At 69.7% G+C, this 57,671-nt stretch carries 48 protein-coding genes and 7 pseudogenes (1 of these 55 running past the window's edge); 31 read left to right on the forward strand and 24 right to left on the reverse strand.

What is annotated here, in order from left to right; genetic code table 11:
• On the reverse strand, nt 1-4,788 hold a 4,788-nt coding region (locus BG482_RS02015; RefSeq protein WP_141746527.1), incomplete at its 3' end, for a type I polyketide synthase.
• Nucleotides 4,789-5,150: 362 nt separating this feature from the next.
• Here BG482_RS02015 and BG482_RS02020 point away from each other — a divergent pair.
• The 5 genes and pseudogenes from BG482_RS02020 to BG482_RS44830 form a co-directional block, all read left to right on the forward strand.
• A complete protein-coding gene (locus BG482_RS02020; protein WP_069767071.1) occupies nt 5,151-6,530 on the forward strand; it encodes an NDP-hexose 2,3-dehydratase family protein in 1,380 nt (459 codons plus the stop codon).
• Nucleotides 6,527-7,522: a Gfo/Idh/MocA family protein gene (locus BG482_RS02025; RefSeq protein ID WP_256096184.1), complete on the forward strand. Its 996-nt coding sequence runs from the start codon at nt 6,527-6,529 to the stop codon at nt 7,520-7,522. The genes BG482_RS02020 and BG482_RS02025 overlap by 4 nt, the downstream gene beginning before the upstream one ends.
• A gap of 135 nt (nt 7,523-7,657) precedes the next feature.
• A complete protein-coding gene (locus BG482_RS02030; RefSeq protein WP_069767072.1) occupies nt 7,658-8,278 on the forward strand; it encodes a TetR/AcrR family transcriptional regulator in 621 nt (206 codons plus the stop codon).
• Nucleotides 8,279-8,432: 154 nt separating this feature from the next.
• Entirely contained in the window at nt 8,433-9,080 is a 648-nt protein-coding gene (locus tag BG482_RS02035; protein WP_176741292.1) for a VC0807 family protein, read from the forward strand.
• Nucleotides 9,081-9,147: 67 nt separating this feature from the next.
• A pseudogene (locus BG482_RS44830) lies at nt 9,148-9,399 on the forward strand (hypothetical protein); the annotation flags it as partial.
• A gap of 104 nt (nt 9,400-9,503) precedes the next feature.
• Here BG482_RS44830 and BG482_RS02040 read toward each other — a convergent pair.
• Nucleotides 9,504-10,142 carry a dihydrofolate reductase family protein gene (locus BG482_RS02040; protein WP_069767344.1) on the reverse strand — a complete coding sequence of 213 codons (639 nt, stop codon included), beginning with the start codon at nt 10,140-10,142 and terminating at the stop codon, nt 9,504-9,506.
• 1,107 nt (nt 10,143-11,249) lie between these two features.
• Nucleotides 11,250-11,822, reverse strand: coding sequence for a TetR/AcrR family transcriptional regulator (locus tag BG482_RS02045; RefSeq protein ID WP_069767074.1), 573 nt, complete (start codon nt 11,820-11,822; stop codon nt 11,250-11,252).
• Nucleotides 11,823-11,921: 99 nt separating this feature from the next.
• Between BG482_RS02045 and BG482_RS02050 the strand changes: the two genes are divergently transcribed.
• Nucleotides 11,922-12,230: a hypothetical protein gene (locus BG482_RS02050; protein WP_069767075.1), complete on the forward strand. Its 309-nt coding sequence runs from the start codon at nt 11,922-11,924 to the stop codon at nt 12,228-12,230.
• A gap of 85 nt (nt 12,231-12,315) precedes the next feature.
• The gene (locus tag BG482_RS02055) at nt 12,316-13,038 is read left to right on the forward strand and encodes a VOC family protein (protein WP_218108757.1); all 723 of its coding nucleotides are present in this window, start codon (nt 12,316-12,318) and stop codon (nt 13,036-13,038) included.
• Between the two features lie 350 nt (nt 13,039-13,388).
• Here the strand turns inward: BG482_RS02055 and BG482_RS44835 are convergent.
• Nucleotides 13,389-13,772 (reverse strand): annotated as a pseudogene (locus BG482_RS44835) (aldo/keto reductase); the annotation flags it as partial.
• A gap of 169 nt (nt 13,773-13,941) precedes the next feature.
• Between BG482_RS44835 and BG482_RS02065 the strand changes: the two are divergent.
• A complete protein-coding gene (locus tag BG482_RS02065) occupies nt 13,942-14,904 on the forward strand; it encodes a nuclear transport factor 2 family protein (RefSeq protein ID WP_069767077.1) in 963 nt (320 codons plus the stop codon).
• A gap of 838 nt (nt 14,905-15,742) precedes the next feature.
• On the opposite strand, the gene BG482_RS02070 is transcribed toward BG482_RS02065, so the two are convergent.
• Entirely contained in the window at nt 15,743-16,180 is a 438-nt protein-coding gene (locus BG482_RS02070; protein WP_069767078.1) for a MarR family winged helix-turn-helix transcriptional regulator, read from the reverse strand.
• 608 nt (nt 16,181-16,788) lie between these two features.
• Here BG482_RS02070 and BG482_RS02080 point away from each other — a divergent pair.
• From BG482_RS02080 to BG482_RS02100, 5 genes are all read left to right on the forward strand, one after another.
• The gene (locus BG482_RS02080) at nt 16,789-17,595 is read left to right on the forward strand and encodes an MBL fold metallo-hydrolase (protein ID WP_069767080.1); all 807 of its coding nucleotides are present in this window, start codon (nt 16,789-16,791) and stop codon (nt 17,593-17,595) included.
• Between the two features lie 2 nt (nt 17,596-17,597).
• A complete protein-coding gene (locus BG482_RS02085; protein WP_107450317.1) occupies nt 17,598-18,014 on the forward strand; it encodes a nuclear transport factor 2 family protein in 417 nt (138 codons plus the stop codon).
• A 37-nt stretch (nt 18,015-18,051) separates the two neighbouring features.
• Complete coding sequence (locus BG482_RS02090; protein ID WP_069767082.1) at nt 18,052-18,432, forward strand: nuclear transport factor 2 family protein; 381 nt, start codon at nt 18,052-18,054, stop codon at nt 18,430-18,432.
• 134 nt (nt 18,433-18,566) lie between these two features.
• Nucleotides 18,567-19,718, forward strand: coding sequence for an ABC transporter substrate-binding protein (locus BG482_RS02095; RefSeq protein ID WP_069767083.1), 1,152 nt, complete (start codon nt 18,567-18,569; stop codon nt 19,716-19,718).
• A gap of 890 nt (nt 19,719-20,608) precedes the next feature.
• Nucleotides 20,609-21,160 carry a hypothetical protein gene (locus BG482_RS02100; RefSeq protein ID WP_069767084.1) on the forward strand — a complete coding sequence of 184 codons (552 nt, stop codon included), beginning with the start codon at nt 20,609-20,611 and terminating at the stop codon, nt 21,158-21,160.
• A 160-nt stretch (nt 21,161-21,320) separates the two neighbouring features.
• On the opposite strand, the gene BG482_RS02105 is transcribed toward BG482_RS02100, so the two are convergent.
• The gene (locus BG482_RS02105) at nt 21,321-21,773 is read right to left on the reverse strand and encodes a hypothetical protein (RefSeq protein WP_069767085.1); all 453 of its coding nucleotides are present in this window, start codon (nt 21,771-21,773) and stop codon (nt 21,321-21,323) included.
• Between the two features lie 304 nt (nt 21,774-22,077).
• On the opposite strand from BG482_RS02105, the pseudogene BG482_RS44840 reads away from it, so the two are divergent.
• Nucleotides 22,078-22,572, forward strand: a pseudogene (locus BG482_RS44840) (NAD(P)H-dependent oxidoreductase).
• 117 nt (nt 22,573-22,689) lie between these two features.
• Nucleotides 22,690-22,947, forward strand: a complete 258-nt coding sequence (locus BG482_RS02115) for a DUF4190 domain-containing protein (protein ID WP_141746528.1) — start codon at nt 22,690-22,692, stop codon at nt 22,945-22,947.
• 147 nt (nt 22,948-23,094) lie between these two features.
• Here BG482_RS02115 and BG482_RS02120 read toward each other — a convergent pair whose 3' ends face one another.
• The 3 genes and pseudogenes from BG482_RS02120 to BG482_RS44845 all read right to left on the reverse strand — a co-directional run.
• On the reverse strand, nt 23,095-23,460 hold the full coding sequence (locus BG482_RS02120; protein ID WP_079141523.1) for a hypothetical protein: 366 nt from the start codon (nt 23,458-23,460) through the stop codon (nt 23,095-23,097).
• Nucleotides 23,461-23,754: 294 nt separating this feature from the next.
• Nucleotides 23,755-24,037: pseudogene (locus BG482_RS40365) on the reverse strand (transposase); the annotation flags it as partial.
• Nucleotides 24,038-24,039: 2 nt separating this feature from the next.
• A pseudogene (locus BG482_RS44845) lies at nt 24,040-24,358 on the reverse strand (transcriptional regulator); the annotation flags it as partial.
• A gap of 175 nt (nt 24,359-24,533) precedes the next feature.
• On the opposite strand from BG482_RS44845, the gene BG482_RS02130 reads away from it, so the two are divergent.
• The 5 genes from BG482_RS02130 to BG482_RS02150 all read left to right on the forward strand — a co-directional run bounded on the left by BG482_RS02130 (nt 24,534) and on the right by BG482_RS02150 (nt 33,745).
• Nucleotides 24,534-25,751: a sensor histidine kinase gene (locus tag BG482_RS02130; RefSeq protein ID WP_079141524.1), complete on the forward strand. Its 1,218-nt coding sequence runs from the start codon at nt 24,534-24,536 to the stop codon at nt 25,749-25,751.
• A 52-nt stretch (nt 25,752-25,803) separates the two neighbouring features.
• On the forward strand, nt 25,804-26,475 hold the full coding sequence (locus BG482_RS02135) for a response regulator transcription factor (protein WP_069767090.1): 672 nt from the start codon (nt 25,804-25,806) through the stop codon (nt 26,473-26,475).
• Nucleotides 26,476-26,773: 298 nt separating this feature from the next.
• Nucleotides 26,774-27,139 (forward strand): hypothetical protein, encoded by a 366-nt coding sequence (locus tag BG482_RS02140; protein ID WP_069767091.1) that lies wholly within the window; start codon nt 26,774-26,776, stop codon nt 27,137-27,139.
• Between the two features lie 1,509 nt (nt 27,140-28,648).
• The gene (locus BG482_RS02145; RefSeq protein ID WP_218108758.1) at nt 28,649-32,263 is read left to right on the forward strand and encodes a glycoside hydrolase family 3 C-terminal domain-containing protein; all 3,615 of its coding nucleotides are present in this window, start codon (nt 28,649-28,651) and stop codon (nt 32,261-32,263) included.
• Nucleotides 32,264-32,395: 132 nt separating this feature from the next.
• Nucleotides 32,396-33,745 (forward strand): PHB depolymerase family esterase, encoded by a 1,350-nt coding sequence (locus tag BG482_RS02150; RefSeq protein ID WP_069767093.1) that lies wholly within the window; start codon nt 32,396-32,398, stop codon nt 33,743-33,745.
• 642 nt (nt 33,746-34,387) lie between these two features.
• Here the strand turns inward: BG482_RS02150 and BG482_RS02155 are convergent.
• The 6 genes from BG482_RS02155 to BG482_RS43695 all read right to left on the reverse strand — a co-directional run bounded on the left by BG482_RS02155 (nt 34,388) and on the right by BG482_RS43695 (nt 39,436).
• Nucleotides 34,388-34,759, reverse strand: a complete 372-nt coding sequence (locus BG482_RS02155) for a MerR family transcriptional regulator (RefSeq protein ID WP_218108759.1) — start codon at nt 34,757-34,759, stop codon at nt 34,388-34,390.
• Nucleotides 34,760-34,785: 26 nt separating this feature from the next.
• The gene (locus tag BG482_RS02160) at nt 34,786-35,553 is read right to left on the reverse strand and encodes an SDR family NAD(P)-dependent oxidoreductase (protein WP_069767095.1); all 768 of its coding nucleotides are present in this window, start codon (nt 35,551-35,553) and stop codon (nt 34,786-34,788) included.
• Nucleotides 35,554-35,605: 52 nt separating this feature from the next.
• Entirely contained in the window at nt 35,606-36,046 is a 441-nt protein-coding gene (locus tag BG482_RS02165; RefSeq protein WP_107450319.1) for a hypothetical protein, read from the reverse strand.
• Nucleotides 36,047-36,636: 590 nt separating this feature from the next.
• Nucleotides 36,637-37,674, reverse strand: a complete 1,038-nt coding sequence (locus tag BG482_RS02175; RefSeq protein ID WP_079141525.1) for a hypothetical protein — start codon at nt 37,672-37,674, stop codon at nt 36,637-36,639.
• Nucleotides 37,675-37,973: 299 nt separating this feature from the next.
• Nucleotides 37,974-38,792, reverse strand: coding sequence for an SDR family oxidoreductase (locus BG482_RS02180; RefSeq protein ID WP_069767097.1), 819 nt, complete (start codon nt 38,790-38,792; stop codon nt 37,974-37,976).
• A 110-nt stretch (nt 38,793-38,902) separates the two neighbouring features.
• Nucleotides 38,903-39,436: a hypothetical protein gene (locus BG482_RS43695; protein WP_069767098.1), complete on the reverse strand. Its 534-nt coding sequence runs from the start codon at nt 39,434-39,436 to the stop codon at nt 38,903-38,905.
• Nucleotides 39,437-39,529: 93 nt separating this feature from the next.
• Here BG482_RS43695 and BG482_RS02190 point away from each other — a divergent pair, with 93 nt between their 5' ends.
• Together BG482_RS02190 and BG482_RS02200 are read left to right on the forward strand one after the other, a co-directional pair.
• The gene (locus BG482_RS02190; RefSeq protein WP_069767099.1) at nt 39,530-40,150 is read left to right on the forward strand and encodes a TetR/AcrR family transcriptional regulator; all 621 of its coding nucleotides are present in this window, start codon (nt 39,530-39,532) and stop codon (nt 40,148-40,150) included.
• A gap of 832 nt (nt 40,151-40,982) precedes the next feature.
• Complete coding sequence (locus BG482_RS02200) at nt 40,983-41,318, forward strand: hypothetical protein (RefSeq protein WP_069767101.1); 336 nt, start codon at nt 40,983-40,985, stop codon at nt 41,316-41,318.
• A 540-nt stretch (nt 41,319-41,858) separates the two neighbouring features.
• On the opposite strand, the gene BG482_RS02205 is transcribed toward BG482_RS02200, so the two are convergent.
• Nucleotides 41,859-42,326 (reverse strand): MarR family winged helix-turn-helix transcriptional regulator, encoded by a 468-nt coding sequence (locus tag BG482_RS02205; protein WP_069767102.1) that lies wholly within the window; start codon nt 42,324-42,326, stop codon nt 41,859-41,861.
• A gap of 137 nt (nt 42,327-42,463) precedes the next feature.
• On the opposite strand from BG482_RS02205, the gene BG482_RS02210 reads away from it, so the two are divergent.
• The gene (locus tag BG482_RS02210) at nt 42,464-43,906 is read left to right on the forward strand and encodes an MFS transporter (protein ID WP_069767103.1); all 1,443 of its coding nucleotides are present in this window, start codon (nt 42,464-42,466) and stop codon (nt 43,904-43,906) included.
• Nucleotides 43,907-44,200: 294 nt separating this feature from the next.
• Nucleotides 44,201-44,599 carry a DUF4440 domain-containing protein gene (locus BG482_RS02215; RefSeq protein WP_069767104.1) on the forward strand — a complete coding sequence of 133 codons (399 nt, stop codon included), beginning with the start codon at nt 44,201-44,203 and terminating at the stop codon, nt 44,597-44,599.
• A 160-nt stretch (nt 44,600-44,759) separates the two neighbouring features.
• Here the strand turns inward: BG482_RS02215 and BG482_RS43350 are convergent, their stop codons facing one another.
• Nucleotides 44,760-45,035: a hypothetical protein gene (locus tag BG482_RS43350; RefSeq protein ID WP_141746530.1), complete on the reverse strand. Its 276-nt coding sequence runs from the start codon at nt 45,033-45,035 to the stop codon at nt 44,760-44,762.
• Between the two features lie 329 nt (nt 45,036-45,364).
• Here BG482_RS43350 and BG482_RS02220 point away from each other — a divergent pair, with 329 nt between their 5' ends.
• Both BG482_RS02220 and BG482_RS02225 read left to right on the forward strand, forming a co-directional pair.
• A complete protein-coding gene (locus tag BG482_RS02220) occupies nt 45,365-45,793 on the forward strand; it encodes an RICIN domain-containing protein (protein ID WP_069767105.1) in 429 nt (142 codons plus the stop codon).
• Between the two features lie 41 nt (nt 45,794-45,834).
• Nucleotides 45,835-46,041 carry a hypothetical protein gene (locus tag BG482_RS02225; protein WP_069767106.1) on the forward strand — a complete coding sequence of 69 codons (207 nt, stop codon included), beginning with the start codon at nt 45,835-45,837 and terminating at the stop codon, nt 46,039-46,041.
• 212 nt (nt 46,042-46,253) lie between these two features.
• Here the strand turns inward: BG482_RS02225 and BG482_RS02230 are convergent, their stop codons facing one another.
• The 3 genes and pseudogenes from BG482_RS02230 to BG482_RS40380 form a co-directional block, all read right to left on the reverse strand.
• Nucleotides 46,254-46,529, reverse strand: coding sequence for a hypothetical protein (locus BG482_RS02230; protein WP_256096191.1), 276 nt, complete (start codon nt 46,527-46,529; stop codon nt 46,254-46,256).
• A 354-nt stretch (nt 46,530-46,883) separates the two neighbouring features.
• Entirely contained in the window at nt 46,884-47,609 is a 726-nt protein-coding gene (locus BG482_RS02235) for a peptidylprolyl isomerase (RefSeq protein ID WP_069767107.1), read from the reverse strand.
• Between the two features lie 149 nt (nt 47,610-47,758).
• Nucleotides 47,759-48,162: pseudogene (locus BG482_RS40380) on the reverse strand (peptidase); the annotation flags it as partial.
• A gap of 306 nt (nt 48,163-48,468) precedes the next feature.
• On the opposite strand from BG482_RS40380, the gene BG482_RS02240 reads away from it, so the two are divergent.
• A complete protein-coding gene (locus BG482_RS02240) occupies nt 48,469-50,040 on the forward strand; it encodes a cellulose binding domain-containing protein (protein ID WP_256096195.1) in 1,572 nt (523 codons plus the stop codon).
• Between the two features lie 49 nt (nt 50,041-50,089).
• Here the strand turns inward: BG482_RS02240 and BG482_RS44850 are convergent.
• Nucleotides 50,090-50,347, reverse strand: a pseudogene (locus BG482_RS44850) (deaminase); the annotation flags it as partial.
• Between the two features lie 116 nt (nt 50,348-50,463).
• Complete coding sequence (locus tag BG482_RS02245; protein WP_069767108.1) at nt 50,464-51,102, reverse strand: TetR/AcrR family transcriptional regulator; 639 nt, start codon at nt 51,100-51,102, stop codon at nt 50,464-50,466.
• A gap of 41 nt (nt 51,103-51,143) precedes the next feature.
• Between BG482_RS02245 and BG482_RS02250 the strand changes: the two genes are divergently transcribed.
• Complete coding sequence (locus tag BG482_RS02250) at nt 51,144-53,573, forward strand: MMPL family transporter (RefSeq protein WP_256096196.1); 2,430 nt, start codon at nt 51,144-51,146, stop codon at nt 53,571-53,573.
• Nucleotides 53,570-54,256 carry a DUF2993 domain-containing protein gene (locus tag BG482_RS02255; RefSeq protein ID WP_256096197.1) on the forward strand — a complete coding sequence of 229 codons (687 nt, stop codon included), beginning with the start codon at nt 53,570-53,572 and terminating at the stop codon, nt 54,254-54,256. Before BG482_RS02250 ends, BG482_RS02255 begins: the two co-directional genes overlap by 4 nt.
• Before the next feature lie 280 nt (nt 54,257-54,536).
• On the opposite strand, the gene BG482_RS02260 is transcribed toward BG482_RS02255, so the two are convergent.
• Together BG482_RS02260 and BG482_RS43700 are read right to left on the reverse strand one after the other, a co-directional pair.
• On the reverse strand, nt 54,537-55,178 hold the full coding sequence (locus BG482_RS02260; RefSeq protein WP_069767109.1) for an NADPH-dependent F420 reductase: 642 nt from the start codon (nt 55,176-55,178) through the stop codon (nt 54,537-54,539).
• A gap of 244 nt (nt 55,179-55,422) precedes the next feature.
• Complete coding sequence (locus BG482_RS43700; RefSeq protein ID WP_176741294.1) at nt 55,423-55,578, reverse strand: hypothetical protein; 156 nt, start codon at nt 55,576-55,578, stop codon at nt 55,423-55,425.
• A 259-nt stretch (nt 55,579-55,837) separates the two neighbouring features.
• Between BG482_RS43700 and BG482_RS02265 the strand changes: the two genes are divergently transcribed.
• A complete protein-coding gene (locus BG482_RS02265) occupies nt 55,838-56,104 on the forward strand; it encodes a hypothetical protein (RefSeq protein WP_069767110.1) in 267 nt (88 codons plus the stop codon).
• A 1,137-nt stretch (nt 56,105-57,241) separates the two neighbouring features.
• On the forward strand, nt 57,242-57,671 hold the 5' end (the start) of the coding sequence (locus tag BG482_RS02270) for a cellulase family glycosylhydrolase (RefSeq protein ID WP_370745739.1). The gene runs 797 nt beyond the window's last position; only the first 430 of its 1,227 coding nucleotides appear in the window; it begins with the start codon at nt 57,242-57,244; the stop codon falls past the right edge of the window.

Here is a 57,671-nt window from a genome sequence, read left to right on the forward strand (position 1 = left end):
CGACCAACCCACCAACCCCTCCAACGCCACACCACACTCAACAAACCGCGCAGCAAACACCTCCGACACATCCAACAACTCCACCGCCATACCCACCCACTGCGCACCCTGACCCGGAAACACGAACACCGGCGACGCAGCACCACCCACCACACAACCCGACGCCACCCACTCACCCGCGACACCCACCGACCGGCACTCGAACACCGACCGCGACCGCCACAACGACCACGCCACATCCACCGGGTCAAGGGAGCCGGACTCGGCGGCGAACTTCGCGAGCCGGGACTCCTGCTCCGCGAGCGCGGACGGAGTGCGGGCGGAGACGAGCCAGGGCGGTGCGACCTCACGGGCAGACGCACCCGCGACCGGGTGAGCGAACTCGGTCACGACCGGTTCCGTCACGACCGGTGCGGTCACCGCCGGCTCGGACACGACCGGTGCGGTCACGCCTTCGAGGACGACGTGGGCGTTGGTGCCGCTGATGCCGAACGACGACACCGCCGCCCGCCGCGGCCGGCCGTCGGTCGCCTCCCACGCACGGGTCTGCGCCAGCAACTCCACCGCACCCGCGGACCAGTCGACCAGCGGCGAGGGGGTCTCGGCGTGCAGGGACTTCGGCAGCACCGCTGCCCTCATTGCCTGCACCATCTTGATCACGCCGCCGACGCCGGCCGCCGCCTGTGCGTGACCGATGTTCGACTTGAGGGACCCGAGCCACAACGGACGGTCGCCGTCGCGCTCCTGACCGTAGGTCGCCAGCAGCGCCTGCGCCTCGATCGGGTCACCCAGCTTCGTCCCCGTGCCGTGCGCCTCCACCACGTCCACATCCGCAGCCGACAGACCCGCATCCGCCAACGCCGCACGGATCACCCGCTGCTGCGCAAGACCGTTCGGCGCCGTCAACCCGTTCGACGCACCGTCCTGATTGATCGCCGAACCCCGCACCACCGCCAGCACCTGATGCCCCAGCGCCCGCGCGTCCGACAACCGCTCCAGCAGCAGCACACCCACACCCTCGGCCCAGTTGGTGCCGTCGGCGCCGGCCGCGAAGGGCTTGCAGCGGCCGTCGGCGGCCAGGCCGCGCTGACGGCTGAACTCGACGAACATGCCGGGGCCGGACATCACGGTGGCTCCGGCGGCCAGGGCCAGTGAGCACTCTCCGGAGCGCAGCGCGCGCACCGCCAGGTGCAGGGCGACCAGGGAGGAGGAGCAGGCCGTGTCGACGGTGACCGCCGGGCCCTCCAACCCCAGGGCGTAGGCGATGCGCCCGGACGCCACACTGGCCGTCGTGCCCGTGAGGAGGTGCCCTTCGGCGGCCTCGCCCGCTTCGTGGAGGCGGGGGCCGTACTCGGGCGCGGTGACTCCGACGAAGACTCCGGTGGCAGTGGCGTGCAGAGCGCGGGGGTCGAGTCCTGCCCGTTCGATGGTCTCCCAGGAGGTTTCCAGGAGCAGCCGCTGCTGCGGGTCCATCGCCGTCGCCTCACGCGGCGAGATCCCGAAGAAGGCGGCGTCGAACTCGGCCGCGCCCGCCAGGAACCCGCCCTCGCGCACATAGGTGGTGCCGGTGCGGTCGGGGTCGGGGTCGTAGAGGGCCTCGACGTCCCAGCCACGATCGGTGGGGAACGCGGTGACGGCGTCGGTCTCGTCGCGGACCAGGCGCCACAGGTCCTCGGGCGCGCGGACGCCGCCGGGGAAGCGGCACCCCATCGACACGATCGCGATCGGTTCGTCGGCGACCGCGTGGCGACCACGTGAGGCGACTTCGGCGAAGGCGGGGGCGGCGGCGCTCAGGCTCCCGGCGAGCCGGGCGGGCGTGGGGTACTCGTAGACGGCGGTCGTCGCGAGGGTGAGGCCGCCGACGGAGTTGATCCGGTCGCGCAGCTCGACGGCGGTGACGGAGTCGATGCCGAGATCCTTGAAGGTCCGCTGGGGGTCGACCAGAGCCTGGTCCGGGTAGCCGAGGACGACCGCGGTGCACTCACGGACGAGGCGGAGCGCGTCACCGCTGCCGAGTACGGAGCCCGCCTCGTCGTCGGAGGCGGTCGCCGTGGGGTCCGCGGGGGCGTCGACGCAGGGTGCCGTCGCGGTGGCCGTCGGCGCGTTCGCGACGTCGTCCGAGGCTCCGGTGACCCAGTGGCGTCGGCGCTGGAAGGCGTAGGTGGGCAGCTCGCGACGCCGGGGCTCCAGACCGGCGAAGACCGGGGTCCAGTCGACGTCGGCGCCGTGGCTCCACAGGGCGCCGAGGGAGGCCTGGAACCGGGTGGCTCCGCCCTGGCCCCTGCGCAGGGTTCCGGTGACGACCGCCTGCCGGGGGCCGGTCGCGTCCTCGACGGTCTCCTTGACCGGAGCGATGAGCACGGGATGCGGGCTGACCTCGACGAACGCGCCGTGACCCGCGAGCGCCAGAGCACGCACGGCCGGTTCCAGGAGGACGGGGTTGCGCAGGTTGTCGTACCAGTACCGGGCGTCGGTGACCGGACCTTCGAGCCAGTCTCCGGTGACGGTGGACAGGAAGGGCACGTCCGGCCGGCGCGGGGTGATCCCCGCGAGGAGGTCGAGCATCTGCTCGCGCACCGGGTTCACATGCGGAGAATGGGAGGCGTAGTCGATTCCGACGCGGCCGGCACGGATGTTCTCGCGCTCCGCGGTGGCGAGGATGTCGTCGAGGGTCTCGATGTCGGCGGAGACGACCGTGGAGGCAGGGCCGTTGAGGGCGGCGACGGTGACGCGATCGTCCCATTTCCGGGTGAATCGGCGGGCGGCGTCCTCGGAAAGGGCGAGCACGACCATTCCGCTGCGGCCCTCGAGCGGTACGAGGATCTTGCTGCGCAGAGCGACGACCAGGGCGGCGTCCTCCAGGCTGAGGGCTCCGGCCACGCAGGCGGCGGCGATCTCGCCCTGCGAGTGGCCGACGACGGCGGCGGGCCGGACGCCGTACGACTGCCACAGGGCGGCCAGGGACACCATGACGGCCCAGAGCACGGGCTGCACGACGTCGGACCGGTCCAGGGGCGGAGCGTCGGCGTCGCCGCGCAGCACTGCTGCGAGATCCCATGCGACGTGCGGCGCCAGCGCCTGGCCGCACTCGGTGAGGCGTGCCGCGAAGACGGGTGAGGACGCGAGGAGTTCGGCGGCCATGCCGGCCCACTGGCTGCCCTGGCCGGGGAAGACGAACACGGGCCGGTTCACGTCGCCGTCGAGGGGGTGGGACGGGACCGCTGCCGTGATGCCGCTGAGCAGAGCGGCGGTGTCCGAGCCCACGGCGAGGGCCCGGTGCGCGAGCGGGGTGCGGGTGGTCAGCAGGGACCACCCGATGTCGACGGGGTCGGCGTCGGTGTCGCGGACATGTGCGGTGAGGCGGTCCGTCTGGAGGCGGAGCGCGCCAGGGGTGGCGGCGGACAGCAGCCAGGGCACGGTCGCGGGGGTGGAGCGCGGCTGCCGCGGGTCGTCCTCGGCCGCGGGAGCTTCTTCGAGGACGAGGTGGACGTTGGTGCCGCCCATGCCGAAGGAGGAGACCCCGGCGCGCAGCGGGTCGCCGGGGACGGCCGGGGCCCAGGCGGTGGTGTCGCGCTGGACGCGCAGGCCGAGGCCGTCGAGGTCGATGGCGGGGTTCGGCTCGTCGTGGTGCAGGCTCGGCACGAGCCGACGGTGGGACAGGCAGAGCACCGCCTTGAGCAGTCCTGCGATGCCGGCGGCGCCCTCCAGGTGGCCGATGTTGGTCTTCACCGAGCCGACGGCCAGCGGGGCGCGTCGTCCGTCGGCGGTGCCGAGCACCGCACCGAGGGCTGCGGCCTCGACGGGGTCGCCGACGCGGGTTCCGGTCCCGTGGAGTTCGACGTAGCCGATGCCGGCGGGGTCGACCCCGGCGCGCCGGCACGCGGTGCGCAGGACCGCCGCCTGGGCGTCGGCGTCCGGAGTGGTGATGCTGGATCCGGCGCCGTCGTTGTTGAGGGCGCCGCCGCGGATGACGGCGTGGATGTGGTCACCGTCGGCGACGGCGCGTGAGAGCAGCTTCAACACGACGATGCCGCCGCCTTCGCCGCGTACGTAGCCGTTGGCGCGGGCGTCGAAGGTGTGGCAGGCGCCGTCCGGGGAGAGCGCCCCGAACTGGGCCGCCGCCAGGGAGCTTCGCGGATCGAGGTTGAGGTGCACTCCGCCGGCGAGGGCGAGGTCGCAGTCACCGAGCCGGAGGCTGTCGCAGGCGAGCTGGACGGCGACCAGGGAGGACGACTGAGCGCTGTCGACGGTCACGCTGGGGCCGCTGACGCCGAGCGCGTAGGACAGCCGGTTGGCGATGAGGGAGCGGTGGAGGCCGGTGAGCGTGTGGTGTCCGGTTCCCTGTCCTGCGTCGCGGACGACGTCGGCGTAGTCGCACCCGTCGACGCCCAGGTAGACCGCCACGGCGCGCAGGGCGGCGGTGACCGGGACACCGGCGTGCTCCAGGGCCTCCCAGCCCAGTTCGAGAGCGAGGCGGGCCTGCGGGTCCATGGCGTCGGCCTCGCGGGGCGAGATGCCGAAGAACGCGGCGTCGAAGTCGGCGGGTGCGCTGACGTAGCCGCCGCGCAGGGGTGCGGTGCCACCGTGCGGGGTGGGCCAGCCCTGCGCGGGTGCGCCCGCGCGCCGGTCCTGCGGGGTGTCGGTGACGGCGCTGCGGCCCGCGGCCAGCAGCTCCCAGTAGGCGGCCGGATCGTCGGCGCCCGGGAGCCGGCACGCGAGGCCGACCACGGCCACGGGCTCGTGACCCGGAGCGGTGTTTCGGACGGCGGTGGGCACCGGCTGGTTCATCGATGGCACTCCAAAACCGGGGGCGGGAGGCTGGGGGTGGCTCACACATTCGCACGCGGACAGGGGCCGTCCGGCGATCCGGGGAGACGCTCTAGGGGAATCTCTAGGCACGTCGTGGGCCTCGCCCCGGTCGGTCGCCCCCGGCCGGCCGCGGCCCCTGCCGCCGGACGCGGTGGCGGGCCATAGCCAGGGGCGGGGCCCGCCGCAAGGGGAGGCGGTCTAGGCGAATGCTCGAATACGAACGGGCACTCTGTGGGGGCGGATTCGGTTACGCGTCCTTCGGCGCGGGTGCACGCGCCGGCGCCCGGCCCTGGTTGATCACGCGAACGGTCGCACTCCCCGGTCGAAAGAAGGGCTGATGGATGACTCCGACAATCGCGCCTGCGGCGTCGCACGGCGAGGAGGCCCGCACACTGGCGGCTCTGGCGGTCTCCGCGGCGACCGTCGACGGCGGTGTGCTCAGCGACGTGGAACTCGCGGCGTGGCTGGAGGACAGGCGTCGCGCCCACCCTCAGCAGGTGGAACGGGTGCCGTTCGAGGGGCTGGCCGGCTGGCGGTTCGAGGAGGGGACCGGCGATCTGCGGCACGCGAGCGGTGGCTTCTTCTCGGTGCACGGGCTGCGGGTCCACTCGGACTTCGGTCCGGTTTCCGAGTGGGAGCAACCGATCGTCGATCAGCCCGAGATCGGGATCCTGGGGATCGCCATGCGGGAGTTCGGGGGAATACCTCACCTGCTGCTGCAGGCGAAGTCGGAGCCGGGCAACGTGAACGGGATGCAGTTGTCACCGACCGTCCAGGCGACGAAGAGCAACTACATGCGGGTGCACGGAGGTTCGGCCGTCCGGTACCTGGAGTGCTTCCGCAGTCCGGAGCCTGGTGCGGTGGTGGCCGACGTCCTCCAGTCGGAGCAGGGTTCGTGGTTCCTGCGCAAGAGGAACCGCAACATGATCGTGCGGGTCGGTCCTGAGGTGGAGGCCGGCGAGGACTTCGCCTGGCTGACTCTGCGTCAGGTGAACATGCTCCTCAAGCAGGACAACGTCGTGAACATGGACGCCCGGACTGTCCTGTCGTGCCTGCCCGACTGGCGGGCGGACGCCTCCGCCCTGGCCGGATCGCTGCACTCGGACGCCGAGATACGCAGTTGGATCACTCGGCGACGGGCGGAGCACGAGGTCAGCGTGGCGCCGATCGGGCTCGCGGACACACAGGGCTGGCGGCACGATCCCCACACGGTGTCCCACGTGCGCGGACACCACTTCAGCGTGGTGGCCGTGGACGTCGTCTCGGGCCGCCGTGAAGTGGCGGCGTGGTCGCAGCCGCTCATCGAGCCGCACGGGACGGGCATCGCCGCCCTGTTCGTACGCCGGGTCGACGGCGTACGCCACGTGCTGCTGCGGGCGCGCGCCGAGGCCGGCTTCCTGACGGTGGTCGAGCTGGGGCCGACGGTGCAGTGCACGGTCCAGAACTACTCGCACCTGCCGCGCGCATCGTGGCCGCCCTACCTGGACGAGGTGCAGAACCGGCGCGGCAGCGCGGTGTACGACGTGCTGCTGTCGGAGGAGGGCGGGCGATTCCTCAACGCCCAGAGCCACTACGTGATCATCGAGATCGAGGACGAGACGCCTCTGGAATCGGAGGAGTTCCGCTGGGTGTCGCTACGGCAGGTCGATGAACTGCTGCGCTACAGCCACAACTTGAGCGTGCAGGCACGTACGCTGGTCACCGCGCTGAGGTCGCTGTGACGGCCCCGGCGGCGCGGCCGCTGCGCCTCGGGGTCATCGGTACCTCGTCGATGGCCGAGCGGCGGGTCCTGCCGACGGTGACCCGCATGCCGGAGTGGGAGCTGGTGGCCGTCGCCGGACGTGCGGCGAAGAAGGCGGCCAGCTTCGCGGAACGGTTCGGCTGCGCGGCCGAGGAGGACGCCGAGGCACTGCTGGAGCGAACGGACGTGGACGCGGTGTACGTGTCGACCCCGACGGCCCTGCACCGCCCCTGGGCCGAGCGGGCACTGCACGCGGGCAAGCACGTGCTGGTGGAGAAGCCGATCGGGGTCGACGCCGCCGAAGCGCGTTCCCAGTGCGCGCTGGCGGCGGAACGCGGACTGGCGCTGCGGGAGAACTTCATGTTCCTGCACCATCCGCAACACGCCAGGGTGCGGGAACTGGTGGCCGAGGGCCGGGTGGGCCGGCCGGCCTCCTTCCGTGCCGCGTTCTGCATTCCGCCGCTGCCGCAGGACGACATCCGCTACGACGCCCGGCTGGGCGGCGGCGCGCTGCTCGACGTCGGCGTCTACCCGCTGCGGGCCGCCGTGCACCTGCTCGGGCCGGGACTGGAGGTGGCCGGCGCGACGTTGCGCACCCGCGCCTCGGACGGCCTCGATCTGTCGGGTCAGGTACTGCTCACCTCGCCGTCGGGGGTCCTGGCCGAGTTGGCGTTCGGCTTCGAGCACGCCTACGCGTCGACCTACACGGTGTGGGGCGATCGGGCCCGGCTGACGGTGACCCGGGCGTTCACTCCGCCGGCCACCCACCAGCCGCTGCTCGTCATCGAGGAACAGGACCGCGAGGAGCGGCTGTCTCTGCCCGCCGCCGACCAGCTGGCGCTCCTGCTGGCGGAGTTCGCGCGCGCGGGCCGCTCGGGCGGCGGCGACAGCCGGCAGCTCATGGACTCGATCGCCACGATGGACCTGGTCGACGCCGTCCGCAGGACGGCTCGACGGACCCCGGTGTGCTGACGGCCGACCGCCCGAGGCTGCCGGACGGCGGCGCCGGAGACGGGGCCTCGGAGGGCGGGGCAGAGATATCTCGACGAGGCAACGAACCTCCGAACTCTAGGAAAATCACGATCACGACCCGGTTAATCTGAAGTCATGACGGCCAGAACACCCAAGGCGCAGACCAGGACTTTCACGCAGAATGCGCGGCGGGCGCAGATAGTACAGGCGGCTATCGAAACGCTCGCCGACTCCGGCTACCCGAAGGCGTCGTTCAGCAGAATCTCGCAACAGGCCGAACTCTGCAGTACAGGAATGATCTCGTACCACTTCTCCGGCAAGCCCGAGCTTTTCGCGGAAGCCGCCCGCGTCATCCTCGAAATGGCCGAAAAGGTGGCCTGCGTACGCATGGGCGACGAGCGGACGTACCGCGGCAAACTGAGCGCGTACATCACGTCGAACTTCGACTTCATCACGCGCTATCCGATGCACACCCAGGCGCTCACCGAGATCGTCAAAATGATCCGGGACCGGCAGATCAACGGCCTGGAGGACGTCGAGCGCAGCATCATGTCCGTGGACCGGCTCGCCGACCTGCTCGAACAGGGCTGTGACGCAGGGGAGTTCGGCGACTTCGACTGCGTCACCATGGCCTTGGCCATCCGTGGCGCGATCGATGCCGTCCTGCGCCGCCATCTGTCCCAGGCGGCGATGGACCTGGACCGGTGCGCGCGCGAACTGACGGTCGCGTTCGACCGCTGCACGACGCCCGTGTGAGACCAAGTTCGGCCGGCATGCCCAAGGCCACGACTCCGGAGCACATCTTATGACCTCCCCCACACCCCGCCCTGAGTCCACGACGCCCGCGTCCGCGCATTCCGCGACGGCATCCACCACCACATCCGAGAGCCCCTCGTCACCCTGGGCCTTCGTGGTCACCGTCGTCTGCGACATCGTGCTTCCCGTGGGGCTCTATTACCTGTTACGCGCGTGCGGAGCGGGTGAGATCATCGCCCTGCTGCTCAGCGGTTCAGCGCCCGCTCTGCACACGCTCCATTCCGCGATACGCCATCGAAGACTGGACGCGATCGGGGTTTTCACCCTCGCGCTACTCGTGGCGAGCGCGGTTGCTTCGCTGCTGACCTCGGACCCGCGCATCGCTCTCGCCCGCAACGGCCTGTTCACCGCGCTGGCCGGAATCTGGCTGCTGGTCACCCTGTTCACCGGGCGCCCGTTCACCTACCAGGCGCTGCGCACCCTCCTGCCCGGGAAGACCACGACGCTGGAGCGGTTGTGGACGTCCGACGCGTCGTTCCGGCGTGTGTGGCGCGGCTTGACCGTGCTGTGGGGCGTCGGTCTGCTGTGCGACGCCCTGCTTCGGCTTGTCATGGCCTACACCTTGCCCGTCGACAGCGTCCCCGCGCTGGACGGCGTCCTGTACGGGATCTCGTGGATCTTCCTCCAGGTGATCACTCAGGTCGTGCTGGTCCGCACCCGCACGCTCGGCAAGATTTTCGGCAGCCTCGGACCCCGCCGCGCCTTCGCGGCCACGACCCAGCAGGACGAGGCGAGCGACTGAGCGGACACGGAACCCGATCACGCGAGAGACGGCACTACCTACGCAGGCCCCCTGGGGCCACCCCGGCGAAAGTGTGCTGCGGCTCGCGCCGCGCCGGAGTGAGCACATGGTTCGTGCCCGCGGTGACCCCGTTCTGGGCGCCGGGGAGATGAGCTTCCGTGCGGAGTCCGGGCATGGCGCGGTCGATGAGGTGAGTAACCAGTCGACCGGATACTGCCCGGACATCTGCTCGTGGTCGGCCGTCGCCAAGGCTCCGGACGCAGCCGGGATCGATCACCCTTCCGGCTTCACCCATGCAGGGATGTTCCGGCGGTGCCCCTCACGACTGCCCGCCGTGGAGAGCCGAGGGCCGGCACCACGACGACGAACCACGGCGGCGGGTTTCGGCAGCACACGCACCCCGGCGAACCCTGACCCCGCGCGTCAGCGGCGGACCAGCACCGCGTGCGTGACGGTCGGCGAACCGACCAGCTCGGACACCCGGTAGCCGTCGATCCCGTCACCCAGACTGTCCAGCAGCCGTTCCCCGCGCCCGATCAGCAGTGGCGCGATCGCCAGATGCAGCTCGTCGATCAGCCCGGCGCGCAGATACTGCTGGATGACCGCAGCACCGCCGCCGATCCGGACGTCCTTGCCGCCCGCTGCGTCGAAGGCGCGCTGGAGCACCGTCTCCAGCGGCTCGTCGGTGAAGTGGAAGCTCGTTCCGCCGGTCATCTCCAGCGTCGGGCGCACATGGTGGGTGTGCACGAAAACGTCGTGGTGGTAGGGCGGGTTGTCGCCCCACCAGCCCTTCCAGGACTCGTCCTGCCACGGCCCGCGCTGCGGGCCGAACATGTTCCGCCCCATGATCGTGGCACCGATGTTCTGCTCGCCGCGGGCGAAGTAGTCGACATCGATTCCGGTCTTCCCCGCGGCCAGATCCTCCGCCGCGGAGACGAACCAGCTGTGCAGGTCGTCACCCCAGCCGACACCGTCGCCGAACGGGGCGTCCAGTCGCTGGTTCGCGCCGGCCGCGAAGCCGTCGAGGGAGATCGTCACGTTGTGGACGCGGACCTTGGGCATGGCCTTCACCTCTCGTGCTGATGTCGTTCTCTCACACCTGCGTCGTACGGAGCCTGCCTGGATCGACATCCCCGCGCACATTCTTTCGGTCGACTTCTTTCCACGCCGTGATCCGTTCGATTCGGTTCGGGAGAACCGGAAGCGGGTCGTGCGGACCGTCCCTCACGCACCCGGCCGTCCAGTCCGTCAGCGGGCGGCACCCACAGCCGGCCGGCGAGGGCGATGAACAGACGCAACGCGGTCAGCTGCGACGGGATCCGCTCGACCTGGCGCAGTCCGTTCGCAAGAACATCCGGCGCGGGCTCGATGTCAGGACGACGGCGTCTGCTCCGGTGGCCGGGCCACAGCGCCATTGGAAGGGCATGTCGGCCGGGTATTCGCAGTCGTCGGCGGAGCCGATGAGGTAGTCGTTTTCGCCGAGGTCGACGGTCGGGGAGTTGGGGCGGCCGGCGGACCGCAGAGCCGCCGTCCCGCCTCGCGCCAGGCCCGGCGCCAGCGTTCCACCGACCGCATACTCGCCCGCAGGTCCTTCGCCATCACCGCGGTCTTCACATCCGCCGCGGACCGTCCGCCGGCCCGGAGCCGGATCCTCTCCCGAATCGCCCGACGTTCAGCGGTCAGGTTCCCACCCTCCGGATAAGGCATACCGCAGGGATCATGAACCCTCAGCACCCCGACGACAACCCGAAAGCCTCAGTGACTGGCGGCAGTTGAAATACACGAGCCCACCCGTATCACCCCCCAGGAGCTCTGTAAGTTCAGGGGAACCGGAGGTTTCTCGGCGGGAAACGGAGTGTCGGGGGTCCTGATTCGTGGGTGCTTTGCGACGACCGGTTGGGCTCGAGGTGAACCCGCGCGTGTGACCTCACTGATGTGGGGTGGGGACGTCCGGACTCGGTTCACGCTTCGTCGCGGTGTGTGAGGGTCCGTCAGCGAGCAGCCGGTGATGCCGAACGCCTCGGTGAGGTGACGCGGATCGGGCCCGTGGGTGAGGCCACCTTCGAGCTGCCGGCCGCTTCAGCGGCGCTTCCTGTCCGCGCACGCTCGCCGCCCGCACGATAACCGCGTGACAGCGCCGAACCCTTGGCACCGGCCCGCGAGCCGCGTTCAATCCGGGCTCGGGAGACCGGAAAGCAGGGCCGCGGCAGCTCTGTCGAAAGGGGCGATGCTGCCCGCAGCGCGACACAAGATGTGGGCACCTTCGAGTGTGACGATCATGAGCGTGGCCAGATCAGCAGACTGGGACGGGCTCATTCCGGCGCGGGTGAGTTTTCCGGCGAGTTCGCCGCCCCATGCGGTGAATGCCTGGGCCGCGACGGTGCGCAGGCTGTTCTGGTCGGCGATGGCCGCACCGCCGTCGACGGTGACCGCCGCGATTGCGCAGCCGCCGCCTGCGGCGGACGCCTCGACCACGGGGCGGACGCTGCCGACGAACGCCTCCACGACTTCGCGTGGCGTGCGGGCCGGCAATTCGTGCAGGTGACTGCGGACGCCTTCTGCGTTACGGCGGGCGGCTTCGAGCGCGAGTTGCTGTTTGCCGCCCGGGAAGTGGTGATAGATCGCTCCGCGTGCGGCACCGCTCTCGGCCAGCACGTCGGTGAAGGACATGGCTGCCAGGCCGTGGCGCTGCAGCAGTCCGATTGCTGCGCTGATCATGCGGGACTTCGTGTCCGCGGCCATCACGACCCCCTTGACTAGTACGGACATCCTAGTCCATGCTCCCACTAGGACGCACGTACTAGTCGCGGGCTGAACAGCCCCGAAAACCGGAGGTTCGTGATGGGCAAGACATTCCTCTACACCGAGATCCAGGCAGCAGTTCCGTTCGATCAGTTCGACTGGCAGCAGATCAACGCGGCACTGAAGACCGCGCCGGGCCTGATCCGCAAGACATGGCTGTCCGGCATCGGGACGCACACCGTCGGGGGCTTCTACGAGTTCGACAGCGCTCAGAACGCCCTGGCCTTCGCTCAGGGCCCCTTCGCCGAAGAAGCCCGCCGGGCCGGAGCCCCGGCCACCACACGACTGTTCGACGGCGACATCGTCAAAGACGCCAGTATCGACCTGAACTCGCCCTACTACACCTGACACCGCAGGATGCCGCCGCGTCGATTCTGAACACCGCCCCGCCCCAACGCCAGGGCGGCCCGGCCTCAAAGGGAAAGTCATCTCGATGAACATCACGCGGCACCCCGAGAACACCGTCAGCTGGATCGATCTCGGCACCCCCGACATGGCAACGACGACGGCGTTCTACTCCGAGCTGTTCGGCTGGACTGTTGCCCAACCGGACTCCAACGGGTACCGGCTCTGCACACTGCGCGGACATCTCGTCGCCGCCTTGGGGCCGGCTGAGGACGCCGGCGCACCCTACTGGACGACCAACGTCACCGTGCCGGACATCCGGGCCACCACAACCCGCTTCACGAACCTGGGAGCCCAGATCATCGTGGCACCAACCCCGGTCGGGACGCTCGGCTACGCCTCCGTCACGATCGACCCCATCGGCGCACCACTGTCACTCTGGCAGCCCGGCACCCATGACGGCATGCAGCTGATGCACGAACCTGGGTCCTTCGCCCGCATCAGCCTTCTCACCGACCACTCCGCGGAGGCCGCCGCCTTCTACCGACCAGCACTGCACTGGGACTCCAACGCCCGGCACACCGAGTTCCGGTTGCCGGACGACTCCATCGCCACCACCGGCAAACCGCCGGGGAAGCCAACGGCGCAGCGATCACTCTGGCTGGTCAGTTTCGTCGGCAACGGACCCGCCGCCGACGCCAAGCGGGCCCGACAGCTCGGTGCGACCGAAGTTCGCCGAACCACCGATGGAGACGTGGTCATGCGCGATCCCACCGGCGCTCTGTTCGGCCTCACTCAGGACGTCCGATAGTCCTGCTCCACCCGAACGCATCACCCAGACAATCGCGCACCGAGTTGTCAGCGTTCCACCGAACGAATTACCAGGCTGTTGCTACAGCGGCAAGGGCAGCGCCCCGAGTCCCCCTCGGGCTGGGGCAGCCTCTTACGGCGCTGTCGACCCTGCCGGTACGAGCAGCGGCAGGGTGCCGTGCCAGGGACGACGTACGAGCCCTGCTTCCTGGCACGCCTCGTGGTTCATGCCGAGAGGCTGCTTGCGATCACCCACTCCCCCACCGCCGGCACCTAGCCAGGGCGTGTACCGAAAGTGGATCATGCGGTGGGATGATCTCGGCCGTGGCGCGTGGAGATCCGACCGACGCACTGGTAGACGTCCATGCGGTCGGCCTGGAGCCGCCTGAGCGCCGTGTCACCGCGCGCCGGATGTTGACCGCCGAGAGCTTGTCGTGGTTGGGCCACGACTCGGCGTCGGCGGCCATGTTGCCGTGCACCTTGGTGGCGAGGACGACCTTGCCGCGGGCTCGCCGCCCCTGGCGCACCAAGAGATTGCTGATCTCCTCGGTGCGGCACTCGTTCTCGCCCCAGCCGTACATGTTCCCCGTGTCGAAGAAGTTTGACGTCGGCCTCCCGCGCCGCGTCCATGATCGCGTGGCTGTCGGCCTCGTTCGCCTGCGGCCCGGAATTCATGGTGTCCAGGACCGGACGGCCGACCTTGAGGCCCGTGCGTACGAGCTGCGTGTGCTTCATGGCCACCTAGCCACGGTTTCGAGTCGCTCCGGGCAAGAGCGTCGAGGAGGGCCAAGGGGCGGCAAAGACAGTTGACATGGACCGCTCCACGATGATTATCTGCTTAAGCAGAGATTGAAGCTTCAAGTTACTCCCCGGTTTCACTCGCATGAGATGTCTGGAGCGCACCATGCCCCCTACTGCCCCCACCACCTCCGCCCGCAGGGCCGTCGTCGCCTTCCTCGCCGCCGCCGCGGCCCTGGGCGCGGCCGCCGTACCCGCCGTACCCGCCGTGGCAGCTCCGCAGGGCCCGGCCGCCGGGCACGCGGCGCACGGCCATGGCGGCTACGGCGACACCGCCCGCCTCGGCTACCAGAAGACCGTCGCCATCACCGTCACCAAGAGGGTGTTCGAGCACGGGGACACCGCGGTCGTCGACCGCTTCGTACGGCCGGACTACATCCAGCACAACCCGACCGCGGCCGACGGGGCGGCGGGCCTCAGGGCCCTGGCCACCTCGATCCACCAGCAGTTCCCCGACGCCCGGTACGACGTCAAGCGGGCCATCTCCCAGGGCGACCTCGTGCTGCTCCACTCCAACGTGGTGCTGGTCCCGGGCACCAAGGGCGCGTCCGTCATCGACATCTTCCGTTTCCAGGGCGGGAAGGTGGCCGAGCACTGGGACGTGATCCAGAACGTGCCGGACACCACGGCCAGCGGCAACGACATGTTCTCCACGCTGAGTTCACCGCAGGTCTCGCAGCCCCTGGACCACCGGCTCACCCAGGCCAACCAGGCGCTGGTCACCAAGGCCTTCGACGAGCTCATTGTCCACAAGGACCTGACCGCCCTCGACCGCTACTGGGACCCCGGCTACCTCCAGCACAACCCGCAGATGCAGAGCGGCGTGCCCGCCGCGAAGGCCGGCCTCGGCGGTTACTTCGCCTCGGCACCGCAACTGACGGTCACCCCGAAGCGGATCATCGCCGAGGGCGACCTGGTGGCCGTCCACAGCCACTACGTCAACTATCCGGGAGACCGGGGCACGGCGATCCTGGACCTGTTCCGGGTGCGGAACGGCAAGATCGTCGAGCACTGGGACATCATCCAGAACGTCCCGGAGACCTCGGCCAATGGCAACGGCATGTTCTAGAGGCCGGGGCCCCGCCCGTCAGCCCCCGTGCCGGTCCGTCGACGTGGACGGTGGCGAACACCGCCCGGGCGCGGGTGCCGTCGGCCGCCTCCCAGACGCCGCTGACGTGGCCGGCCGCCGTCTCGGGGCGGGCGTCGGGTGCAGTGGGGTCCAGGTCGCGGTGCAGGCGCACGGCCCCGCCGTCCTCCGCGGTCAGGACGGTGCTCCGCTCGTCGTCGGTGCCCAGCGGGACCCAGCACGCCGGGGAGCAGCTACCGCAGCGTGCTCGCCAAGATCGTCGGTCGCCGGCTGGATTCCGAACACCCTCAGATCACCGAACCTACCTCAAGGTGCCTCGCGCGCTCTTCCGCGACCGGGGCGTTCGTAGCGCCAGCCAGTCGTTCCCAACTACCCTGCGGAACCAAGGGTGTTCAGGCGCGCGCGAGGCGTTCGGCCACGGCGTTTCCGTAACACCGTTCCGCGACGCCTGTCGCTGACGGCATGCCCGCACCCGGCAACGGTCCGAGCGGTACACAGCCGCCCTCGACCGCTCCACCCCCACCGCCCACGACCTGCCACATACCGGGCACTCCGCTTGCTCGCCACGCTGCATCGCGAAGACTCGCGCACGGGTCCGCCGACGCCTCCGCCGCCATCGTCTGCGGCAGCGGACCACCGCACTCCTGCCCATACCGCCGAGCCGTCTTGTCAGCTCCCCAACCCAGATGATCCAGTCGTACACACCTCACGACCAGGGAGCAAAACACCTACTGAACCGACGACCGTCAGGTGAGGCCAGAGGCAAGCTCTGGCGGCGCCCGAAGCCCGCGACGCGGCGGTCCGGATCAACGACAGGAGCTTACGCATTCGCGTCGCGGAGCGTGCGCAGGATGCGCTCGAGGTGGCGGCGGTCCTCGGCTGAGAGTGGCGCGGCGAGGTGATTGCGCAGGTGGGAGACGTGGGCGGTCAGTGCGTGGTCGAGCGCCTGACCGCCCTTGTCGGTCAGAACGGCGAGTGCGGCTCGCCGGTCGGCAGGATCGGGGTCGCGGCGGATGAGTCCTTCCTTTTCCATACGGTCGGCGAGCCGGGTGAAGCCGCCCGAGCTGAAGGACACGGCCTCTGCCAGGTCCGTCATGCGGAGCTGGTGGCCGGGGGTCCGGCCCAGCCGCAGCAACACTTCGAACCAGGTCTGCGGTATATCGAGATCGCGGTTCACCAGGGGCTCGATACGGCTGTGGGCCTCCACGAAGAGACCGAAGAGTGTCACATCGTCGTCGTTCAGCAGTTGCTCGTTCACTCCTCAAGGATGACAGAAGGACATGAGCGGAAGAATCTGCTATTGCGATATCTGCTGCAGCAGATATATTGTCTGCGTCGGCAGATACTTAGCCGTGTCCACCTCACAGATGTGGAGTCCGCCCCATGGGAAAGCGCGTCCAGGCCGCCTTCGGCGTCGTAGCTCCCATGGACGGCGTCCTCGCGTCCGGCCTGTCTGCGGCGCCCACTTCGGCGGACGTCGCCGCCTCCTCCACCGCCGAGCGGACCGGCTCAAGCGAGGAGGCCCAGTTGCGGACGCTGTACCGGCAGGCCGTGGCCGAAGGCGGCCGGCTCGTAGTCCTTACCGGTGGTGACAGGTCTGGGCAGGACGACTGCCTCAAGAACGCGTTCGAGAGGAAGCCTCGCTGCTCTCGACCGTTACAAGGCCCGCCTCAGCCTCTGCATCGGCGATGTACACGGCCCCAACTCGTCCGACCCCACGTCCTCAGCCTCCACCCGATCGACCAGCAGGGCACCCGAGGCTGAAGCCCTGCTCGACCCGGACTGCCCGCCTCGGCCCGGTTCACGCCGTACACCTCGCCGCGAGGCGATTTCCCCGACCGTCACCCTTCACCCGAGGAAGCACGCATGACCACTCTCTCCTTCACAGTCCTCGACCTGGACTTCCCGGCCGGCAGCAAGAACAAGACGGCCACCCTCGTCACCGGTGAGAACGAGGCCCTGCTGGTCGACGCCGCCTTCACCCGCGCCGACGGCCACCGCCTGGCCGCCGAGATCCTCGACTCCGGCAAGACGCTGACCACCGTCTTCGTCTCCCACGCCGACCCCGACTTCTACTTCGGCGCCGAGGTCGTCGCCGACGCCTTCCCCGAGGCGAGGTTCGTCGCCACCCCGATCGTCATCGAACACATCCAGCACTCCTACGAGGGCAAGCTCAAGGCCTGGGCGGCGCTCGGCCCGAACCTCCCCACCCGCCTGGTCGACCTCGAGCCGCTGACCGGCGACCTCACCCTGGAGGGCCACACCTTCCAGCTCAAGGGCGGCCCGACGACCCTGCCCGACCGCCACTACCTCTGGCAGGCCGAGCACCGCGCCCTGCTCGGCGGCGTCCTGCTCTTCCAGCAGGAGCACGTCTGGGTCGCCGACACCCCCACCCCCGGCGACCGCGCCGCCTGGATCGACCTGCTGGACGAAATGGCCGCCCTCGAACCGCAGTTGGTCGTGCCCGGCCACCGCCTCCCCGGCACCGCTGCCGACGCCTCCGCCATCGCCGCCACCCGTGACTACCTGGTCGCCTTCGAGGAGGAACTCGGCCAGGCCGCCGACGGTGCGACGCTGAACGACGCCCTCGTCAAGCGTTTCCCGGACAACGGCATGCTGATCGCCGCCCAGATCGGCTCGAAGGTCGCCAAGGGCGAGATGAAGTGGGGCTGACGATGAGCGAGTTCGCCAGCTCCACCGCTCCCGCCGACGTCGTCCGCCGCCAGTACCTGGCCTCCGCGGCCGGCGACCTGGACGCCCTGCGCGCCACCCTCGCCCCCGACGTGGAGTGGACGGAGATGGCCGGCTTCCCACTGGCCGGGACCTACCGCACTCCCGAGGGCGTCACCTCGAACGTCATGGAGCAGCTGGGCAAGGAGTGGGACGGCTGGACCGCCCACGACGACACCTACGTCGTCGACGGCGAGAACGTCGTCGTCCTCGCCCGTTACACCGCGACCAACAAGGCCACGGGCAAGGCGATCGACGTCCGTGTCGCTCACCACTTCGTCGTACGGGGCGGACTCATCGTCCGCTTCGAACAGTTCGTCGACACCGCCCTGGTGCGCGACGCCATGGCCCCCGGCGCCTGACCGGGCACGCACGCCCCGTCCGAGGAAGGATCGACCGATGTCCACAGCGGACAACAAGAAGCTCGTCATCGCCTTCTACGAGCAGGCGTTCAACGACGGCCGGCCGGAGCAGGCAGCAGCCGCGCATCTCGGCGCCACCTACACCCAGCACAACCCCGGCGCCCCCGACGGCGCCGAGGGCTTCATCGGCTACGTGCACTGGCTGCGCGGCCAGTTCCCCGACCTGCACCTGGACATCGAGCGCGCCCTCGCCGAAGACGACCTGGTCTTCACCCACAGCCACCTGCACCTCAAGCCCGGCGACCGCGGCATGGCGGTGGCCGACATCTGGCGGATCGCCGACGGCAGGATCGTCGAGCACTGGGACGTCGTACAGGAGGTCCCCGAGGAAAGCGCCAACGACAACACCATGTTCTGACCCCACAGCAGCAGCACGGTGCCCGGGTACAGCACGGGTGCTGTACCCGGGCGCCGTGCTGCTGCGCTGCCGTGGTCCAGCCGCACCACACAGACAACCGAACAGAACAGAACGGACAGAGAGGCTCCCCCACCATGACCAGCCTTCCCAGCCGACGCCGCCTGCTTGCCACCGGAGCGGGCGCCGCTCTCGGTCTCGGTGTCGCCGCTGCCTCCGTCACCCCCGCTCAGGCCGCCACCGGCCAAGCCTCTGCGGGGCGCGGGGCGACGGGCGGCGCCGAGGAGAAGCGGACTCTTGACGCGCTCTACCAGGCAGCCCTCGCGGAGGGCGGCAAGCTCGTGCTCTACGCCGGTGGTGACATCTCCAGCCAGGCGGACGGAATCCGCAACGGCTTCAAGAGCCGCTTCCCGGACATCGACCTGACAGTGGTCGTCGACTACAGCAAGTACCACGACGTCCGCGTCGACAACCAGTTCGCGACCGACACCCTGATACCCGACGTCGTACAGCTCCAGACCGTGCAGGACTTCGTGCGCTGGAAGGAGCAGGGCCGCCTGCTCGCCTACAAGCCGGCCGGCTTCTCCAAGCTCTACGCTCCCTTCAAGGACCCGCACGGCGCATGGGTCGCCGTCCAGGTCAGTGCCTTCAGCTACATGTACGGTCCCGCCGCGGTCGGCTCCGACATCCCCAGCGGTCCGCTCGACCTGGCCGACGCCCGCTGGAAGGGGAAGATCGCCTCCTCCTACCCGCACGACGACGACGCCGTCCTCTACCTCTACACCCTCTACGTGCAGAAGTACGGCTGGGACTGGCTGGCTCGACTGGCCACCCAGGACCTTCAGTTCGCCCGCGGCAGCTACACCCCGAGCGCGGCCGTCACCAGCGGCCAGAAGGCCATCGGCATCGGCGGCTCCGGCGCGCCGCTGTCCACCGGGCCGGTCAAGTGGGTGCTGCCCGAGCAGGCGCCGTTCATGTCCTGGGGACAGCGGGCCGCGATCCTCAAGCAGGCCAAGAACCCCACCGCCGCCAAGCTGTACCTGAACTGGCGGCTCTCCGTCGAGCAGCAGAAGGCCGCCACCAACGGCTGGTCGGTCCGCACCGACGTCACCCCGCCGAGCGGGCTGAAGCCCGTCTGGGAGTACCCCAACGGCAACCTCGACGGCTTCCCCAAGTTCATGGCCGACCGTGCGGCGATCGAGCGCTGGAAGCAGACCTTCGCCCTGTACTTCGGTGAGGTCAAGGGAGACCCGTCACCGGGCTGGCTCGGACTGCACCCCGGAGCCTGACCGCCGCCGGTGCCGCCCGGCCCCGCGCTCCCCGCGCGGTGGGCCGGCGGCCCGCCACGACATCAAGAAGTGCTCCTCCCTGGACAAGGCCCTGCGAGACCATGTGGAGTCCGACGATCCGCACTGCGACGTGATCGTGGATCTCACCGACTGCTGATCAGACAAAGGGCTGCCCGTCGTTGGCCGGCGCCGCTTGATCTGGTACTGCTGCGCAACCCGGAACACGCTCACCCCAACCGTCCCGGCCCTGCACCGTGCGATGCGGGATGCGCTCGTCGTCCGGGAGGAGGCTGTGGCGGCCGGGTACGGCATCGCCACGTGGGCGGCCGCACCCTGTCGGCGCAGAGGGCGCGTCCGACGCTGGGGAGGGTACTCACGGGCGGCGGGGCGCCCCCGCGTCGGCGGGGAGGACTCAAAGTCCGGGTTGAGGCCGTCGAACACCGCCGGAGTACGCCCGCGTCGGGGAGGACCTCGAGCGGTGCTGGCGCTGGCGGAGAGGCGGGCCGCGCGTGATGAAGCTCCTGACCGGGCCGTCCGGTCGGGGGTCAGTCACGCATGGACGTCTACGCCCTATCGGTCGCGCGGTACCGCTCGACGCATCCACCGTGGCAGGCTGGGGGCGCATTGCCGCCACCAGTTGGTCGCTCAAGGTGACGGGCGATAGCTCGCCAGTTCGCGATGTCCTGCGCTGCTGTGCGTCCAGCCGAGTCGCCCGCGCGCATGCTCGTACGGAGTGCCGGCAGGCTTGGCCCCTCCGTCATTCGACACGACCCACGGCCTGGCCAGCCTCCTCACCGACGACGCGCCCGCGCCCGCGTGGTGGCGCAGTGGGCCGGCCTCCTGGACCAGAAGCTGCGGGCGTTGTCGGCGCCGGAGGTTACGGTCACGGCATGGGAGACACGTTCCAGACCGTCGTAGACCGCGACGCGACCCCCGACGACGCTCCGCGCCTCGCGCGGGCCGTGGTGGACCTGCTCGTCGCCGAGGGCATCGTGCTGGCCGAGGCGGAGCCCGGCTGGGCCCTGGGCGACGACCCGGCCCACCCGCCCGGCCCTCACTGGCACAGGGCGGTGACGGACGCGCTCGGGGGTTCGCCGGAGGGCGTCGCCGTCCACACCCGGCACCACATCTTCTACAGCAGCTTCGACGACCGGTGGGCCGCTGTGGTGGCCTGCCCGTGCTGCGGTACGGGCCTCCGCGACACGGCGCTCTTCTCGGCCCCGATCGACCGCTGGTACCGGACCGGCGAGTCCGACGTCGACTGCCCCGCCTGCTCCGAGACCGTCCCCCTGGCCGCCTGGAACTGGACCGAGGACCATCTGGCCTTCGTCCACCTCGGCTTCGAGTTCTGGAACTGGCCCCGGCTCGCCGAGGAGTTCCGCGCCCGCCTGGGCCGGCTCCTGGGCGGCCACCGCACGGCGTACCTCACCGGCAAGGTCTGAACCCTGAAGAGCCCGTCCCGGGCCGCTCGCAACTCCCGGCGGCCGCCCCCTGGCACCCCTCGGCGACAACGGCTCCAGCACCGCCCACTGCTCGTCCGTGAGATCTCCCCGCCTTATGAACCGTGATCATCCACAGCCCGAGATCCGCTTCCGATACGGTCTAGATCGGGCCGAGTCCCGACTTCCAAGCGCCGAAGATCGGCAGCCCCGCGCAGCTCGCGCCGGCGCAGTTCCAGATCTGGGTGATGGTGCGGTGCTTGTACGCGGAGGGGTTGTACTGCAGGTGGTAGCCGCCCCCTCTGTTGCACACCTTGGATACCGCTGCCTTGACGACGCTGTTCTGGTTCGTCACCAGCATGAGGATGTGTCCCTCGTCGTCGTGGGAACTGCGAACGGTGACCTTTGCCGAATGCGCGCCGCCCGGGCGGAGCGTGATGGACCCGGCGGGCTTGGGCGCTCCGCTGCACGGCCCGGCCACCTTCGCACCGTCCCATGACAGGTAGGGACGCATGCTGTCCGCGGAGGCGACGCCGGACGTCGCCAGCGCGAATCCGGCGGCGACGACCACGGCGGGCAGGAGGCGGACAGAGGTACGCGTGAGTGTGCTGGACATGGGAGCCAACTCTCTTTCGGTAGGAGGTGACCGGGTTGTTCCGGTCATCGAAAATTAGCCCGACGGGCCGGTCAGGCTCATCCACCGCCGGATTGAAGTGCGGCTACCACCAGGGTGGTAGGAGCCTTACAACGGGGGTTGCAGACGCGGGATCCGGCACCGGTGGCGGCGACCGCAGGTGTCGACGTCAACCGCTCGGTGGACGACCCGGATGCCGCCGCTCTTACGATGCGCCGATTCGCGTGAACCCTGCTGCTCCGGTCACGGCGGCAACGCAGCCCCACCTCACGGCCACACCGCGCAGATCGCCACGGCCGTCGCGGACGGCGCACGCCCCGTCGTCGGGACGCAGGTCCACCGCATGGACGTCGCCTCCCCCAGCGACGCCGGCTGAGAACCGATGGACGCCGCGGACGGCATCATCTTCGGCACTCCCACCTACATGGGCACCGCGTCCGGCGCGTTCCACGCCTTCGCCGAGGCCACCAGCAAGCGGTGGATGACCCGCGCCTGGAACGACAAACTCGCGGCGGGATTCACCAACTCCGGCTCCATGAGCGGTGACAAGCTGCACACCCCGCAGTACCTCTCGCTCCTGGCGGCCCGGCACGGAATCCTCTGGGTGAGCATGGCAGCGCCGACCAGGGCGGCCAAGGCCATGGCGCGCGGCACGTCGCCCGGCCTGCCACCGCGATCAGGCGTCCTCGGTCCAGAGGGACACCGAGGGCTGGGGCCAGGGTGGCCCATCCGTACCACCTCGCCATGGGACGGTTCTCGTAGAATGGGTCGCCGCCACTAGACAGGGGAACCAAACGTGACCGGAGGGGTTCAGAAAACCAGTGCGGTGGGAGCTCCTACGCGCAACACAGCTGCGCGGATCAGTGGCTGGGCCGCCTTTCTGGGCGCCTGTCTGATCGTGGGCATCTTCGTGACACCGATGTTCTGGCTGCTGTACGGCGGGTTGTACACGTTCCTCCTGTTCGTGTCCGGCGTCATCGCGATCCCCGCCGGCCACCTCGGTCGCCGCCGAGGCAAGCGCCTCGGCGGTCGCGATCGCGGTGTGGCGCTGTTCGCTATCGTGACCGGCTGGATCCTGATCCTTCTGAGTCTGCTGCTGGTCCTGGCTTACGCGGGGCTTTCGGCAGGGTTGGCGCTCCTCGCCGACCCTGCGTGAGCACCTGCGACAAGACACCTGCCTCAGTGGTGACAACCAGGTCGCTTCGACCGGTTTCCTTCACCAGCTCAACCGGCTCTGCCGGTGACAACTGTCGTGTTTCGGCTCACTTGAGTGACTGAGCACTCCAGTTGGCGTGTGAGGGCTTCAGTTGGCGAGTCGGTTCGCGCGGACCAGCCACCGCCAGCGGCGGCGCTCGGTGACGAGGGTGGCGGTGGCCAGCAGGGTCACGGCGACCGCCGCCCAGGCGGGCCAGGCCAGCCACGAAGAGACCACAGCCGCTGCGAGCTGGAGCAACACCAGCAGGATCGTGACCCAGCCCGGCACCGCGATGATCACGTTGGCCTTGTCCCCCGGCGTGGAGAACAACGTCGGAAGGCCGATCAGGGCCACCACGGACAGGGCGGCAAGCAGCCACGAATGGCTGGCCAGGGCCCAGGGGGCGGCCACCCACGCGACGAGCTCCGTCGCGAAGCGCAGGGCGGACGCAGCACGGTCGTCCGGCCTTCTCAAGGTCGTTGCCCCATCAGCAGCATCGTCACCCGCAGACGATCTCACGGAGCGCAGCTGACTGCTAGGGGCCGGTCCTGGGCCGCCCGCGCCGCGAGTCCGCGGCCCTGCCCACCCCGTGCGCCTCGTGGCCGACAGGAACGCGGACTTCTGTAATCCTCGGGCCTTCTCGGCGCGGCCGGATCTCAAGTCCGGCCTGATCGAAGGAACTTACACCTTGGAGTCGAGCGGACCGCACGGCCGCCCCATCGCCGAGATGCGCCTGCGGGTTTGTGCGTCCCGGCCCGGCCACCGCGTCTACAGGTGGGCGCTACCGGGCATGGCGTGGTGGACGCCATCGCCCTTGAGACGGCAGTCGCGAGGCCGGTGCCGCAGTAACCGCCGTCCGCGATGACCATGGTCTTGCCGACGGGTCCTTGACCCCGGACAGCTCCCACGCCTTGCAGTCGTTGCGGTTGCCGGGCAGCGGCCGGCCAACGGCGACGACGAGCCGGGTGCCGGCGTCGATGACGACCTGGTGGTTGGTCGAGTACCGATAGTTCATCGACTGCTCGGCCACTGTGTGATCCCGGGCCGGGACCGGTCGACAGCGATGGCGCACGTGGTCACGGTCGTCATCAGGTGCAGCTCACCGTACGAGGACTGCAGGCGGAGCGGAACTGCGAAACCGAGCGGCCCGGCGGACGGATCCAGTTGGGGAACGTACCCGGTGAGCTCGGCCGCGCAACTCTTCCAGGTGGCCGAGGCGGGCCAGGATGTGGCGCGCCCGTTCAGCGAGGTTGCGGACGCGGGGAGCCAGGCCGTCGGGATGTGGCGCGAGGCGGTAAACGTTCATGCCCGGGCCCACCAGCTCGGGGGCAGTCCCTTCGGTGATCAGGTCGAATGCGGTGTTCGCGGCGACCGGGCCGTGGGGCTGAGGCCGCTTGTCCGTCGTACGGCTGATCCCGCCGTCGGCAGCACTGGAGGTTGAGCGGGAACGCGCCTCTGCCGGGAGGACGACAGCCGGTGATACAACTACGGTCGTAGGTGCACTCGTTCGCCGGGCAGCGCGATCACCTCTGGCCTAGGCTCTGAGCATGGTCGCGCAGCACACCTGGACCACGACGGTTCGCAGGGCCCTTCCGCAGGCGGCGGACATCGTCTATGCCATCGGGTCTCTCGCGGTCTCAGCGACCATGCTGCACAACTGGCTCGACCCGCACGGCTACTGGCGGGCTCCCGATGCCTTCGCCTACGCCCTCCTCGCTCTGGTCTACCTGCCTCTGGCCCTGCGCCGCCGGGCCCCGGTGACCGTACTGATCAGCACAGCGGTCTGCGTTCTGTGCTACTTCACCTTCGGCTACTACCACGTCGTCGTTGTCTGCGGACTCGGCCTCGCGTTCTACACTGTCGCGGCTCGGCGTCCACGTGCCGTCGCGGCGAAGTGCGCGATCGCGTCACTGCTCGTCCTGTTGTGGGGCACCCGGCTCGCTGAGCCCGGAATCGGGCCACTGAGTGTGGCCTTCGTGACCATGATGGTCGCCGTCACGTGGGTGACGGGCGACCGGTCCCGACGGCTGGCGGAGCGCGGCGAGCGGCTGGCTGCGCTCACCGAGCAGTTGCGGCTGGAGCAGGAGGAGACCGCGCGGCTGGCCGTCACCGCCGAGCGCATGAAGATCGCACGTGAGCTGCACGACGTGGTGGCCCATCACGTGTCCGTCATCTCCGTCCAGGCGGGTCTGGCCGGATATGTCTTCACCTCCGATCCGGCAACTGCCCGAAAGGCGCTGAACACCATTGCCGGCAGCACCCATGAGGCGATGGCGGAAATGCGCCGCCTGCTGGTCGTGCTGCGGGAAGGCGCCGGGCGAATCGGCTCCGGGCACCGCGCGGAGGCCGGCGAGCTCAACGCCCCCCTCGGACTCGGCCAGCTCGAGCAGCTCGTCCAACGAGTACGGGATGCGGCCGTTCCGGTCGATGTCCGCATCACGGGCACGGCGTACATGTTGTCGCCCGGGCTCGATCTGTGCGTCTACCGGGTCATTCAAGAGGCGCTCACGAATGTCATGAAGCACGCGCCGTCGGCGAAAGCAACCGTGATGGTGCACTACGACGACTGTGCGATCCGCGTCCGCGTGGCCGATGACGGACAGGGACGACGAACTTCTGCCACTGCCCCTGCCAACGCGGCGGCTCATGGTTTGATCGGAATGCATGAGCGCGTCAGCGCCTATGGAGGAACAGTGACTGCGGGACGGCGACCAGAGGGCGGTTTCGAAGTCAGTTTGACCGTCCCCATGCCCGTCAACGGGTAAGGGGTGGTATCTCGGCTCCTGTGCGGGGCCGCGGGGAAGGCTGAAGTCACCTATGCCCACAGTGCTCGTCGTAGACGACCAGTACCTCATTCGCTCGGGCATCGTCGCGCTCCTGCAGGCGGCGCCGGGATGTCAAGTCGTCGGAGCGGCGGAGAGCGGGGAGGAAGCGATTCGGCTCGCCGCGGAGACCCGGCCCGACGTGATCCTCATGGACATACAGATGCCGGGCATGAGCGGAATCACCGCCACCGAACGGCTACTGGCCCAGGCGCCGGACCACGCCCCCAAGGTGCTCGTGCTCACCACGTTCGACCTCGACGAGTACGTCTACGGCGCCCTTCGCGTCGGCGCCAGCGGTTTCCTGCTCAAAGACACCCCGCCCGAGCGGTTGCTCGCCGCCATCGACACTGTGCACGCCGGAGACATGCTGTTCAGTCCCCCCGTGGTCAAGGGGCTTGTCGAGGCCTGTACGCCCCGCGGCGCCGCACCGGAGCCACACCCAGGGCTGGACGCTCTGACGCCCAGAGAGCTGGAGGTACTCGGCCTGGTCGGGACGGGCATGTCCAACTCCGATATCGCCCAACGGCTCGTGCTGAGCTCTGCGACGATAAAGACTCACGTCCATCGCTGCATGAGCAAGCTCGCCTTGAACAGCCGGGCCCAGGCGGTCGTCTTCGTCTACGAGACCGGACTGGTCGAGCGGAACCCCGTTACTGGTCCCTGAAGGATCCCGGAAACCTCGTAGGAGAGGTCGGAGCCGATCGGCGTGATGCAAGCGGTGACGCCGTGCACGCCGGCCGCGAAGTACGCCTCGCCGTAGTCCCTTGGGGCGACTCGGCGGGCCGCTGGGCGTGCCGCCCCGGCGGGACGAACTGGGTGCGCCAGCATTACCGGACAGGCCCGGCGGTGTGCCCGACACCGCCCGTTCCGCTGTCGTCCGCTGTCGTCCGCTCGCGGACCGGAGCGCCCGCGGGTCACGTCCCGTGGAGCGGCCGATCCCTGAAGATCCGGAGTTCCCACTGATGGTGACCGTGTTTCGCATCGTCGCGCCCCCCACCGGTATCGAGGTCACGGGCGACGGAAGCAGTCCTACCGACGAGGAGATGGCGCAGGAAAAGGAAGCCCGGCAGTCCTTCCTGGACGCCGTTTCACCCCATCTCGCTGCTCTGCCGGCGCAGCCGCCCCATCGTTCGGGCAACGTCTCGAACGTGGAACTGCTCGGCGGGGACGTGTGGTCGCAGCTGAACCAGTACCTGCTGCTGGTCACCGTCGACATCGGAGACCCGCGGATCGACTTCGACTCCTTCATGCCGCCCGGCACCACCGTCACCCGCGTGGCCGGCGACCTCGTCCCGCTGTCCCAGTGGCCGGACGGCGACCTGGCCTGACCGGCACGCCGGCCCGCCCGCCCCGCTGTTCCCGGTCGAGGCTCGGGGCCGGGCAGGCCCACAAACGCGGCGGGGTGACCAGTCGGTTCGCTGTGTTCCTGGCCGCCCCTTACCCGCGTCGAGGTCCGGGCTCTCGCGGCGGCTCACGTGGCTGCGGGAGCAGCGGTGCCGTCGACGGACTGGGCCGCTGAGACCACGGCGGGGCTTGTGCGAAATCCCTTGCGCGGAACTCGGTGCACGAGCCGGGGCCAGGTCCCTCCGTCAAACCCTGCGATCTGAGGCAGCAAGTACGGCGAGGAGGCGCGCGGAGCCCGCGTGACAGCCGCAGTGCCCGCCGGAGCGAACAAAGCCGAGTGTCAGGAGTTGCTGGGCTTCCACTCCGTAGGAGATGAGACGTCCGTTCCCCAGGAGACGACCAGCGCCGAGATCGCCGCGCACGACGCCCGGCCCCGTCCGGCCCTGACCCCTTGTACGGTTCCAGAGATCCCTACGGCTCGCCCGGGGCATCCTCGTCGCCAGCGCCACCACCGGCCGCCTGTCCTTCGGCACAGGGAGCCGCCGCGCTCGCGTACCGCATGTCTGCCGATCCACCTCAAGCCTGGTCCATGCACACCTCTTGAGGATGCGTCGGCGTATGTGGCAGGCTCATGACGACCGGACGCTCGGCCAATGTGTCGACCTCATGTCATGCACTCTCACTACCCCCCACCATGGATGTGAGCGCTTACTCGAAACGGTCGGCGATCGCGTCCCCCTTTCAGGAGTGCCTCCGTGCAGCCAGGAATGGCCCGCGCCGACCCCCCAGAGCGACATAGAAGCCAGTGGCATCTGACCGCCAGTAGCTGATTGACAGGCGTCGGCGCTAGGGACGGCGAGCCCGGAAGTCCACCCGTCACAGGTGCCGAGCGTCTTGGATGAGTACTACTCATCAAGCCCGGGTGGCGTCCGCTCGCGTCCGGGTGAGTCGACCATGATGGCTTTGCCAAGGAGCGAGATATGCCCGTCTCCTTCTCCGAAGAGGGTTGCGACAAGGTCGACGGCAGAGCCGACGCTCGCACCGGTGCCGGGTGATGGCCGTGTTCGGAGACGTCGCAGCGCTCGGCGGTTCGGCGGTGGCCCCGCCCCACCGTCCACCGGGCCGGTACGGACACACCCGCCGCCACCGCGTCGCTGCCCTACGCCGTCCACGCCTGAGGCCGGCCGTGCCTCGCGGCCCACTCGACCACGAGGGAGCCTTTCGCGTCGTACAGCGAGCCGCTGCGCCGGATCCGGCGCGCATCCCGCCACGCCGTTGTCGCCCGGCTACGCGTTTGCTGTCACCGGCAACCCGGTACAGGCCGACATCACCGCGGCCGGTTATGGCAGGGCCGGGCGGGGAACCGGGCCATGCCGCTCGCAGCCGCGCGGCGTGGGCCCCTGGACACACCGTGCGGCTGTTCCCCCTTCCCCCAACGATGCGCAAGGAGGCACGCGATGCCCAGACCCACCACACCCTTATTACGCACGGCCGTGGCAGCCGTCTGTTCTTTCGGCCTGCTCGCTACGGTCAGCGCCACGGCTCATGCCGGTCCGCAGTCCGCGGTCCGGGCGTCCCCGCCCATCTACCTCGACACCTCCTACTCCTTCCCGGAGCGGGCCGCGGACCTCGTCTCACGGATGTCCCTGGACGAGAAGGTCCTGCAGCTGCGCACCAACAGCGCGCCGGCCATTCCGCGGCTGGGCGTACAGCAGTACACGTACTGGAGCGAGGGGCAGCACGGCATCAACACGCTCTTCGCCAACACCAACCCGGGCTCCGTGACCGGAGGTGTGCACGCCACCAGCTTCCCCACCAACCTCGCCGCGTCCATGTCCTGGGACAAGGACCTGATGTACAAGGAGACGACGGCGGTCTCCGACGAGGCCCGAGGCCTGCTGGACAAGTCGCTGTGGGGAACCGGGCAGAACAACCTCGGGTCCTCGCGGGACAACTACGGGATGCTCACCTACTGGGCGCCGACGGTCAATCTCGACCGTGACCCGCGGTGGGGCCGCACCGATGAAGCGTTCGGCGAGGACCCGTACTTCACCGGGCAGATGGCGGGCGCGTTCGTCAACGGCTACCAGGGCCAGCATCCCGACGGCACCCCGCGGAGCAAGTACCTGAAGGTGGCCGCGACGGCGAAGCACTACGCGCTCAACAACGTCGAGCAGGACCGCACCGGCATCAGTTCGAACGTCTCGGACGACGACCTGTTCGACTACTACACGGCCCAGTTCAAGAGCCTCATCGAGAAGTCGCATGTCGCGGGCCTGATGACGTCGTACAACGCGATCAACGGCACGCCCTCGGCGGCCAACACGTACACCACCGACCAGATCGCGCAACGCACGTACGGCTTCGGCGGGTACATCACCTCCGACTGCGGCGCGGTCGGCACCACGTACCAGTCCTTCCCCTCCGGCCACGACTGGGCGCCGCCCGGCTGGACCACCGACCACAAGGGCGCGAACGCGACGTGGACCAGCACCGCCACGGGCCAGAAGGTGTCCGGAGCAGCAGGCGGCCAGGCGTACGCACTGCGCGCGGGCACCCACGTCAACTGCACGGGTGCGGAGGCCACCTCACCCAATGTGGAGCAGGCGATCAAGGCCGGCGTCCTCAGCGAAGGCGTCGTCGACAACGCGCTGGTGCACCTGTTCACCGTCCGGATGCGGACCGGTGAGTTCGACCCTGTGGACCAGCAGGAATACACGAAGATCACCAAGGACGTCATCGAGTCCCCGGCCCACCAGGCCCTGGCGCGAACCGTCGCCGACAACGCGCTCGTCCTCCTGCAGAACGACAAGGTCGCCGGTACCGGCAGACCGCTGCTGCCGGCCGACCCGGCCAGGCTGGACAAGGTCGTCATCGTCGGCGACCAGGCCGGGAAGGTCACTCTGGGCGGCTACTCTGGCGATCCCACCAAGAAGGTGGACGCCGTTCAGGGCATCACGGCCCAGGTCAAGGCGGCCGATCCCGACGCGCAGGTCGTCCACGACGCGGCCGGCACCTCCAGCACCGCGACCGGCGCGGTGACGCTGAGTGCCGAGACCCGGGCCGCCGTCAAGAGCGCCGACCTGGTGATCGTCGCGGTCGGCACCGACGATGCCACCGCGGGCGAGGGCAAGGACCGCGCCGGGCTGGCCCTGCCCGGCAACTACGGCAGCCTCATCGACCAGGTCACCGCCCTGGGCAACCCGAGGACGGTGCTGGACATCCAGTCCGACGGGCCCGTCGCCATCGAGCCCTACCGCGCCAAGGTGGCCTCGATCGTCTTCGCCGGCTACAACGGCGAAAGCCAGGGTGACGCCCTCGCCGACGTCCTGTTCGGCAGGCAGAACCCCGGCGGGCACCTCAACTTCACCTGGTACAAGGACGACTCGCAGCTGCCCGCCCTCTCCGACTACGACCTCACCCCCGGCGCCACCGGCGGTCTGGGCCGCACCTACCAGTACTTCACGGGCGCGCCGACCTACCCCTTCGGCTACGGCCTGAGCTACACCACCTTCGCGTACTCCCACGTCCGCGCCGACCGCTCCGCCGTGAACGCCGACGGGACGGTGACCGTCCGCTTCGACGTCACCAACACCGGCACCGTGCCCGGAACCACCGTCGCCCAGCTCTACGCGGGCACCGGCTTCACGGTCAGGGACCGCGAACTGCCGAAGAAGCGGCTCGTCGGCTTCCAGAAGACCCGGGTTCTCCAGCCCGGCGCCACCCAGCACATCACCCTGCGCGTCCGGGTGCCCGACCTCGCCTTCCACGACGGCCGGAAGGCCAGGCAGATCGTCCACGCCGGCACGTACCGGTTCGAGGTGGGGCCGGACGCCGCCACCACCGCCGGGGCCGCCAGAGTCGCCGTGCACGGCAGCCTCACCCCGCACGTGAAGTACGTGACCGTACAGCCGGAGGCCGTCGTCCACAGGGCGGGCGACACCATCGACCTCACCGCCCGCAACCGGTGGATCAAGGACGACACCGACCCCACGGCCCAGCCCGGCCGCAACCTCGACGTCACCGCCGACCACGTCGTGGAGGCGGTCAACGACGACGGCTCCTTCCTGGACCTGTCCAAGGCCAAAGTCCGCTACACCAGCAGCGATCCCTCCGTCGCCACCGTCAGCCGTAGGGGGCTGGTCACCGCGGTCGGCAACGGCGTGGCCACCATCCGCGCGACCGTGCACGGCGTCACCGGCTCCGCGGTGATCCGCGTCCACCACACACTGACCCTCGCCGCCGACCCGATCGTCAAGCCCGGTGCCCTCGCCACGGCGACCACCACCTACACCAACACCGGCCCGACCGCCCTGCCGAACGCCTCGGTCACCCTGGAGGTGCCCGACGACTGGCGGGCCACCCCGACCTCACCGGCCACCTTCCGCAGTATCCCGGCCGGCGCCTCGGTCAGGACCACCTGGACGGTCACGCCGCCCGCGGATGTCAGGCCCGGCCCCTACGCCCTCGCCGCCTCGGCCCGCTACCAGGGCGCCCGAGCCAGCGACGACGCGGCCGGCCAGCTGGCCGTCCCCTACGCGTCCCTCAGCGACATCACCAAGAACACCGGTATCAGCGACGACGCCACTCCCGGCGCCGCCAATCTCGACGGCGGCGGTCAAAGCCTGTCCCAGCAGGCCCTCGCCACCCGGGGGATCACCTCCGGCGGCACGGTCACCCACGGCGGACTGACCTACACCTGGCCCGTCACCGGCACCGGCAAGCCCGACAACATCGTGGCCGGTGGCCAGACCGTGCCGTTCGCCGGAAGCGGCACCAAGCTCGGCTTCCTCGGCACCGCCGACTACGGCAACGCCTCTGGCACCGGCCTGATCACCTACACCGACGGCACCAGCCAGCGCTACACCCTGTCCTTCGCCGACTGGTGGAGCACCGGCCCCGCCGACGGCACCGACATCGTCGCCACGACCGACTACATCAACATCAACAGCGGCAGCGGAAGGGTCCAGCAGAAGGTCAACGTGTACGGCGCCACCGTGCCGCTCCAGGCAGGCAAGACCGTGGCCTACCTGACCCTGCCGAACGTCGGCTCCGACGCGGTGTCAGGCCAGGTGGCCATGCACATCTTCGCCACAGCCATCGGCTGACCACCCATCCCCGGCCGGCCACCCGCCCCCGGCGGGCGCCGCATCCCSCGGCGCCCGCCGGTCCTCCCCCCACCGGGGGGCCGGGGCCGGTGTACCACAAGTCCACCCGATCACCGGAAACGAGGTTCCTCCATGAGACGCACTCTGCGCGCGGTCCTGGCGATGGTGCTCCTGCCACTGATCGCGGCCTTAGCGCTCCTGGCGCCCCAACCCGCGGCCGCGGCGAGCCTGACCCGCGTCACCGGCTTCGGGAACAACCCCACCAACCTCAACATGTACGTCTACGTGCCCGACCACGTGGCACCCAGGCCCGCCCTGCTGGTCCTGGTCCACTACTGCGGGGGATCGGCCGGAGGGATCTTCGGCGGCAACGGGCACGACTACGTCACCGCCGCCGACCGGTACGGCTTCGTCATCGTCCTGCCCGAGGCCACCCGTGACGGGCACTGCTTCGACGTATCGTCACCCGCGGCGCTCAGGCGGGACGGCGGCAGCGACTCCACCGGCGTCATGTCGATGGTCGGTTACGCACGCCAGCGCTACAACGTCGACCCGGCCCGCATCGTCGTCAGCGGATTCTCGTCGGGCGCCATGATGACGAACGTGCTGGCTGCCGAGTACCCCGATGTCTTCAGTGCCGCCTCGGCGTTCTCCGGGGTGCCGGCGGGCTGCTTCGCCACCAATAACGGCTCGATGTGGAACAGCCAGTGCTCCGGCGGCACCATCATCAAATCGGCTCAGCAGTGGGGCGACCAGGCCCGATCCATGTATCCGGGCTACACCGGCCGCTACCCCCGTATGCAGGCCTGGCACGGCACCACCGACACGACCCTCGCCTATCCCAACTTCGGCGAGGAGATCAAGCAGTGGACCAACCTCCACGCGCTGAACCAGACACCCACCGCCACCGACCGGCCGCAGTCGTCCTGGACCCGCACCCGCTACGGCGCCACCGGCCCGCAGTCCCCCGTCGAGGGCATCAGCATCGCGGGCACGGGCCACACCCTGCCGCAGCCCGGCATGCTCGCCTACGCCATCACCTTCCTCGGTCTCGACGGCGGCGGCACGACGAATCCGCCGCCCAGCACCTCCGGTGCGCTGCACGCGGTGGGCGCGAGCAAGTGCCTGGACGTGCCGAACGCGTCGACGACGGCGGGTACGCAGCTGCAGATCCGGGATTGCCAGGGCGGGGCCGGCCAGCTCTGGACCCGTACCGGGTCCGGGCAGCTGACGGTGACCATCTCGGGGACCACCTTGTGTCTGGACGCCTACAACCACCAGACCACCTCCGGCACCAAGGTGGTGACCTGGCCGTGCAACGGCGGGGTCAACCAGCAGTGGAACCTCAACGCCGAGGGGGCCGTCACCGGCGTCCAGTCCGGCCTGTGCCTGGACGTCACCGGCGCCTCCACCGCCAACGGCGCCCCGGTCCAACTGTGGACGTGCAGCGGCGGCACCAACCAGAAGTGGAACCTCAGCTGACTCCACCAATGTCCGGGCCAGCCACGCCCGGCCCGGACATTGCGGCTGCCGCTGGAGCATCCGCCCAGTTCGCCGCTTCGAACACCCGTCACTCACGGGCATCTGGAGGCGCCCGAAGGCGCTGAAGGACATGCGGAGGGCACCCGCCAAGTCGAAGCGCACACCCGCAAAGGCGCCCGCGTCATCGCCACAAACGTACGGCCAGAAGGAAACTCCCGCCTCGGCGGTCCTCGGATCTGCGGTGCGGGCGCCCGTCCCCCGAGCCGATCCCCCGCGAGAAAACTTCGGAGCCGCGCCTCTTGTCAGGGCCATGCGGTTCTCCTGCAGTCCCCGCAAACAGATATGCGAGCGCTCCAACACGTTTGGGAACTCCCGGCGCTCGCTGAACTCCAGCCTGTCGCGCACCCGCAGCAGCGCCGCCCACGGGGCGGATCTCGCCGTGTGGAACAGACGCGGTCATCGCCGTGCAGGCCCTTGATCGAGCATCAGGTCGCATACCGCCCTCTCGCAGCGGGTGGTTCGGCGGTGCTGACGTCCAGAACCGTCACGCTCAGCACGAGCGGTGAGGGCTCGTGGTCACCGTGAGTGGCCGTGGGCGGCAGCGGTTCCAGGCTTCTCCGGCTTCTGCGACGAGGTAGGCGTTCAGGCCACTGGGCGGATCCGGCCACCGGTTGCCTGTCGCAACGCGGCTTCCAGTCGGTCGCGGGCCTCGGTCTGGACAGCGATCCGTTCGTCGAGGACCGCCAGTCGTTCCAACGCGACCCGCAGGCCCTTGTCTGAGGGCGGTGCGGCGGCCACATCGCCGTCCAGGCACGGCAGGAACACCCGCACGTCGTCCAGGGTGAGCCCGGCGGCCAGCAGGTAGCGGATGTTGCGGACCCGCACCACCGCCCGCTCGTCGTAGATGCGGTAACCGTTGGGGGCCCGCTGCGAGGAGATCAGTCCGGCCTGCTCGTAGTGCCGCAGCGCACGGGCGGTTGTCCCGGTCTCCCTGGCCAGCTTGCCGATCCGCACCCATCCCACCTCCCGGGCCACTCTTATCACGCCACGACCGCTCCGCCGTCGACCGGGAGTACCACCCCGGTGACGAACGAAGCGTCGGGTGCGGCAAGTCGGGTGACTGCCCAGGCCACCTCCTCGGGGCGGCCGATCCGGGCCAGTGGGGTGTGCGCCAGCTGCCAGTCCCGCACCGCCGCCATCCGCTCCGGCGTCAGGCCCTGGTGCTCGCCGATGGGGGTGTCGATCGCGCCGGGAGCGACCGCCACCACCCGGATCCCGCGGGATGCCAGCTCGACCGCCCAGCTGCGGGTCAGCAACTCCAGAGCGGTCTTGGTAGCCGCATAGACCGAGCTGCCGGGCCAGGCCCGCTGCCCCACCGACGTACTGACATTGACGATCACCCCGCCCGACTTCTCCAGGGGTGGCAGCGCGGCCTGGGCCAGCAGGATGGGAGCGACGAGGTTGGTGGCAAGCTGAGCTGTGATCATCTCCGGCGTCAGCGTGCCGAGGTCGCCGCTGCGAACGATGCCTGCGTTGTTGACCAGCACGTCCAGCCGGCCGTGTGTTTCCAGCATGGTCCGGATGATCCGATCCGGCTCGCCCTCGGCGGTGATGTCTGCGGCCAGCGGCGTGATCCGGTCGTGCCCGGCCGCGGTCTCCTTCAGCGGCTCGGCCCGCCGACCGATCGCGACCACGTGGGCACCCTCGGCGGCGAAGGCACGGGCGGTGGCCCGGCCGATCCCGGTGCCGGCTCCGGTGACGGCGACGACCCTGCTGCTCTGCGGTGCGGTGCTGTTCATGCCGGTCATCGTGCAACCCTGCCGCCAGCGGCAAGGTCAAGCAGCGCCTGTCGGGCGGTAGTCACCGTCGGTGGTCACCGGGGGCATAGTGACGCCAGGTTCCCCCGGCCTCGTCGGCGAGGCGGGCTGTGGTGTCGTCGTGGTAGCCGAGCGTTCGGGCGACCATCGGGGCTGGGGCCCGGAGGACGAGGTGGCGGATCGCCGCTGTGCGTCCTGGCAGGGTCGGGAAGCCCAGGTGGCGGAGCCGAAGTTCCAGAGTCTCCAGGGTCATAGGCTGCCCGGTCCGGCGGCCGGGAAAGGTCCATCGGGCGTCGGGATTTGTCGCGGTCATGGTGTTCAGCCGCTGCCCCAGGTAGTCCAGCAGAATCCCGGCGAACGGGGCCGGGACAGGCGACGGCGGGTCGCCGAGCCGGACGAGGACTTCGTCGTCGTCGTGCTGGACGTGGCCGGTGCTGAGCTGTGAAATCCGTGTCAGCGGCTGCCAGTAGAGGAGAACGAGCACGGCAGCACGGCAGCCACGCGTTCCTGGGGCGGGACGATCAGTACGTTGACGACGGACCGTTCCAAGGCATCAGTCCACGTCCGTGCCGCGGTAGGCGGGTGGGTCGGCTCGTGCCTCTCCTCGTAGTCCAGGTCCTGGTTGCTGAGGGTCCTCATCACCCGTGGGAGGGGAATCTCTAAGTCGCCGTCGGGGAAGCAAGCAAGGCTCAGCACGCCCACGACTCCGCATTATCGTGGGGAGACGCGGGTGAGGGAGGGGCGAACGAGGGACGGGAGGTTCGGGCCGTGGATCTACTCAACTGCACGTCCTCCGGATGCTCCGCCCGCTGCGGCGCCGCTCTCCCTGGCGCTGGGGTCCAGCGCGCCGCCAAGCGCGGGATGACGACGGTGGCTCGGCTGGAGATCTTCTCCGAGAACAGGCCGCGTCGAGCACGGCGGCCAGCCGGTGCTGACCAGGGTCGAGACCCGGGTGACTCCGGCCCCGGGAACCAGAACAGGTACGGAGGCGGGCCGATACGGCCCGCCTCCGTACCTGTTCTGTCTGCTCGACCGTGTCGTCGGCTGCCTGGTCGGCACAGCGTGTGGTCGCCGCTACGCGCTCGCCTGCTTGCTGCTGGTCGGGCGGGAAGCGGAGCTGTGGGTGAGGATGCTGCGGAGTTCGGCGGTCTGCTTGTCGATGGCCTGGGGGCCGTTGCCGGTGAGCAGCCGCACGGACGGCTCGTAGGCCGTTTGCGGGGCGGACATGTTGAGAGAGGACGCGACGGTGAAGCCGGCTTCCTTGATGGCCACGTCGACGAAGTAGGGGAGCCGGGTCTTGCTGCCGGGGACGTGCGGGTAGAGGAAACTCAGCGCGAACAGCTCGCCCATCTTGGGGACGGTCGCGACGGCAGCGGCGAGGAACGGATTGTCCTTCACCGGGTAGGCGGCGCCCTGCGCGTCGATGCGCTGCCGGGTGGAGGTCACCCCGATGGGCGCGTGGCAGATCAACGAGATGGTGACACCGTTCTCCCGGGCCGTGTGGAGGGTTTCGCCGAGCCACGGGTTGTCGCGGAAGTCGACCATGGGGGCGTGACCGCCGGGGGCGTGGATGAAGTCGAAGTCGGCGAAGGTGAACGCATCGGCCGCGTCGCGGTGGCGCTGGACGAGTCCCTGCAGCGAGTGGAAGGTGCCCTCGGGCAGCTTGTCGAGGCGGCGGATCAGTTCGGGGCGGTACTCGGCGAGTTCCGGTTCGCTGTTGGGCAGTAGCTCGGAGACCGGGATCCGGCCGATGTGCCGCTCCAGCAGCCGGACCTCCCGCTCGCGGCGGGCGACCAGCTCGGGGTAGTGCTGCCGGAAGCCGTCGACGGTGAACGAGCGGCGGCGCTGCTGCCTGCGCAGGGTGATGGTCTTGGCGCCGATCTTCTCGATGTAGTGCATGGACAGGGCCATGCCGTTGATGTCGAGTTGCGGGGCGGTGCCGTCGGGGGTGGCGAAGGTGAACTCGTAGTCGTTCTCGAACTCCTCGAGCATCTGAGCCATCTCGACCAGGAAGAACCCGGTCGAGATCGACTTGACCTCGGTCGGCTTGGCCAGCGGCAGCCGGCGACCGGACGAGATGAGGATCAGTGCGCGACGCTTGGTGGTGGGCATGACGGGGCTCCCTTCAGTGGGCCTCGATGGCTTGGAACGGGTGGGGGCCCGTCCGGTCCACCCCTGGTTGTGCTGCTGTTGGTTGTGCGGGACGAGTTGCCCGGGCTGCCGGCCGAGAGGCATCCGCAACGGGAGTGGCATGGCGCTTGCGGAAGCAGGTGACGCCGAAGGTGCTTGGGCGAGGAAGGACCTGCTGCCTGCCGGTGAGGGAGCCTGGGCGGGTGTGCCGCCCAGGATCTCTCCGGTGCCGGCGGTGCGGGTGCACGCCGTGGTGTGGGCGCCCGCGGGCCGGGCGTTGCCTACTTGCCTTCCGCGGCCTTGGAGACGTGCGCCCACTCGGTCCACTCGGCCAGGCGCTGCTGGTAGACCTGTGGTGCCATCTGCGTCGGTCCCTCCCCGAAGAACACGCGCAGCGGCGGCTGCTCGGCGTCGACGAGCGTGAGGATCGCGGACCTGAAGCCGACCGGCTCCGGAAGTACGACCTGCGCCCGCCACGCGGCCATGTTCTCGTGCAGAGCCGCGTACGCGGGGTGCGCGTCGGCGACGACGGCGGATGCACCGGACCAGTCGGTGGCGAAGCCACCGGGTTCGACCAGGGTGACCTTGATGTCGAAGCCGGCGACTTCCTGAGCAAGTGAGTCCGTCATTCCTTCCAGCGCCCATTTCGACGCATGGTAGGCACCGAGGGTCGGGTACGCGATGATGCCGCCTATGGTCGAGATCTGGATGAGGTGGCCAGCGCGCTGCTCGCGGAGGATCGGGAGGACCGCCTGCGTGACATGGAAAACGCCGAACAGGTTCGTCTCGAGCTGGTCGCGCAGCTGCCGCTCGGTGATCTCCTCGACCGTTCCGAAGAGCCCGTAGCCCGCGTTGTTGATGACGACATCGATCCGCCCGAACGTCTCGTGCGCGGACTTCACCGCATCGAACACCTGGTCGCGGTTGGTGACGTCGAGCTCGATGGGGAAGACGGCGTCGCCGTACTGCTCGACCAGGCCACTGAGAGTGGCCGTGTCGCGGGCGGTCGCGGCGACCTTGTCGCCACGCTCGAGGGCGCCGAGGGCGAACTCGCGGCCAAAGCCTTTCGATGCGCCGGTGATGAACCACACTTTGCTCATGATGTGAACCTCCTGTTGATATGGACGGCCGCCCTCAAACGCGAGGGCCGTCTCGATCTAGGTGGCGGCGGTAGCGGCCCGACATGTCATGGGCCGAGGGCCGGCCTTTGCTACTTGTCTTCTGCGGCCTTGGACACGTGCGCCCACTCGGCCCACTCGTCCAGGCGCTGCTGGTACACGGCGGGCACCCACTGGGAGGGCTCCTCGCCGAAGAACACCCGCAGCGGCGGCTCCCCGGCGTCGACGATCTGGAGAGTCGCACCGCCGACACCCTCGGGGCCGGGCATCTGGGCGGAAGCGCCCAGCCCGTTCAGCGACGCGTAAAGCGGGCCGTAGGCGTCCTGACCGTGCGCGGTGAAGACCGCCGAACTCGCGAGGTCGGTGGCCAAGCCGCCGGGCTCGATCATCGTGACCTTGATGCCGAAGCCTGAGACCTCCGGGGAGAGCGCCTCGCTCGTCCCTGCCGTGGAGGACCTCGGTGAGCAGGAGTTGCGCGACCAGCTGGAGACCAACGTGTTCGGGTCGGCCAGCGCCTTGGTGTTGCGGGCGGTGATCGCGCCCTTGTCGCCGCGCTGCAAGGCGGCCTCGGCGAACTGGTGGCCGAAGCCGCGCGAGGAACCCGTGGTGAACCAGACCTTGCTCATAAGAAACACTCCTACTCGAAACACCGAGCCACAAGAAGACTGTAACTCTACTTGAGACTGAGTATCAACTTGAGATTCGTATACTCTTCGGGTATGAGTGACTCCGCCGCTACTCCCACCCCCTCCACGGCCAAGCCCGGGCTGCGCGAGCGCATGCGCGCCACGATCCGGGCGGAAGTGACAGAGGTAGCCCTCAGGCTCTTCACCGAGCAGGGATTCGACCGGACGACCGTCGACCAGATCGCAGCCGAGGCCGGACTGTCACGCGCCAGCCTGTTCCGCCATTTCGGCACGAAAGAGGACATCGTTCTGGCCGACCTGGACGAGATCGGCCGCCAGGTCACCGACGCGCTCGCCGCCCGACCCGATGAGGAGCGGCCCTGGGAGGCACTGCGCCGGGTGTTCGACGTGATGACGCGGATGCTCGAGGCGGAACCCGAGCGGATGCTCAACTATCTGCGAATGCTCCAGGAGACGCCGTCAATACGCGCCCGGCACTTCGAGAAGCAGCTGCACTGGCAGGAGATAATGGCCCCGGAAATCGCACGTCGGCTGGGGGCCAGTCCCAGCCGGCCGGACGATCCCCGGCCGGCCGCCCTCGTCGCGGCCGCCCTCGCCTGCGCAGACGCGGCTTCAGCGACGTGGGTGGCCTGCGAGGGAGCAGTTCCGCTGACCGTGCTGCTCGACCGCGCCATGGGCGCATTCACCGACTAGCCGCTCCGCCCGCGCACGGACCCCACTCCTTGGCTCGCCGCCGCGCCGGACGCCCACGCCGCCCGGCACCCAGTCGGCCAAGGTCCTCCGGGGCCCGCCGTCGGGGAACTCGCTACACCCTCCGTGCACTCGGCCGTTGCGAGGAGTCGATGGCCACCTACCAGCGGGCGACGCGGGCGTTCGAGGAACTGGGCGACCACAGGAACGCCATCGGCTCACTGGTGCGACTCGGGGACACCCGGCTGGCCCAGAGCGACCGCGAAGGGGCACGAGCGGCCCGGGTCAGGGCCCTCGAGAACACCGGCGAGCGAGCCATGCGGCACAGCACTCAGCAGGTCCGCAGCCGGCCCACCGCCCTGGACATGGATGCGGACCCCACGCCCGCCGCGCCGGAGAGGGCGGCCGGAAACCATCGTCTCCCGGTTCGACGCAGCGGTGGTCCGGCGCATCAGGACCTCGACCGGGCGGCTTCCGCACAGGGTCGCTCATCCGCGCATCCGCAGCGGACCCGTGCCGCCGGGGCGACGAACGACACCGACTCGCCGGCGGGCAGGGCGCGGCGAAGCCGTGAACCGATCACAGACGTTCCCTTTCGTTTCGACGGCGGCGCCGGGACACGGCGCAGGCGGGACCGCCTCCCTAGGCGGGGGCGCACCGGCCGGAACGGTGCGGTCACCGGCAGCCGGGCCCGGCAGGTGAACGAACAGCAGGCCCGAACCTCGCGATCTCCAGCGGCCGAGTGAATGCCCGGATGGCGCAGCCCAGCGTGCGGCCAGCTCCAGAGGTTGTTGGAGTAATCACTGTTCATGTCCCCACACACTGGAGAAAGACCATGATGGGTATACGTAAGGCCGTTGCCGCCACCGCGCTGGCTGCCGCTGCGGTTCTGGCTGGGGGCGGCGTGGCCTCCGCCGGCGACGGTTCCGGAGACGACATGGTCCAGCAGGTGCTGGACGCCCGATGCAACGACTTCACCACTCAGGAGGGCCTGATCAACGTCAATCAGGGCCCCGTGTGCATCGACTTCGGCTCAGCAGACGCCAACGCCCGGACCAGCGCCAGCGCGGATGACGACGGCGAAGGCCAGAGCACCGTCTCCTGCAACTCCTTCGTGGAGCAGTACGGTCTGATCAACGTCAACGAGGGCCCGGTCTGTATCAAGTTCTAGCCCCTGCTGACGACGGGCGTACGGCGCGTGATCACCTGGCCGGGCCGCCGGCGGGGTGATCACGCAGGAGAGGCCAGGAACGGGGTTCGAGCCCTTGTGGCACGGGTGGCCGGCAAGCACAGTGTGACTTTGCTGCGGGAGCCGCTCACCGGTCTGCCACTGCGGCCGACCCCGCTCCTGTGCTGCTCTCGACTCGGCTGTCGACAGTGCCACAGCGCAGCTGGTCAACGCCTGGACAACGTGGAAGACACCGTGCGCCTGGAGACGTCTGGGGGGTGTTCGGTCGGGCCGTTCAACGCTGCCACCGCGGGCAGGGGCCCACCTCCACCAAGCGCGACCACGCCTGGTCTGCGACCCGGACCTCGCCGACACCCGTGAGGCCCCCCGAACGGCTTGAGCGCGCGCATCAACCCCAGAGTCGTACGGAAGTGGTCGCGAAGGGGCCGGCCAAGTCCGGCGCGCGGGTCGGATTTCACCGGCGAGTCGGAGTATCCGGTGAGCCGAATCGTCCGGCGAATCGAGTCCTCCGGTGCGGGCCGGTCATCCGCTGAGCCGGGCTGTCGCCTTGCGCTGGGCCTCGGTCATGACAGCGAGGAAGCGGTTCACCGTCTCCAGTTCCTCGGCGTCGAACTCCTCGCACGCGGCGACGATGTCGCGCGCCCAGTCCTGGAAGAACACGGCCAGTTCGGCCAGCTTCTCCTCATTCAGCTCGACCAGCACCCGCCGCTTGTCCGTGGGGTGCTCCACCCGGCGGACGAAGCCCTTCGCGGCGAGCCGGTCGACCAGGCCGGTGACGGACGCCGGGGCGAGCCCGGTGAGCCCGGCCAGCTCCTTCGCGGTGAGCGGGCCGCGCCGCTCGAGGAAGTCGAGGGTCTTCTCCTCGGTGGCGTTCAGCCCCTGCTTGGCGGCGACCGCCGAATGGAACATGACGGTGACGGCACTGTGCTGCCGACCGACGACCATGAGGCGCTCCAGCGCCGCGGCCCGCCGGGATTCTGCCTCGGTCATGCGACCAGACTAACAAATATTTCGTTCGCCCGAACTAAGCACTTGCGGCGAGCGCCCCACGCCTGCAACTATTTCGTTAGGCCGAACGAAATAAATCTGGCCCTTCACCTCGCCCACGTCACCCACGGGAGACACCCATGTCCGCGACTCTCACCCCGCCTCCGCACACTGGCGTCCTTCCCCACCCCCACCGCTGGGCCGCCGCCGTCGTGATGATGATCGGGGCCCTGATGGACCTCCTCGACACGACGATCGTCAACGTTGCGATCCCGTCCATCGGGCGAGATCTGCACGCCTCCACCGGCGACCTCCAATGGACCGTCTCCGCCTACCTCCTCGGCTTCGCCGCCGCCCTGATCGTCAGCGGACACCTTGGCGACCGCTTCGGTCGCCGCGCCCTCTTCCTCACCGGCATCGCCGGCTTCGGCCTCGCCAGCCTCGCCTGCGGACTCGCCCAGACGCCCGGCCAACTGATCGCGGCCCGGGCCGTCCAGGGCCTCCTGGCGGCGATCCTCGTCCCCCAGGTCATCGGCTCCTTCCGCACCCTCTTCCAGGGGAGGGAGCGCGGCGCGGCCTTTGGCATGTACGGCGCCGTCGCCGGCTTCGCCTCGGCGATCGGGCTGCTGCTCGGCGGACTCCTCACCGACGCCGACCTCTTCGGCTGGGGATGGCGATCGGTGTTCCTGGTGAACGTTCCGATCGCGGCGGCCACCCTGGTCGCCGGGGCCCTGCTGGTGCCCGCCACGAAAGAGCGCTCAGCGGGCCGCCCCGACCTGCTCGGCAGCCTCGTGCTGGCCGCGGCACTGGTCGCGATCGTGCTGCCCCTGGTCCAAGGCCGCCAGAACGGCTGGCCGTTGTGGGGCTGGATCTGCCTGACCGCCGGAGTGCTCTCCCTCGCCGGACTCGCCGTGGTGGAGGCGCGCCGACGCGGTACCGGCCCCCTCCCGCTGCTCCCGGCCCGCGCCTTCCGCCTTCCCGCGTTCTCCGTCGGGGTCCTGGTCCAGCTTCTCTTCTCCCTCGGCATGCAGGGCTTCTTCCTCGTCTTCGCCGTATGGCTCCAGGCAGGCGAGGACTACACCCCGATGCAGGCCGGCATGGTCACCGTGGCCTTCTCGGCGGGCAGCTTCCTCACCGCACCGGCCGCAGACACCTTCGCCGTGCGCTACGGCCGTCTCGTCCTGGGCGCCGGCGCACTGCTCATGGCCGCCGGCTTCGCATGGGTGGGCGCGGCCGTCGCGGGCAGCGCCGACGCGCACACCGGGGCCTGGCCACTGGCCCCCGGTCTGTTCGTCGCCGGTGCCGGACTCGGCTTCCTCGTGGTGCCCCTGGTCAACGTCGTCCTGTCCGCCGTGCCCACCGACCTCGCAGGCGGCGCGTCCGGCATCTTCTCCACCGCCCAGCAGTTCGGCGGAGCCCTCGGCGCCGCGCTCATCGGCACCGTCTTCTTCGGCCACGCACAGGATGGTCCGACCCGGGCCTTGAGCGCCGCCATGCCCTGGGTGACCGGCGGCTTCGTAGGCTGCGCGATCCTGTGCACCCTGCTCCCGCGCACGGCGACCTCCCGACCGACCGACGCCTGACAACAGACGGCCCGCTTCCGAACGCCCCTTGCCGACCCGCAGGACGGCCATCGGGCCCGCCCAGGACCGGTCTACGTGTCGCACGCTGCTGGCAGGGGAGCCGCAGTCCCGCCCGCGGCGGACGCCTCCGGTTGCGCGAGGACGCCGGCACCTCCTCGCCGACCTGCAGGCTGCCTACGTCCAGGGGCTGGATTTCGGTCCTGCTCAGAGCGGGCCAGTCCATGGAGCTGCCGCGGGCCGCCGTGGCCGACGGCGGCACATTGTCTGAGCTCCTTCGGTGTTACTGTCGCGCCCATGTCCAAGACCGAGATCGACGCGGTGACCGCCGACTTCTTCGGTGCCTTTGACAACCGGGTTGGCAAGGTCGCCGATGTGGCCCGGATCCGCCGGCTGATTCTTCCAAGCGGTGTGATCGTCAAGTCCGGCCCGGAGTTCACGGTCTATACCGTCGACGAGTTCATCGAGCCTCGCCAGCGGTTGCTGACCGACGGTCGGCTTGTCGAGTTCTCCGAGTGGGAGGTCTCCGAGCGGACCGAGATTGCGGGCGATATCGCGTCGCGGTTCGGCGAGTATCGCAAGTCCGGGATCCTGGACGGTGAGTTGTACGAGGGTGGCGGGACCAAGACCATCCAGTTCGTCCGCACCTCGGACGGCTGGCGGATCGCCGCACTCGCCTGGTACGACCAGTCCTGAGGCTGTCGAGCACGGGCCGGACAGTCATACAGCCACCTACACCTCTTGAACTTCTGCTCCTACGAGGTGACGTAGCGCTCACGGAACGCACCCGTGGGATCGGTCGGCTCAGTCCCGGGGCACCGCGCCCTGTACGTCTGTGCTCACTGCTCTACGTCTGTCAGATGAAGTACGGCGCAGCACCGGTGGCGTGCTCCTGGTGGTGCGCCGTGGGCGGTGGATGGTGCGGGCGGCCGGACGGGCGGGGCCTGGCCGGGCCGAGAACGCGCCGTCCGATGCCCGCGCCGGGGTCCGGGTCGCCGACAGACAGGGTCGGCGGGCGGTGCGGGTGGACGTCCGCTGCGCGCTGCGCGGCGGTGCCGGGCCGGTCTGCGGATCCGGAGCCGTGGGGCGTGGGGGCGGGGCCGGTGGCCGGAGGGCGGCGAGGGGTGCTCACAGCTCCAGCCTTGGCCGAGGCTTTGTGACGTCGACTGCTGCGAGAAGCGGGGCGGCCCGCGCGGTCATGCGGGCCCACGGAGTATCCGGGAGCGGGGGCCATCCGTCGTTGGTCACGGCGGCCGCGCGAACCTCACCGCGTCCCTGCCCAGGCTCGCGGAGCGTACGCCCGCGCGGATATCCCCATGGCAGGCCACAGGTTCGCCGCCGAGGGCGGTTTCGGCCTGGCAGAGGCTTCCTGGACCCGGGGGGATGTCAGCGTGGATACGGCATCGCTGCCGGGCGGCTGGCCGGCCCGGCTCTCGCACCCCCTGAAACGAGGAAGCCCGCATGACCGCTGTCTTCACCGCCGCGCTGATCGCCCGTCACAGCGACAAGGCCGTGTCCGTCCACGGCGAGAAGAAGGACAACGGCACTGCCGTCGTCCAGTGGCCGTTCGCCGACGGCGACCATCAGAAGTGGAACCTGGAAGCCACCACCGGCGGCTACTACGTCGTACGTGCCGTCCACAGCGGCAAGGCGATGTCCGTCAACGCCGAAAGCCACGACAACGGCGCGGCGATCGTGCAGTGGGGCGCCACCGCCGGCAAGGAACATCAGCAGTGGCGCCTGGTGCAGAAGGACAACGAGTACTTCGCGCTGCAGAACCGCAACAGCGGCCTGTTCCTGTCCGTCAACGCGGAGAGCACCGACAACGGCACCGCCCTGGTCCAGTGGCCCGGCGGCGACGGCGACCATCAGCAGTTCCGCCTCGCCTGACGACCGCCGAATCACCCCATGAGCGCCCATTCGCCGGCGCTTTGAACGACACTGACGAATCCATCACCACCGCGGAACTTGGCAAGTGGCTCGGTCGGCGAGGCGAGGATCCCTACGCGCTCGTCGACATCTTCGGAGGGCCGGGCGCGAGCCGGGACAGCCGCATCAGCGTCGAGGAACGGCTCACGGAGGAGGCCGGGCTCTCGCGTCACTCCTTACTGTTCCGGGCCGCCGAACCCCAATACTGACCGTTCACCTGGTGAGCCGCCCGGACGCCTCCACGTCAGTGGGGCGTCCGGGCGGACGCCACCTGCCCGGTCGCCCTGCCGCGGCGCGAGAAGCGCCGTCGGCGTTGCCGATCCGCCGCCGTATTGGACCACCTGACGCGACAGTCCCTGGTCGAGTACATCGGCCGGACGTCGCCAACCGGCTCGGACAGACCAGCCGCGTCCCCGGGCTGTCAGGCAGTGGGACGCCGTCTGACGCCGCCGCTGCCGCTGCCGCTGCCGCTGCCGTTCAGCGGGATCAGGGTTTCCAGGTGAGCGCCTGTGACCCACGAGCCCAGCAGGTCGCGGTGCAGGGCCACGACGTCCTGGCGCAGCGCCGGGCCCAGTGCGGCCTTCGCGAACGCGCGACAGGTGGTGACGAACAGGACTACGTCCGCGCCGTGTTCGAGGCGGGCGGTGCTGACGAACTTCTTGCATTCCCTGAGAAGACACGCGGCGCTGCGGCGCATACTTTTTGACCTGGACGCCCAGCTTGCGGCCGTCGGCCAGATAGCCGATGGCATCCGCGGGCCACACCACCGACCAGTGCCCGGCTACCCCGCCACGGCGGCCGGCGCCACCACCGCGCCCCAGCCCTGCACCTGTCTGCGCGCCCGCTTCTTCGACCACCATCGCCGTCGACGTGCCGTCTTCACTTCCCCACTCCCCCAAGCGATGCCCCGCAGTGCGCACCGGCGGGCGCCGTCCGGCCCGTACGTGTGCGGGAACTCATCGGCTGGCGCCTGAGTGACGCCGCTCGCAGGCTGTCCCGGAATGTTCAAGATCCCCCGGCCCGCCGGGGTGGGTGGCCGCACCGCAGTTCATCAGGACCGGCAGGACTGCCAAACCTTGAGCAGCTCGGTCCGCAACGCGGGTGCGCCGTCCACAGGTGCAGGGTCCTGCGTAGTCGGCGCGACACCGCCGGCGGCGACCTTGTCGAGCGTCTTCAGTCCAGCGATGGCTACGGTTCCGAACACTGTGTAGTTGGGCCGTAGCGCGGAGTCGCCGTAGACGACGAAGAACTGGGAACCGTTCGTGTTCGGACCGGCGTTGGCCATCGCGAGCAAACCGCGCCCATAAAGGCGACGGACACCGGTCGGATCGCTCGGCGTCGGCGGCAGGTCCACGGGCAGCTCATCTTTGTACTCGTACCCCGGCCCACCTTCGCCAGTGCCGGTCGGGTCGCCACACTGCAGGACCTTCAGCGTCGGATACGCCGTCAGTCGATGGCACACCGTACGGTCGTAGAACCCGTGCCGCGCCAGGTGCAGGAAGCTCTGGACCGTGCACGGCGCCTTGGCCCGGTCCAGAGTCAGCGGGAGCGGACCCTGGCTGGTCCGGACGGCCATACCGAGCGTGCCGTGATCGGGGGTGTGCCGCGGGTCGGGCGGCAGAGGAACCCGCCGCGCCGGCGGTTCGTCCGGGGTCTGGGTGTACTGGCAAGGGCCATGCGTGGTTCGCGGAGGGGCTTCGGCAGCGGAGGCGGTGACGTTCCCCCCTGACATGACCAAGGCTGCTGCCGCTAATACGGTCATGAGAGTTCGGTTCATCCTGCACATCCTCCAAAAGATCGCTACGTTTCGGAGCCGTGGCAGTCTATGGCGCGGGCCGGTGAGCGAGAAGGCGCCTGCTGGCCACATCTGGCTGTCGGCCTTCGGCCCGCACCGCAGGCCAATGCGTTCAGACCATCGCAGCATTGAGGCCCGCCGCACGCCGCCACCATGATGTTCTGCGCCACCTCGTTCACGTCCTGGCCCTTGGCGTCCCTGGAGTTGACGCTGCAGACGAGGGTGCGAGAGCCGGCACGGGTGGAGGCGATGGCAGCGTTGCAGCCCCAGCGGTCGCCGATCTCGCCCCACACCTCGCGGCCGCCCGAGTTCTTCATCGACAGGCCCACCGAGCATGCGGCCGGGGCCGGGGCACCGCTCTTGACGTCTGTCACCTTCAGCAGCGTGAACATCACTCCCAGCCAAGGGAGGCCCACGCCTCGCCCCCGAGCCCAGCCGTCCGTCGGGCCCTACACGGACACGTCGCGCAGACCGGTCGTCCGGTCATCCGGTCGTCCAGAGTCATCGTCTGGCAACCGTGGTTGTGGGGACCGAGAAAGGTAACGCCAGCCCTTGTGGGCGGTGTTCACGTCTGCTCGGCGACTTTGCGCAGGGCCGACTCACGGCGGAGCCTGGGCCAGGTCCGGCGTGCTGACCAGGCATTTCATGGGAGCGCTCCCACGTATCGGGTGTTGCCCTTACCGCTGATGCCGTAAATGCCTACGCCGACATTCTCTTACGGGCGTGACCAGGCACGCTTCCGGTCGCATCATTGGCATGAACCCGACCGGTGGTGCGCGGGGACCACGGGGTCGGGACAGTCGACGTGCCGGCCATCGGGTCCGGCACCAGGGAGGTCACCGTGATCACCGTCCCTCTCGCACGACGCACCGGCCGGCGATTACTCATCACGGCCGTGTTCGGCGTGCTGCTGCTCGCCTCATCGTTCCTGTACGGCCTTTCGTTCCCGGCCGCCGCATCGGCCGGCCGAGCCGCCTCCGCGGACTCGTCGGGCCACACCGGCAACGCCACGCACTTCGACGGCCTCGGATCGCCCTACGGCGGGTGCGGAGTCCCGCAGGCGGATCTGGAGTCACAGGACTTCGTGGCCCTCAACGTGTGGAACACACCAGGCCACTACGACGGGCAGCCCACCCCTCGCCCCATCCCCTCCGGCGACGCCGCCAGCATGGGGCTGTTCGACAACGGCCACAACTGCGGCCGCTGGGTGCGGGTGTCGATCGGTGACTACTGCACCGGCACCAACGACGGCGCGGCGGGCCAGGCGTTCTGCCGCAACGGAAGCTGGACGTCCGACACGTACGACGGCGCCACCCTCGACATGCTTGTCGCCGACAGCTGCGGCGACACCAACGCCTGGTGCCGGGACGATCCCGACCATCTGGACCTGGCCACGCACTCGCTGAACGCCTTCCAGCTCGGCGGGCAGCCGGTGACGGACATGTACCCCAGCCGCTGGAACAACCGGCACATCTCCTGGTCGTTCATCCCGGCGCCCGGCTACTCCGGCGACATCGCGATCGGCTTCGTCCAGAACGCGGCGACCTGGTGGCCCACCGTGGACGTCACCCGCCTGCCCAACGGCATCCACGGTGTGGAGTACTACGACGGCAGTGCGTGGGCGCCGGCCGCCATGGTCAGCGACCTCGGACAGCAGTACACGATCGGCCCCAACTCCTCGGGCGGATCGAACTACACCATCCGGGTCCGTGACGTGGACGGCAAGCTCGTGCAGGGCGGCCGGACGTACTCCTTCGCCCTGCCGCGCTCGTGCTCCTCCGGGTGTCCCCAGCCGTACACCGGTGTCAACTACACCACTGGCGGCGACGGAAGCGGATCACTGGACGCGCCGACGAACCTCACGGTGACCGCCACCACCGCCACCAGCGTCTCACTGTCCTGGACCGCCTCGGCCGGCGCCAGCGGTTACGACGTCCTCCGCGACGGGCAGCCGGCGGGCACCACCACCGGCGCCTCCTTCACCGACAGCGGCCTGGCCGCCTCGACGTCGTACACCTACGCGGTCAAGGCCCACGACAGCTCGGGAGGCACGTCGGCCGCCTCGGTAGGCGTCTCGGCCACCACCCGGAGCTCGGGGGGCGGCCCGCAAGCCGGCTGCACCGCCGCCACCAAGCTGGTCAACTCCTGGCCCGGCGGGTTCACCGCCGAGGTGACGCTCACCAACACCACCGCATCCAGCAGCACAGGATGGCAGGTCCGCTGGAGCTGGCCCGGCAGCCAGAAGGTGACGACCGCCTGGAGCACCAGGCTGACGCAGTCGGGTTCCTCGGTCTCAGGCTCGAACGTCGACTACAACAGCGCCATCCCGCCCTCCGGCCGGACCACGTTCGGCTTCAACGCGACCGGAGACTCCTCCGGACTGCCCGCCAACCCGGTCTGCACGCTCAACTGACCCCCGGGGTCCCAGGCAGGTGCCGGGCGGGCCGGGCAGGCCCGCCCGGCACCTTGGACGCTTGCGTGAGCCGTCGACGGACGCCTCTTCTCCGGGCCTGAACGCGTCCTGGTCCATCGGGATCTCCCCCGCGGCGAAGCCCGACATCAGGCGGTAGGTGTTCGCTCCCCTCAGGCAGATGGCCTCAGGGGTGCTCGCCGAGCCACGCGAGACACTCCGGGCCCTCCAGTCCCCCGAACCCGGGCCGTCCCTCTCCCGTCGCACAACCATCGAGGGAAGTGAGGAAACCGACGAGAAGATCCGACATGGCAGCATCCCTTCCCAAACCGTCATGGGCTCGGACCGGCCGGTAGCCACAAATCATCGACCACGCGGGGAGCAACGAGTCCTCGTCCGGCACGACGCCGACCGAAGAGACAGCACCTAGGCGCCCGGCAACGCCTCCGGCCGGTCCGTCACGGCGAGCAGGGCGTGGACGCTCGTCTCCATGGCGCGAGCAGCGGACTCGACGTCGAGTCCGCTGCTGCGCCAGTGGTACCAGGCACCCCAAGTGGTCACGGCGTCCAGCCCGTTGAGCAGGTCGGCTCCACGTCCCTCGGGGAGCCGGACGAGTTCCTGGGCGAAGACCTCCTCCAGCCGCCTCCGCGCGAAGTCGAGCACGTGCCGGGTGGCTTCGTCGACCCGCTCCGACGGACTTTCCAGGCGCAACATGGCGAGCCGGGCCGGGGTGATCCACTCCAGGATCCGCGCGCGCTGTTCGACGAGTGCCGTCACGCGGCCCGCCCGCGGGCCGTCCACCGGGAGTGGCCGGATCTGCGCGGCCAGCTGGTCCAGCCGCCTGGCGATGGCCGTGTCCGCGAGCTGGGACATGTCGGCGAAGTGGTGGAAGACCAGGCGCCGGGACACTCCCGCGCGTTCGGCGACCCGGTCCGCGGGAAAGTGCGATTCCCCTTCGTCGAGCAGCGACAGCATCGCGTCGGCGATCTTCTCGCGGGTCTGCCGTCCGCGCTCCGTGCGGCCGTCGGGGATGCGGTCGGGCGTCTGTCGGGTCGGCTGCTTCACCTCGGTCCTCCCAGGGTCTCGTTGACATTCTTGCACTCCCGATGCAACTGTTCCATTGCACGCTCAGTGCAATAAGTTCATCGAGTGGGCCGCCGGTCGACATCCCGTCGGGCGCCCCCGCCGTACGGGAGGACGACTTCCTGATGTTCCTGTCCGTCGGGCGCTGGTGCGCCCGCAGGCCCAAGAGGACCCTGGCAGCCTGGCTGCTGTTGCTCACGGTGTCCGCCGTCGCCGTAGCGGTCTTCGGCAAGGTCACCACCGAAACCGTCACCATCCCCGGCAGCGACAGCCAGGCCGCACGCGGGGCCGGGACGGCGTTCCACGACTCGGCGTCGGGACGGCAGCCCGTTGTCCTGTACGCGCCGCCGGGCACGGCGGGCCTCACCGACCCCGGGACGAAGCGGGCGGTCGAGGCGGCGGCGCGGGCCGTCGGGAAGGTGCCCCACGTCGTGGCCGTCACCACCCCCTACGACTCGGTCGGCAGAAATGCACTGAGCGCGGACGGTCGCACGGGCTACCTGACGGTCGAACTCGACGTCGGCGGACGGGACATCGCCGCCGACACCGCCCGGAACATCGTGGACGCTGCCGCGCCCGCCAGCGGGGCCGGACTCGAGGTCACGGCCGGCGGCGACCTGGCCGCCGCCGCGGACAAGGGCTCGACCGGCCACAGCGAGATCATCGGCCTCGCGGCCGCGTTCGTCGTCCTCGCCGTGGGGTTCGGCAGCCTGGTCGCGGCCGGGGTCCCGCTGCTCAACGGGGCTCTCGGCCTCGCTGTCTCGCTGTCCGCGATCGGCCTCGTCGGTCATCTGATGGACATGCCGTCCTCGGGCACCACCATCGCCGCCATGATCGGCCTCGGAGTGGGCATCGACTACACCCTGTTCTGCCTGACCCGCTTCCGTGACCTACGGGCGACCGGAGTGGGCGTCGAGGAGGCGGCGGCGCGCACCATGGCCGGTTCGGGCAAGGCCGTGGCCTTCGCCGGGTGCGCCGTCATCACCGCGCTGGCGGGTCTGGCGCTGGGGGGACTGCCCCTGCTGCACGCGCTGGCCCTCGCACCGGCCGTCGCCGTCCTTGTCGCCATGGCGCTCACCCTCACGCTGCTACCGGCCCTGCTTTCCCTGCTGGGCAGGTGGCTCACCCCGAAGGTCCGTCCGCGGGAGTCGTCACCGGCGCAGGCGGAGGTCGCGCCGCGAGGCCCGAGAGGCTGGGGTCGGGCGGCGCAGTACGTAGCCGCCCGGCCGTGGCGCTGTCTGCTGGCCGGCCTGCTCCTCACCGGCGTACTGGCCCTGCCGGCCTCCCGGTTGACGTTCGGCCAGCTCGACGCCGGCGACAAGGCCGCCGGAACGTCGAGCCGCACCGCCTACGACCGGCTTGCGGACGCCTTCGGCCCAGGCGTCAACGGCCCGCTCCAGGTCACCGGCGAGCTCTCCCGTCCGGCCGCCGACCCAGGCGAGGGCCGCATCACAGCGGTCGCGGACGCACTCCTCGCGACGTACGGCGTGGCCTCCGTGGCCCCGGCACAACTCAGCAGCGACGGCAGGCAGGTGCGGTGGCAGGTCACCCCCACCACAGCGCCCGGAGATCCGAAGACCGCCGCGCTCGTACGCGATCTACGGGAAGACGTGCTGCCCCGCGCCACCGCAGGCACCGACCAGGTGACGCACGTGGGCGGTGCGACAGCGGTCCAGGACGACCTCAACGAGCGCCTCGCCGGTCGGATGCCGGTGATCGTCGGCTTCGTGCTCGCCGTCGCAGCGCTGCTGTTGCTGATCGCCTTCCGCTCGCCGGTCATCGCGGTGAAGGCCGCGCTGATGAACCTCGTCTCGGTCGCCGCCGCGTACGGCGTGCTGACCGCGGTCTTCCCGTGGGGCTGGGGCGCGGACCTGATCGGGCTCGAGGGTCCGGTGCCCGTCCCCGGTTACGTGCCGCTGCTGATGTTCGCGGTGCTGTTCGGCCTGTCGATGGACTACGAGGTGTTCCTGCTCAGCGCCGTCCGGGCCGCGTACCTGCGCGGCGGTGACAACCGGCAGGCCGTGATCAGCGGGCTCACCGCCACGGGTCGGATCATCACCTCCGCGGCAGTGATCATGGTCAGTGTCTTCCTCAGCTACCTGCTGTCCGACGACCCGGTGGTGAAGATGTTCGGGCTGGGACTGGCCACGGCCGTCGCGCTGGACGCGACGGTCGTCCGCGGCATCCTCGTGCCGTCCACGATGGTCCTGCTCGGCCGGGCGAACTGGTGGCTGCCCGCGTGGCTGGACCGGGTGCTGCCGCACCTGGACGTCGAGGACGACGGGCAGGGCCGGGAACAGCCCCGCGCCGGCACCGACCGCACCCACCCCACTGGCCACACCGACCGCACCGACCGCACCGACCGCACCGACCGCACCGACGAAGCGGACGGGACGCACGGACCCCACGTCCCGGGCAGCGCTCCCGTCCCCGCCACCCGGAGGACTTCGTGAGCCACCACCCGGCCCCGACCCGCAAACGGCTGCTCTGGATCACTGTGACGACCGGGACTCTGATCGCCCTCCTGCCCGCCGCCGACCGGTTCGCCGCCGTGTCCGCGGAGCACCGGCTGGCCGACCTCATCGCGGGGCGGCAGACCGCGGTGGTGGGCACTCCCCAAGTGAGCATCGACGCCTTCCCCTTCCTGCTGAGCGCGGCCGAGGGAAGGTTCTCCCGGGTGGCCGTGCGGGCGGACGCCGTCACCGGAAAGGGCCGACCCGTGCAGGCGACAGTCGAACTGAAAGATGTGTCGGACCGGGCCGGTTCCTACCGCGCCGCGTCGGCGGACGCCCGGTTCACCGCGCCCCTCGGCTCGTTCGGTGCCGGGCTCGGCCCGGACACGTCACTGTCCGACGACGGCCACGGCAGGCTCCGCATCGAACGGCAGGTCTTCGGTCTGCCGCTGAACGTCACGGCGGAGCTGCGGCTGTCCGGCCGCACGGTCGAAGTAGTGCCGGTGGCCGCGTCGATCGCGGGGCGCCCCGTGGACCCGGCCGGCCCACGTATCCAAGACGCATTCGCAGGGCAGGACCGAACCCTCCCGAAGCTGCCCGCAGGCCTCGATCCGACGGACGTCTCGGTGACCGCTGCGGGCGTGGTCCTGCACGCCCGAGGTGAGGACATACGTCTCACCTAGCCATTTCCCGCGTAGCAGCGGTGCGCGTGGGCGCCAGTGAAGCGATCGTCGCCGGGTGATCCATGGGGTGCAGGACAGGGTCCGCACGGAGTGCCGTGCCGACCGTGCACCCGTTCCAAGGTGCCCTCGACGCCTGCCGCCAGAGCCACGTAGGGGGCGAAGGCACCCCTGTCCCCAGGGGGCCCCCGGCCGAGACCGGCCGGCCCGGGATCGCCCGCAGCCGCTGGACGTCCACCGTGCTCGGGCTGGAGGCGAGTGCTCAGCGCCACGCAGTGGGGAGCTAGGGAAGGATGGCGATGGCGCTGGACCAGCCGAGACCGAGCCGATCCTGGCATGCCATGTGAAGGAACTGGAACGCTTCGAGTTCTCGTGCCCGGCGCAGCGGCCCGACGTCGAGTGGGCGCATGCCGCCTGAGGTGACGACGGAGGCCACAGTCTCCTTGGCTGCGTCATCATCACCTGCGATGAAGACATCCAGTGGCCGGCCGGCCACTTCACCCGTCACAAGCGGGCCGGCAAAGGTGGTGTTGAAAGCCTTGACGACCCGTACGTTCGCTACGGTCGCTGCGATCTCCTCGGCCGCCGAGGTGCCGGGTGGTACGGCCAGCGAGTCGAAGGTGCTGAAATCCACGGGGTTGCAGATGTCGACCACGACTTTGCCAGACAGGGCAGCGCCCAGCGAGCCGGCCACCTCCCGCCCTGCAGGGTAAGGGAGGGCAAGCACCACCACATCCGCTGCCGCCACGCCTTCCACGCCGTACGCCTGCACGTCTGCCCCGCCCACCGCCTCCGACAGGGCTACGGCCAGTTGCTCGGCCTTGTCCTGGTTGCGATCGTGCAGCCGGAGAGAGTGACCGCCCGACAGCACCCGTGTACCGATACCTCGGGCCATGTTCCCAGCCCCGACAATGGTGATGATCATTGCTACTCCCGGGTGAGGCGCCATATCTCGTTCCAGCCTCACATTCACGGGCGGACCGCGCCATCGCCCACCGCCGCCCGAGAGGCACGGATGGTTCATCCTGTGGCTCTGCCGGAAACAGCCGCCATCGAGTCCGAGCCATGGGCTCCGAGATGAGACGGCGGCGCAGCCCGGCGGGCGTACAGCCGGACCATCTCGTCGCAGCTCGGCTCGCCTCCGAGCACGGCCCGGAATGTCTTCCGGCCTACGGGGCGGTCTCGCCTGCCGACGTGTGGTCGCCGATGTCAGCGGTGATCTGGTGCAGTTGGTCGAATGCCCACGTCCAGCTACGTGCCCCGGCTCCACCGGTGTCGACCACCGTCACATCCATGTCGAACAGCACGGCAATCGGCGCTGTCATATCGGTTCTCCTGTGATCGGGCTATTCGTCCCCCACCTGCGCAAGGCTGAATCTGTCCGGCGAGAACAGGTGCGAGAGTCATGCGAGAGCCCCCGAAGCGATCACCACCCCCAGGTCGCCGGTCGCAGAACTGACCAGGCCTGACCGGGTCTGCATACCACTACCTGGCGTGATCGGCGCCCTGCGCATTCGGGGCCTCTTCAGCGTCTGACCCATTGGTCGACGTGCGCCGCGCACTCCCCCGTCGGATGGTGGAGTCATGAACCATCACCACCCGTCCCAACGGACGATCGAGATCAACACTCGGCTTGTGAAGACCGGCGCCGTACTCACCACGGCCGGTGCCGTGGTGACCTGGGCCGGCATGGCCATCGTGGCCACCGCGGTGTTCGCGGCAGGCCGCCGCCTGATCCGCGAGATGGACGTGCCTCCGGCCGAGCAGGCGGCCATGAAGTGGCGGCAGGCCAAGGAGGCGTCCAGAGCGGGCGTGCAGGCGTGGCAGTCCACGTCTTACGGCCAGCACTGATCGCCACCCGGGCGTGCATCGTTCTTCTTGGCCTGCCCCTGCAACCCAGGGCATGTGGGTGCGGATGACGAACACGTTCAGTCCGCCGTCCCAGCCCGGGGCGGCGGTGGTGGTGAAGCCCGGCACACACCGCAGACAGAGCCGCGAGCGTGTCCTTGGTGAAGTCGACCCGGCAAGCCTGACGGGGCAGGCGCTTCGACGCGGTCGGCGGGCCGTCTCCCCCGAAGACGGCGGTCGCCCCAAGGGGGTGATCGCCCCGCCGGGACGCTCTCGCGCTCCATGTGGCGGCCGCCTCCCATCTCGCCGACGATGAACCGGAGGGCAGGGTGACGTCAACGGCACCGAGGACCCGGGCCGCGGCATCCACGCAGACGTGTGGAGACGGAAGGAGGCCCGCCGGTGGCGCTCGCCGGGGCTGGGACATCATCACCAGGGGCGCCCCCAGCAGTTCGTAGCGGGTGGCGCAGTCCCGGAGTCGGCGGGGAGAGGCATCGCGGACTGCCGGCAGCAGCACGGGGACTTCCTTGTCGCCATGGCCCGGGGGCAAGGCGGTCGGCATGGTGCAGGCTGAAGAGGGAGAGGGAGAGGAGTCGCTGGTCAGCGCGCGAATAGTAGTGTCGGTGGCGCTCGATGCCAGTGCAGAGATGCCGTGGCCCGTGATCTGACCCGTCGCCCCTGACTGGCATACAGGCGGTGCACGGGCTTCCGGTGCCCGACCGGGCGGTGGGCAAGCTCCAGCTGCCGGTGAGCGAGTTGGCCCCCACGTCCGCGAATCCCCCGGCCAGTGTCTGCTGACACTTGTCGAGTCTGGGAGGCAGAACGTCCACGGCGAGCAGAAACCGTTTTAGCTTTGGCCTCGACAGCTCAGACACTCCGACCATCCGCCCCTTTTCATCGAGTGCCATAAAACCCCTAAAAGGGGCAGAGAGTAGCCCCTTTGAGCTCCGCCCGGTCCCTTTGCCGCGAGGATTGACCACTGAACCGGTTAGTGCTTCCATCGACCGTGCCGCCGAAGCGCCCGCCTCAGGGCCTTGCGTGCTGCGTCGACAGCCAATTCACGCCCGAAGGAGTGCCGTGCCGTCGCTCAGCGCTTTTGACAACGTTGTCCTCTCAGGCTCCTCCCGCAGACGCCTACTGGTGGGAGCGGCCGCCGGCGCGGGTGCAGCCGCGCTGCCGCCCTCCGTTTCCGCCCATGCGGCTGCTGGGGCGCCCCGCCCCCGCGGCGGATACATCGGCGTCGGAGGAGGTGAGTTCGTCCGCTCCGGGAGGCGGTTTCGCTTCGGGGGGACCAATTGTTACTACCTGCACCAGCAGTCCCACTACATGATCGACAGCGTGCTCAACGACGCCGCCGCAATGGGCCTGACCGTGGTGCGCGCCTGGGCGTTCGCGGACGGCACGGAGAAGGCCGAACATCCGCTGCAGCCGCAGCCGCACCGGTACGACGAAGACGCCTTCGACTCACTCGACTACGCCGTCCACAAGGCCGGGCAGCTCGGGATCAGACTCGTGCTTCCCCTGGTGAACAACTGGCCCGACTACGGGGGGATGCAGCAGTACGTGAAGT

Origin of the sequence: Streptomyces sp. LUP30, assembly GCF_001746365.1 — a bacterium.
GTDB lineage: Bacteria > Actinomycetota > Actinomycetes > Streptomycetales > Streptomycetaceae > Streptomyces.

Bases quoted from the DNA above. Each gene is read 5' to 3' on its own strand.
- BG482_RS02050 (WP_069767075.1), top strand. From the start codon at position 11,922: ATGGGCAAGACATTCCTCTACACCGAGATCCAGGCAGCAGTTCCGTTC.
- BG482_RS02180 (WP_069767097.1), bottom strand. From the start codon at position 38,792: ATGAGCAAAGTGTGGTTCATCACCGGCGCATCGAAAGGCTTTGGCCGC.
- BG482_RS02220 (WP_069767105.1), top strand. From the start codon at position 45,365: ATGACCGCTGTCTTCACCGCCGCGCTGATCGCCCGTCACAGCGACAAG.
- BG482_RS02210 (WP_069767103.1), top strand. From the start codon at position 42,464: ATGTCCGCGACTCTCACCCCGCCTCCGCACACTGGCGTCCTTCCCCAC.
- BG482_RS02030 (WP_069767072.1), top strand. From the start codon at position 7,658: ATGACGGCCAGAACACCCAAGGCGCAGACCAGGACTTTCACGCAGAAT.
- BG482_RS02160 (WP_069767095.1), bottom strand. From the start codon at position 35,553: ATGACCGGCATGAACAGCACCGCACCGCAGAGCAGCAGGGTCGTCGCC.
- BG482_RS02130 (WP_079141524.1), top strand. From the start codon at position 24,534: ATGGTCGCGCAGCACACCTGGACCACGACGGTTCGCAGGGCCCTTCCG.
- BG482_RS02140 (WP_069767091.1), top strand. From the start codon at position 26,774: ATGGTGACCGTGTTTCGCATCGTCGCGCCCCCCACCGGTATCGAGGTC.
- BG482_RS02040 (WP_069767344.1), bottom strand. From the start codon at position 10,142: ATGCCCAAGGTCCGCGTCCACAACGTGACGATCTCCCTCGACGGCTTC.
- BG482_RS02215 (WP_069767104.1), top strand. From the start codon at position 44,201: ATGTCCAAGACCGAGATCGACGCGGTGACCGCCGACTTCTTCGGTGCC.
- BG482_RS02105 (WP_069767085.1), bottom strand. From the start codon at position 21,773: ATGTCCAGCACACTCACGCGTACCTCTGTCCGCCTCCTGCCCGCCGTG.
- BG482_RS02135 (WP_069767090.1), top strand. From the start codon at position 25,804: ATGCCCACAGTGCTCGTCGTAGACGACCAGTACCTCATTCGCTCGGGC.
- BG482_RS02260 (WP_069767109.1), bottom strand. From the start codon at position 55,178: ATGATCATCACCATTGTCGGGGCTGGGAACATGGCCCGAGGTATCGGT.
- BG482_RS02190 (WP_069767099.1), top strand. From the start codon at position 39,530: ATGAGTGACTCCGCCGCTACTCCCACCCCCTCCACGGCCAAGCCCGGG.
- BG482_RS43695 (WP_069767098.1), bottom strand. From the start codon at position 39,436: ATGAGCAAGGTCTGGTTCACCACGGGTTCCTCGCGCGGCTTCGGCCAC.
- BG482_RS02150 (WP_069767093.1), top strand. From the start codon at position 32,396: ATGAGACGCACTCTGCGCGCGGTCCTGGCGATGGTGCTCCTGCCACTG.
- BG482_RS02235 (WP_069767107.1), bottom strand. From the start codon at position 47,609: ATGAACCGAACTCTCATGACCGTATTAGCGGCAGCAGCCTTGGTCATG.
- BG482_RS02085 (WP_107450317.1), top strand. From the start codon at position 17,598: ATGAGCGAGTTCGCCAGCTCCACCGCTCCCGCCGACGTCGTCCGCCGC.
- BG482_RS02250 (WP_256096196.1), top strand. From the start codon at position 51,144: ATGCAACTGTTCCATTGCACGCTCAGTGCAATAAGTTCATCGAGTGGG.
- BG482_RS02080 (WP_069767080.1), top strand. From the start codon at position 16,789: ATGACCACTCTCTCCTTCACAGTCCTCGACCTGGACTTCCCGGCCGGC.
- BG482_RS43700 (WP_176741294.1), bottom strand. From the start codon at position 55,578: ATGACAGCGCCGATTGCCGTGCTGTTCGACATGGATGTGACGGTGGTC.
- BG482_RS02200 (WP_069767101.1), top strand. From the start codon at position 40,983: ATGATGGGTATACGTAAGGCCGTTGCCGCCACCGCGCTGGCTGCCGCT.
- BG482_RS02265 (WP_069767110.1), top strand. From the start codon at position 55,838: ATGAACCATCACCACCCGTCCCAACGGACGATCGAGATCAACACTCGG.
- BG482_RS02045 (WP_069767074.1), bottom strand. From the start codon at position 11,822: ATGGCCGCGGACACGAAGTCCCGCATGATCAGCGCAGCAATCGGACTG.
- BG482_RS02065 (WP_069767077.1), top strand. From the start codon at position 13,942: ATGCCCCCTACTGCCCCCACCACCTCCGCCCGCAGGGCCGTCGTCGCC.
- BG482_RS02205 (WP_069767102.1), bottom strand. From the start codon at position 42,326: ATGACCGAGGCAGAATCCCGGCGGGCCGCGGCGCTGGAGCGCCTCATG.
- BG482_RS02055 (WP_218108757.1), top strand. From the start codon at position 12,316: ATGAACATCACGCGGCACCCCGAGAACACCGTCAGCTGGATCGATCTC.
- BG482_RS02230 (WP_256096191.1), bottom strand. From the start codon at position 46,529: ATGCGCCGCAGCGCCGCGTGTCTTCTCAGGGAATGCAAGAAGTTCGTC.
- BG482_RS02020 (WP_069767071.1), top strand. From the start codon at position 5,151: ATGACTCCGACAATCGCGCCTGCGGCGTCGCACGGCGAGGAGGCCCGC.
- BG482_RS02090 (WP_069767082.1), top strand. From the start codon at position 18,052: ATGTCCACAGCGGACAACAAGAAGCTCGTCATCGCCTTCTACGAGCAG.
- BG482_RS02100 (WP_069767084.1), top strand. From the start codon at position 20,609: ATGGGAGACACGTTCCAGACCGTCGTAGACCGCGACGCGACCCCCGAC.
- BG482_RS02175 (WP_079141525.1), bottom strand. From the start codon at position 37,674: ATGCCCACCACCAAGCGTCGCGCACTGATCCTCATCTCGTCCGGTCGC.
- BG482_RS02095 (WP_069767083.1), top strand. From the start codon at position 18,567: ATGACCAGCCTTCCCAGCCGACGCCGCCTGCTTGCCACCGGAGCGGGC.